This window comes from Bilifractor sp. LCP21S3_F8 (assembly GCF_052117805.1).
Lineage (GTDB): Bacteria > Bacillota > Clostridia > Lachnospirales > Lachnospiraceae > Bilifractor.
In genome coordinates this window covers 1-57,671 of sequence record NZ_JBQKIK010000014.1, presented here as the reverse complement: position 1 = coordinate 57,671, position 57,671 = coordinate 1, and the positions used below count along the sequence as shown (strand labels likewise).

49 protein-coding genes, 2 tRNA genes and 1 riboswitch (1 of these 52 running past the window's edge) are annotated in these 57,671 nt (G+C 50.2%); of the genes, 1 reads left to right on the top strand and 50 read right to left on the bottom strand.

Translation table 11 applies throughout. The annotated features are described in order from the left end of the window. The 32 genes from sdaAA to ACTQ3A_RS08040 form a co-directional block, all read right to left on the bottom strand. Positions 1-159, bottom strand: the start of a protein-coding gene (gene sdaAA, locus ACTQ3A_RS08195) for an L-serine ammonia-lyase, iron-sulfur-dependent, subunit alpha (RefSeq protein ID WP_441099555.1). It extends 711 nt beyond the left edge of the window; only the first 159 of its 870 coding nucleotides appear in the window; the start codon lies at positions 157-159; the stop codon falls past the left edge of the window. Positions 160-249: 90 nt separating this feature from the next. Then, positions 250-921, bottom strand: a complete 672-nt coding sequence (gene sdaAB / locus ACTQ3A_RS08190; protein ID WP_441099554.1) for an L-serine ammonia-lyase, iron-sulfur-dependent subunit beta — start codon at positions 919-921, stop codon at positions 250-252. A gap of 147 nt (positions 922-1,068) precedes the next feature. Beyond that, positions 1,069-1,995: a homoserine O-acetyltransferase MetA gene (gene metA, locus ACTQ3A_RS08185; protein WP_441099553.1), complete on the bottom strand. Its 927-nt coding sequence runs from the start codon at positions 1,993-1,995 to the stop codon at positions 1,069-1,071. 112 nt (positions 1,996-2,107) lie between these two features. After that, a complete protein-coding gene (gene ligA / locus ACTQ3A_RS08180; RefSeq protein ID WP_441099552.1) occupies positions 2,108-4,111 on the bottom strand; it encodes an NAD-dependent DNA ligase LigA in 2,004 nt (667 codons plus the stop codon). 115 nt (positions 4,112-4,226) lie between these two features. Further along, complete coding sequence (locus ACTQ3A_RS08175; protein ID WP_441099551.1) at positions 4,227-4,967, bottom strand: pseudouridine synthase; 741 nt, start codon at positions 4,965-4,967, stop codon at positions 4,227-4,229. Between the two features lie 148 nt (positions 4,968-5,115). Further along, positions 5,116-5,973: a hypothetical protein gene (locus ACTQ3A_RS08170; RefSeq protein ID WP_441099550.1), complete on the bottom strand. Its 858-nt coding sequence runs from the start codon at positions 5,971-5,973 to the stop codon at positions 5,116-5,118. A 218-nt stretch (positions 5,974-6,191) separates the two neighbouring features. Then, positions 6,192-6,264: transfer RNA gene (locus ACTQ3A_RS08165), tRNA-Arg, on the bottom strand. 552 nt (positions 6,265-6,816) lie between these two features. Further along, positions 6,817-7,701 carry a DUF5688 family protein gene (locus tag ACTQ3A_RS08160; protein ID WP_441494560.1) on the bottom strand — a complete coding sequence of 295 codons (885 nt, stop codon included), beginning with the start codon at positions 7,699-7,701 and terminating at the stop codon, positions 6,817-6,819. A gap of 360 nt (positions 7,702-8,061) precedes the next feature. After that, positions 8,062-8,625: an elongation factor P gene (gene efp / locus ACTQ3A_RS08155; RefSeq protein ID WP_441099548.1), complete on the bottom strand. Its 564-nt coding sequence runs from the start codon at positions 8,623-8,625 to the stop codon at positions 8,062-8,064. 80 nt (positions 8,626-8,705) lie between these two features. Next, positions 8,706-9,242 (bottom strand): YqeG family HAD IIIA-type phosphatase, encoded by a 537-nt coding sequence (locus ACTQ3A_RS08150; protein ID WP_441495287.1) that lies wholly within the window; start codon positions 9,240-9,242, stop codon positions 8,706-8,708. Positions 9,243-9,279: 37 nt separating this feature from the next. Then, positions 9,280-10,641 (bottom strand): citrate/2-methylcitrate synthase, encoded by a 1,362-nt coding sequence (locus ACTQ3A_RS08145; protein ID WP_441474641.1) that lies wholly within the window; start codon positions 10,639-10,641, stop codon positions 9,280-9,282. A gap of 113 nt (positions 10,642-10,754) precedes the next feature. Then, positions 10,755-11,969 (bottom strand): aminotransferase class I/II-fold pyridoxal phosphate-dependent enzyme, encoded by a 1,215-nt coding sequence (locus ACTQ3A_RS08140; RefSeq protein WP_441099545.1) that lies wholly within the window; start codon positions 11,967-11,969, stop codon positions 10,755-10,757. A 275-nt stretch (positions 11,970-12,244) separates the two neighbouring features. Then, positions 12,245-12,763, bottom strand: coding sequence for a transposase (locus tag ACTQ3A_RS08135; protein ID WP_441494558.1), 519 nt, complete (start codon positions 12,761-12,763; stop codon positions 12,245-12,247). A gap of 56 nt (positions 12,764-12,819) precedes the next feature. Then, entirely contained in the window at positions 12,820-13,269 is a 450-nt protein-coding gene (gene nrdR / locus ACTQ3A_RS08130; RefSeq protein WP_441099543.1) for a transcriptional regulator NrdR, read from the bottom strand. Positions 13,270-13,555: 286 nt separating this feature from the next. Next, positions 13,556-14,035, bottom strand: coding sequence for a COG2426 family protein (locus ACTQ3A_RS08125; RefSeq protein ID WP_441474644.1), 480 nt, complete (start codon positions 14,033-14,035; stop codon positions 13,556-13,558). A gap of 231 nt (positions 14,036-14,266) precedes the next feature. Beyond that, positions 14,267-15,163 (bottom strand): undecaprenyl-diphosphate phosphatase, encoded by an 897-nt coding sequence (locus ACTQ3A_RS08120; RefSeq protein WP_441099541.1) that lies wholly within the window; start codon positions 15,161-15,163, stop codon positions 14,267-14,269. Between the two features lie 114 nt (positions 15,164-15,277). Further along, positions 15,278-18,502 (bottom strand): carbamoyl-phosphate synthase large subunit, encoded by a 3,225-nt coding sequence (gene carB, locus ACTQ3A_RS08115; RefSeq protein WP_441099540.1) that lies wholly within the window; start codon positions 18,500-18,502, stop codon positions 15,278-15,280. After that, the gene (locus ACTQ3A_RS08110; protein ID WP_441099539.1) at positions 18,502-19,659 is read right to left on the bottom strand and encodes a carbamoyl phosphate synthase small subunit; all 1,158 of its coding nucleotides are present in this window, start codon (positions 19,657-19,659) and stop codon (positions 18,502-18,504) included. The genes carB and ACTQ3A_RS08110 overlap by 1 nt, the downstream gene beginning before the upstream one ends. A gap of 486 nt (positions 19,660-20,145) precedes the next feature. Then, positions 20,146-20,229, bottom strand: a tRNA-Leu gene (locus ACTQ3A_RS08105). Between the two features lie 211 nt (positions 20,230-20,440). Next, complete coding sequence (locus ACTQ3A_RS08100) at positions 20,441-21,142, bottom strand: flavin reductase family protein (RefSeq protein WP_441494557.1); 702 nt, start codon at positions 21,140-21,142, stop codon at positions 20,441-20,443. Positions 21,143-21,283: 141 nt separating this feature from the next. After that, positions 21,284-22,822 carry a UDP-glucose--hexose-1-phosphate uridylyltransferase gene (gene galT / locus ACTQ3A_RS08095; RefSeq protein ID WP_441494556.1) on the bottom strand — a complete coding sequence of 513 codons (1,539 nt, stop codon included), beginning with the start codon at positions 22,820-22,822 and terminating at the stop codon, positions 21,284-21,286. Between the two features lie 38 nt (positions 22,823-22,860). After that, positions 22,861-23,016, bottom strand: coding sequence for a hypothetical protein (locus ACTQ3A_RS08090; protein WP_441495286.1), 156 nt, complete (start codon positions 23,014-23,016; stop codon positions 22,861-22,863). Positions 23,017-23,041: 25 nt separating this feature from the next. Further along, entirely contained in the window at positions 23,042-25,459 is a 2,418-nt protein-coding gene (locus ACTQ3A_RS08085) for an alpha-galactosidase (protein WP_441494555.1), read from the bottom strand. Positions 25,460-25,646: 187 nt separating this feature from the next. Beyond that, positions 25,647-27,023, bottom strand: a complete 1,377-nt coding sequence (locus ACTQ3A_RS08080; protein WP_441494554.1) for a glycoside-pentoside-hexuronide (GPH):cation symporter — start codon at positions 27,021-27,023, stop codon at positions 25,647-25,649. Positions 27,024-27,043: 20 nt separating this feature from the next. Next, a complete protein-coding gene (locus tag ACTQ3A_RS08075) occupies positions 27,044-28,522 on the bottom strand; it encodes a DUF6937 domain-containing protein (RefSeq protein WP_441494553.1) in 1,479 nt (492 codons plus the stop codon). A 15-nt stretch (positions 28,523-28,537) separates the two neighbouring features. Continuing rightward, the gene (locus tag ACTQ3A_RS08070; protein ID WP_441494552.1) at positions 28,538-29,248 is read right to left on the bottom strand and encodes a TetR/AcrR family transcriptional regulator; all 711 of its coding nucleotides are present in this window, start codon (positions 29,246-29,248) and stop codon (positions 28,538-28,540) included. A gap of 319 nt (positions 29,249-29,567) precedes the next feature. Further along, the gene (locus ACTQ3A_RS08065) at positions 29,568-30,665 is read right to left on the bottom strand and encodes a LacI family DNA-binding transcriptional regulator (protein WP_441494551.1); all 1,098 of its coding nucleotides are present in this window, start codon (positions 30,663-30,665) and stop codon (positions 29,568-29,570) included. 302 nt (positions 30,666-30,967) lie between these two features. After that, positions 30,968-31,774: an NAD-dependent protein deacylase gene (locus ACTQ3A_RS08060; protein WP_441494550.1), complete on the bottom strand. Its 807-nt coding sequence runs from the start codon at positions 31,772-31,774 to the stop codon at positions 30,968-30,970. A 205-nt stretch (positions 31,775-31,979) separates the two neighbouring features. After that, on the bottom strand, positions 31,980-32,702 hold the full coding sequence (locus ACTQ3A_RS08055) for a PrsW family intramembrane metalloprotease (protein ID WP_441495285.1): 723 nt from the start codon (positions 32,700-32,702) through the stop codon (positions 31,980-31,982). Positions 32,703-32,813: 111 nt separating this feature from the next. After that, positions 32,814-33,086, bottom strand: a complete 273-nt coding sequence (locus ACTQ3A_RS08050; protein WP_441099529.1) for a hypothetical protein — start codon at positions 33,084-33,086, stop codon at positions 32,814-32,816. 184 nt (positions 33,087-33,270) lie between these two features. Further along, the gene (locus ACTQ3A_RS08045) at positions 33,271-34,647 is read right to left on the bottom strand and encodes an alanine/glycine:cation symporter family protein (protein WP_441494548.1); all 1,377 of its coding nucleotides are present in this window, start codon (positions 34,645-34,647) and stop codon (positions 33,271-33,273) included. 228 nt (positions 34,648-34,875) lie between these two features. Further along, positions 34,876-34,975: riboswitch (glycine riboswitch) on the bottom strand. A gap of 306 nt (positions 34,976-35,281) precedes the next feature. After that, positions 35,282-35,557, bottom strand: a complete 276-nt coding sequence (locus ACTQ3A_RS08040) for a GNAT family N-acetyltransferase (protein ID WP_441474660.1) — start codon at positions 35,555-35,557, stop codon at positions 35,282-35,284. Between the two features lie 328 nt (positions 35,558-35,885). On the opposite strand from ACTQ3A_RS08040, the gene ACTQ3A_RS08035 reads away from it, so the two are divergent. Next, positions 35,886-36,227, top strand: coding sequence for a helix-turn-helix domain-containing protein (locus tag ACTQ3A_RS08035; RefSeq protein WP_441099526.1), 342 nt, complete (start codon positions 35,886-35,888; stop codon positions 36,225-36,227). Positions 36,228-36,344: 117 nt separating this feature from the next. Here the strand turns inward: ACTQ3A_RS08035 and ACTQ3A_RS08030 are convergent, their stop codons facing one another. From ACTQ3A_RS08030 to ACTQ3A_RS07945, 18 genes are all read right to left on the bottom strand, one after another. Then, on the bottom strand, positions 36,345-37,859 hold the full coding sequence (locus ACTQ3A_RS08030) for a sodium-dependent transporter (RefSeq protein ID WP_441099525.1): 1,515 nt from the start codon (positions 37,857-37,859) through the stop codon (positions 36,345-36,347). Beyond that, positions 37,846-39,618, bottom strand: a complete 1,773-nt coding sequence (malQ, locus tag ACTQ3A_RS08025) for a 4-alpha-glucanotransferase (protein WP_441494547.1) — start codon at positions 39,616-39,618, stop codon at positions 37,846-37,848. The genes ACTQ3A_RS08030 and malQ overlap by 14 nt, the downstream gene beginning before the upstream one ends. A gap of 213 nt (positions 39,619-39,831) precedes the next feature. Then, the gene (gene atpC, locus ACTQ3A_RS08020; RefSeq protein WP_441099523.1) at positions 39,832-40,248 is read right to left on the bottom strand and encodes an ATP synthase F1 subunit epsilon; all 417 of its coding nucleotides are present in this window, start codon (positions 40,246-40,248) and stop codon (positions 39,832-39,834) included. Positions 40,249-40,338: 90 nt separating this feature from the next. After that, positions 40,339-41,727 (bottom strand): F0F1 ATP synthase subunit beta, encoded by a 1,389-nt coding sequence (atpD, locus tag ACTQ3A_RS08015; protein WP_441099522.1) that lies wholly within the window; start codon positions 41,725-41,727, stop codon positions 40,339-40,341. Positions 41,728-41,786: 59 nt separating this feature from the next. Continuing rightward, positions 41,787-42,776, bottom strand: a complete 990-nt coding sequence (gene atpG / locus ACTQ3A_RS08010; protein ID WP_441099521.1) for an ATP synthase F1 subunit gamma — start codon at positions 42,774-42,776, stop codon at positions 41,787-41,789. Positions 42,777-42,805: 29 nt separating this feature from the next. Then, positions 42,806-44,620 (bottom strand): F0F1 ATP synthase subunit alpha, encoded by a 1,815-nt coding sequence (atpA, locus tag ACTQ3A_RS08005; RefSeq protein WP_441494546.1) that lies wholly within the window; start codon positions 44,618-44,620, stop codon positions 42,806-42,808. A 4-nt stretch (positions 44,621-44,624) separates the two neighbouring features. Next, positions 44,625-45,110 (bottom strand): ATP synthase F0 subunit B, encoded by a 486-nt coding sequence (locus ACTQ3A_RS08000; RefSeq protein ID WP_441099519.1) that lies wholly within the window; start codon positions 45,108-45,110, stop codon positions 44,625-44,627. Positions 45,111-45,294: 184 nt separating this feature from the next. Beyond that, positions 45,295-45,507, bottom strand: coding sequence for an ATP synthase F0 subunit C (atpE, locus tag ACTQ3A_RS07995; protein WP_441099518.1), 213 nt, complete (start codon positions 45,505-45,507; stop codon positions 45,295-45,297). Between the two features lie 196 nt (positions 45,508-45,703). Next, complete coding sequence (locus tag ACTQ3A_RS07990) at positions 45,704-46,450, bottom strand: F0F1 ATP synthase subunit A (protein WP_441099626.1); 747 nt, start codon at positions 46,448-46,450, stop codon at positions 45,704-45,706. Positions 46,451-46,736: 286 nt separating this feature from the next. Beyond that, positions 46,737-47,414: an endonuclease III domain-containing protein gene (locus tag ACTQ3A_RS07985; protein ID WP_441494545.1), complete on the bottom strand. Its 678-nt coding sequence runs from the start codon at positions 47,412-47,414 to the stop codon at positions 46,737-46,739. Positions 47,415-47,543: 129 nt separating this feature from the next. Continuing rightward, on the bottom strand, positions 47,544-49,961 hold the full coding sequence (leuS, locus tag ACTQ3A_RS07980) for a leucine--tRNA ligase (protein WP_441494544.1): 2,418 nt from the start codon (positions 49,959-49,961) through the stop codon (positions 47,544-47,546). A 249-nt stretch (positions 49,962-50,210) separates the two neighbouring features. Further along, positions 50,211-50,915 carry a hypothetical protein gene (locus tag ACTQ3A_RS07975; RefSeq protein ID WP_441494543.1) on the bottom strand — a complete coding sequence of 235 codons (705 nt, stop codon included), beginning with the start codon at positions 50,913-50,915 and terminating at the stop codon, positions 50,211-50,213. Positions 50,916-50,932: 17 nt separating this feature from the next. Beyond that, positions 50,933-51,106 (bottom strand): hypothetical protein, encoded by a 174-nt coding sequence (locus ACTQ3A_RS07970; protein ID WP_441494542.1) that lies wholly within the window; start codon positions 51,104-51,106, stop codon positions 50,933-50,935. 110 nt (positions 51,107-51,216) lie between these two features. Further along, on the bottom strand, positions 51,217-51,498 hold the full coding sequence (locus ACTQ3A_RS07965) for a hypothetical protein (protein ID WP_441099513.1): 282 nt from the start codon (positions 51,496-51,498) through the stop codon (positions 51,217-51,219). A 197-nt stretch (positions 51,499-51,695) separates the two neighbouring features. Further along, the gene (locus tag ACTQ3A_RS07960) at positions 51,696-52,295 is read right to left on the bottom strand and encodes an AAA family ATPase (protein WP_441494541.1); all 600 of its coding nucleotides are present in this window, start codon (positions 52,293-52,295) and stop codon (positions 51,696-51,698) included. Positions 52,296-52,355: 60 nt separating this feature from the next. Further along, complete coding sequence (locus ACTQ3A_RS07955; RefSeq protein ID WP_441494540.1) at positions 52,356-54,341, bottom strand: TRAP transporter permease; 1,986 nt, start codon at positions 54,339-54,341, stop codon at positions 52,356-52,358. Positions 54,342-54,413: 72 nt separating this feature from the next. After that, on the bottom strand, positions 54,414-55,388 hold the full coding sequence (locus ACTQ3A_RS07950) for a TAXI family TRAP transporter solute-binding subunit (protein ID WP_441099510.1): 975 nt from the start codon (positions 55,386-55,388) through the stop codon (positions 54,414-54,416). Positions 55,389-55,449: 61 nt separating this feature from the next. Next, positions 55,450-57,318, bottom strand: a complete 1,869-nt coding sequence (locus tag ACTQ3A_RS07945; protein ID WP_441494539.1) for a serine hydrolase domain-containing protein — start codon at positions 57,316-57,318, stop codon at positions 55,450-55,452. Between the last annotated feature and the right edge of the window lie 353 nt (positions 57,319-57,671).

Genomic DNA, 57,671 nt, shown 5'->3' with positions numbered 1-57,671 from the left:
ATCCGAATCCCGCATCGCGGTGTAGATTTCCTCCATTTTTTCCATGGATCCCTCTTCTGAAATTCCTTCCTCTCTGCAATCGTCGAGAATGACTGCCTTCCAGAACGGAATCTGCTGTTCACTGCAAACCTTTGCAATCTCTTCTAGTGAATGATACAAACTTCTCCTCCCCTTGCCTATGCACGAATCTGCTGCCCTGCATCCGAGCGTTCTCTGTTCTCTATTTCATCCGGAGACGGGATAACACTCTTAATCCCCCTCCTGCAGACTGTAATAAGTTACCTTCTCGATCCCCTCCAGATGTTCCAGCCATTTCAGCGACTCACGCGGAATTTCCTGGTCGCATTCAATGACCATCACCGCATGGCCGCCTCTTCCCGAGCGATAGAGCTGCATCGTCGCGATATTCACGGACTTATGCTCCAGCATACTGGTCACCTCTGCTACATGGCCGGGCTGATCCAGGTTGTGAACGATCAGTGTCGGAAGATCTCCGCTGAAGTTTGCCTCCAGTCCATCGATCCGGTTAATCATGATCCTTCCGCCACCGATCGAAGACGCCTGAACCTCCAGCTTCCGTCCGCTCTCCGACGTCAGATTCAGAAGAACCGAATTCGGATGTGCGTCTTCTCCCAGATCGATCGCTCCGAAACGGTATCTCAGTCCCTCCTCTTCTGCAATCCGGAAGCTGTCCGGAATCCGGCTGTCATCCACCGCGAAACCCATCAGGCCGGCGACCAATGCCTTGTCGGTTCCGTGTCCCTTACCTGTCGCCAGAAATGATCCGTGCAGCAGAATCTCCGCATCGGTGATTTTCTCTCCGGTCAGCTTCCGGCAGACATTTCCGATCTTCACAGCGCCTGCGGTATGAGAGCTGGAAGGTCCTACCATCACGGGCCCTGTAATATCAAAGATGTTCATTTCCTTCCTCCTGTCTGTGTGATGCTGTGAACATCTGATCCTGTCTCATGTTCTGCGTCATGATAAACAGTAATCCGTTCTTATATATACAAAAAAGCACGGGAAATGATGCAGCAATAGCAATCACTGCATTCCCGTGCTCCTCCGTTATCTGAAATCCGGGGTGCCGTACATATCGTACGGTGTTACCTGATATACATAATAATTGATCCAATTCGCGTAAAGAGCCGCAGACGTCGCCCTCCAGGTCAGCAACGGCTTCTTCTCCGGGTCATCGTCCGGATAATAGTTCTCCGGCATGGCGATATCCATTCCTTTTGCCAGATCCCGCTTATACTCCCGGTCAAGGGTCATACGGTCATACTCCGGATGTCCCTGTACGAAGACCTTCCTTCCGTCGTCTGCCATTCCAAGGAAAAAACCGGCCTCATCCGAATCCGTGAGAACGGTAATCTCCGGGTGATGCTGAAGTTCATCCATCGGAATTTCGGTGTGACGGGAATGCGGGCAAAGGAACACATCATCAAAGCCTCTGACCAGCGGAATCTTGCGCTTATGAATCTGATGCTCGAAGAGGCCGAACATCTTGTGGTCGAGAAGCCTTTTCTGAATCCCGTAGAAATGATACATCGCCGCCTGTGCGCCCCAGCACTGATACATGGTTGAAGTCACATGCTTTTCAGACCAGTCCATGATCTCACAGAGTTCATCCCAGTAATCTACTTCTTCAAACTCCATCAGCTCAACCGGCGCGCCGGTCACAATCATCCCGTCATAATACTCTCTGCAGATATCCTCAAACGTCACATAAAACTTCTGAATATGACTGATCGAAGTATTCTTCACGTGATGAGAGGCAGGAACCATGAAGGTAATATCAATCTGAAGCGGTGAATTTGACAGACAGCGGAGAAGCTGAAGCTCCGTATCTTCCTTCAGCGGCATCAGATTCAAAATCAGGATCTGCAGTGGACGGATGTCCTGGTGTATTGCGCGGTCCTCATCCATGACAAATATATTCTCTTTTTCAAGAACCTCCTTGACGGGAATATCATTCTGAATCTTAATAGGCATATGGAATCCTCTTTTCGTATATACAATTGCTGCATCCTGCGTCCACAGGGCTATAGCGATTACATTTTCTGGCAGTCATATGCGTATATTATACGCTTTCTCCATATAACGTTCAAGACAGCATCGCGAGCAGTCCCGCCTCATCGATGACAGGAACACCGAGCGCCTGTGCCTTCTCCAGTTTGCTTCCCGCGGCTTCTCCGGCTACCAGATAGCTCGTCTTCCTGGATACGGAACCTGTGCATTTTCCGCCGTTTTTCTCAATCAGGGCCTTTGCCTCTGCCCTTCCGAGGGTCGGGAGTGTTCCGGTCACTACGATGGTGAGACCGGCAAGCTTGTCCGTGGTATCTTCTTTCTCCATTTCCATTTTTAGGCCATAGTCCGAAAGTCTGTTCAGGATCTTCTGATTCTCTTCGTTTGAGAAGAAGTTCACAATATCCCGCGCTGTCGTTTCGCCGATATCCGGAATCTGTACAAGGTCATCTTCTGTTGCTACCTCCAGTTCCCTGATGCTCCGGTAATGCTTCATCAGTTCGCGGGCTGTTGACCCGCCTACATTGCGGATTCCGAGTGCGGTCAGAAGTCTGACGGGGCTGTTGGATTTGGATTTTTCTATGGCTGCCAGAACCTTATCCGTATTTTTTTCCTTGCCGATAATTCCCTTTTCGATCAGCTCGTCCCGATGCTGCTTCATGCAGTAGATGTCGGCGTAATTCCTGAGATAGTTCTCCTTCACAAGCTCATCCACCAGTGTCTCTCCGAGACCTGTAATATCCATGCAGTTTCTCGAGGTGAAATACGAAATCGTGCGCGTCAGCTGCGCGGGACAGGAGGGATTCACACATCGGATATCGGCCGTATCCTCCTCACGGATCAGCGGCTGTCCGCAGATCGGACAGAAGCGGGAGGCCTGATAGACCTGTTCCGGTTCTGTGATGCATCCCGTCAGTTTCGGAATAATATCTCCGCTCTTCCGGATCTTGTATACGCCTCCGATTCCGATTTTCATATCACGGATATAATCCTGATTGTGCAGCGTAACCCGTGATACGCTGGTTCCGCACAGCCTTGCCGGCTTTCCCGTTTCCTTGTCATATACATGGCCGATGAAGCCGATCTTTCCGGTTCTTCCCACAGTTTCTTCGATGGATTCCATCACGACGGGCCGCTCTTCCGGCGGATATTTATAGGCAATATGCCCTGCGGAATATTTGCTTCCCGCCGGGAAATCCGACCGGTATGCGATCTGATCAATTTTTACAACCGCGCCGTCAATGTCATAGGGAAGCTCGTCCCGCATCTCACCGATGCGTGTGATCGCCTGAAGCACTTCTTCCGGGCTGCTGCACAGCGTGTGACTGACGGTTTCGATCTTTCTCTCCGAGAGCCAGTCCAGCGCTCTGTCGTGACGCTCCATCAGTTCTGCCGGGCCATCCTGCACATTAAAAATAAACATGCGAAGACCACGCTTCTTCGTAATGGAAGGATCGAGCTGCCGAAGGGTTCCCGCCGCCAGATTCCGTGGATTCGCCGCGATTTTCCTGCCGTTTTTTTCCTGTTCTTCATTAAAGCGTTCGAAATCCTCATGGGTCATATAGACCTCTCCGCGAAGCTCAAGATAGTCATAGGGCGCACGGATGGTTTTCTGTACACTCGGAATCACTATGGCATTTGCCGTTACATCCTCGCCGGTGAATCCGTCGCCGCGGGTCTCCGCGGTCTCCAGACGCATAGTTCCTGCTCCGTTACCCCGGTATCGGAGCGTCATCGACAGGCCGTCGATTTTCTGTTCAACGGAAAACTGGGCGTCCGGATGCACAGTCAGCACCTTCTTCACCCACTCCGTGACATCCTCATAGTGAAAAACATCCTCGATCGAAAGCATCGGTACATTGTGGACAATCTTTACGCCCGCTTCCCTTTTTGCGACTCCGCCGATAATCTGAGACGGCGAATCCGGCGTAATCCATTCCGGATGTTCTTCTTCGGCTGCCTTTAATTTCTGCATTAGCTGATCATATTCATAATCCGTTATCTCAGGCTCGTTGCGGTTGTAATACAGATCCATGTGATGCATGATCGTCGTCTTCAGTTCATTATACTCATCAAAACTCATTTCTCACCTGTTCCTCCGGGATAATCCCTGTCCATACCTGCCGTTCCTGCCTGTTTCTCGGGAATCCTTCCGCCTGTCCATGCATGACGCCCCTTCCCGGTTCTGCGCGATCATTTTACCTGACCATGTCTGCCGTTCCTGCCCGTTTCTCCGGAATAGCCCCATTCAGTGTTGCTTTCAGCTCGCGGATCTCATCCGGCGTCATCTCATCCAGATCACCCGGCTTCATCTCTCCGATCCGCACATTGACGACCCGGATACGCTTTAGGCTTTGAACGCCGTATCCGCAGTACTTGCACATGCGGCGGATCTGCCGGTTCAGCCCCTGGGTCAGAATGATCCGGAAACTGCGCCTTCCCGTCTGTTTCACCCGACACGGTCTTGTCGTAACCCCCAGCTCAGAAAGATAGATGCCCCCGCGCATTCTGTCCAGAAAATCTTCCGTAACATCCCTGCTGACCGTTACTTCGTATTCCTTTTCATGGAAATTCCGCGCTGTCATCATTTCCTGGATCAGGTCTCCGTCATCCGTCAGAATCAGGAGGCCCTCGGAATTCTTGTCCAGCCTTCCGGCATAGGTAACACGCCGCGGATACTTCAGATAATTTCCCAGGTTGTTCTTTTCTCTGGATTCGAAGGTACACACAATTCCCGTCGGTTTATAGAACTTCAAATAGATCTTGTCCATCGGCAGAACAGCTCTTTTCCCGTCGAACATGACACGATCTCCCTCTTCTACCTGTGACCCCGGTGCAGCTTTTTTCCCATTGATAGAAACATGACCGGCTTCCACAAGCCGGTCTGCTTCACGGCGCGAACATATTCCGCACTCACTAAGATATTTGTTGATTCTCATAAATTACTCCAAATACAGCCGGCCCGGAGATGACTCGCAAAAAAATCCGGAACCGGCTGTATGAATATATATACGGGTGCTCCGCAGCCACAGCGCGGAGCACCTGACTTTATATATATTCTGGCGCCCCGACCGCGGGGCATTGTCGTTATTGAGTATCTGTCGTTGTGTCAGTGGCTGTATCTGCTGTGCCACTATTTTCCTCTTCCGTTCCGCTGTTTCCTGTGGAATCCGTGCCATTATCCCCGGAGCTATCCTCCGCTGAAGCTGAACCTGCATCTGAACTGCTGTCTGCCGCACTGGAGCCGAGCGTTGAGATATAGTTCTTGAGGTCTTCATTCGCGTTGACAACTGCGTCATACTTGCTCTGAACATCGGCGATCAGCGCCTTTGCGGATTCTGTGGATGCGGCGTCACTCATCGCCTTCTGAATCTCCTCTGAGGAATCATCCGAGATCACAAGCTTGCCGCTGTCATCAGGTGCCACATAAAATTCGGAAAGGCCGGGAATAGTGTCCGCATAGTCCTTGTACTTGTAACTGTATTCCACAAAAGCAATGTAAGTGCCTTCAGAAGGACCCGGGTACGAATATGTCGTAATATTCGAATACGACTCGATCGTTCCGCTGTTTCCGCTGGAAATCAGATCCCCAAAGTATGTCTGAACTGCGGCGTTTACGTCTCCGGAATCCTTCTTAAGTGTGTCCGTACCGGAAGAAGAAGAACTTACAGAAGCTGATCCCGAGCTGACGGCCGGTGTTACGCTGTTGTTCTCAGAAGATGAATCCGCGTCGGACGCGGTTGATGAGACGGACTGAACTGCCTGTCCCGTGGCATTCTGCGGCTGCTCGTTTCTCTTAAGAATCCCACGTACGAGGAAAACAAGCACGATAATGACGACGACGATCGCCGCAATTAGTTCGATATATCTCAGACGGTCCGAAATCCATTCCAGAACAGGATTATATTTACGTTTTGGTTTTCTGTTTCTATTATTTTCTGACATAAAACAGTACTCCTTCTGTGAATTGCGGGAGTGCGCAGTACAGAGCGATCCGAAGCCTGTATGCCTGTAAAACATTTACAGAACTATTGGTGCCGTTCATAACCCTGCTGGTTCCATAAGCTCTTAAAACCGCGCAGCAGACTGCATATCAGTTATCTCCGTTACAGGTATAAGAAAAGCCGGGTAAATGTCAAGACATCTATCCGGCAGTTCCTTCGCGCGTCTGGAGGGATTCGAACCCCCGCCACACGGTACCGGAAACCGTTGCTCTATCCCCTGAGCTACAAACGCATTTCAAATTTCCGCAACAAAAAGATTTTAGCACATAGCACTGCAAATGTCAAATTACTGTATAAGCTCTTCGAAAACGCAGACAGGATCGTCACGCGCGAAGCGTGTGTAAGAGACTGTATGCGATTTCGAAGGCAACAGGTATGAGCACGAAGTGACGCGCGAGCGGCACGGAAGTGCGAATACCTGTAGGATTGCGGGAGTGCGGAGCACGGAGCAATCCGTAGCTTATACAGTATGTGTCACGACTTACTGTATAAGTCCAGTCGCAATGTTCTTGGCTCACGGGGAGCTTGCTCACCAGTGGGCAAGAACATTAGCGACGACAACAGGTATGAGCATGGAGCGGTGCGAAGCAACGCGGGAATGCTCATACCTGTTAGCGGCACGGAAGCTGCGAAGCAGCGAAGTGACGCGGGGACTTATACAGTTTGTGGCATACTGTATCTCGAAAACGCAGACAGGATCGTCACGCGCGAAGCGTGTGTAAGAGACTGTATGCGATTTCGAAGACAACAGGTATTTTTTACTCTTATGGAAAGCACATTTCCGTCACGCCCGATACATTCTCGCTTCGGGCTTCTTGTACAGATACACATGATCCGACAATACATCCTGTTCTTCGACATTCGTCTGATTGATGTCGCAGACCATCCGGTTCAGCTCTGATGTCCGGTAAATCCCGTCATCCGGCAGAATCAGGCATTCATGAATGCTGCTCGGGATGATAAAGTAGTCGCTGTCCAGTCTTTGAGCAATATGATTCGTCACATCCGGAAGCGCAATACACACCGCTCCATACATCCGGGACTGATTCGTCAGGAGATACAGGGGAGTCTCAGGAACCTCCCCCTCGCTGCACCTCAGATCCTCTTCCAGAATTTTTACCAGCGGCTGAAAAAGGATCTCACTATGTTCTGCCGTCGCAGCCATGGCATCCTTCATGAGCTGGTCCGCGCTGATTCCCCAGATCTGCAGATGTTCATTCCGGATCTGAATCATGCAATCCGGGTAATCCGGCACGCTCAGATCATATACACAGGTTATCGCCAAATCCATCCAGCACAGATGGGGCACCTCGCAGAGATGCTCCCGGTTCTTCTTCTCACTGATCAAATGACACCGGAGATTCTTCTGCACCTCGTCATAATTCTGAAAAAATCCCGAGGGCAGCTTCCGGTATACACCACTCATTTTCTCACGTTCCTGAAGGATGAGATTCACGATATGCCGAATGGAAACTCCGGTTTCCCACATGTCGTAATAATCTTCCAGGTACTGCATCGGCTGAGGCCGGTCCGTACTGTCCCGCAGAACAAGCGCTCTCCGCCTGACTCCATTGTTTTTGCGGACTACACAGACTCTTACATCCGTACTGTCAGCAGAGTCCTCCTTCATCTCGTGTACCAGAAGCTGTTCAAACTCATCGTAGCTCATAAAAATTCCTCCTTAAATAAAATTTATATGTGGAATGTTCTATCTTTTGGGGATTTGTGAAAAGGGATTCCAATACAAAGCGAATCAGAAATGGAAAGGTAGAAAAAAGGCAGCAACCCGGATACGGAACTGAAAAAGAATGAAGAAAGAAAAAGAACGAAAAAAGAATACAAATAATTTAAAAATTGAGAATTGGATAAGAGAATAAGAATTAATAATATCAGAAGCGAAGTAATAACATCAGAAGAAAAGTAATAATATCAGAAGAAAAGATAAGCTCCGCGCAGGCAGCATATCTGCCATGCGCGGACACGACTCCGGCTGTCGTCGGGGGGCAGCTGCGGAATCTATTTATCTGATTCAGACACGTTTGAGGTATTCGCCGGTTCTGGTATCGATCTGGACTTTGTCGCCCTGGTTTACAAACAGCGGTACATTGATCTGTGCTCCGGTCTCAACAGTGGCCGGCTTTGTAGCGCCCTGAGCAGTGTTTCCGGCAAATCCGGGCTCTGTCTCAGTGATCTCAAGCTCGACAAAGAGCGGTGCCTCTACTGCAAATACATTTCCATTGTAGGAATTCAGCTTTACGACCTCATTCTCTTTTACAAACTTCAGAGAATCACCTACCGTCTCGCTGTTTACTGCAATCTGATCAAAGGTCTCGGGATCCATGAAGTAATACAGATCTCCATCATTGTAAAGATACTGCATGTCATGCCGGTCAATTCTCGCTGCCGGGAATTTCTCGGTCGGACGGAATGTCTTCTCTACAACGCCGCCATTGATCACGTCTTTCAGTTTTGTTCTGACGAAGGCTGCTCCCTTGCCCGGTTTTACATGCTGAAACTCAATTACCTGGCAAACTTTTCCTTCGATTTCAAGGGTCATACCATTTCTAAACTCACCAGCTGCTACATCTGCCATGTGATGTTACCTCCTTATTTACCTGCGTGTCATTTTTTGCAATAGACCGTGATTTATTATATATAATTTTTACCTGATTTTCAACATTTTTTTTGGATGCCGTCTGTTCCCCTGTCACGCGCATACGCCTTCAGAACAGGCTTTTCCAAAAACCGCTTCAGCACGATCTGGATCTCCTCCTTCGGATCGATCGGATTGACAAGAATGCAGTACATCCCCGCTCGTCTGGCTCCCCAGACATCTGTAAAAAGCTGGTCTCCGATGAAGATCGTCTTGTCGGTCGGAACCTGAATGATTTCGCAGGCCCTGCAGTATCCCTTCACGGAAGGCTTGTTCGCCATGCAGAGATAATCCGACTCCACGTCAGCCGCAAAGGGAGCAACTCTTGATCTGCGGTTGTTTGAGATCAGGCAGGTCCGGAATCCCATCTCATGAAGCCTGCGAAACAGATCGATTGCCCTTCTGTCAGCAGGCGCGCCGTGCGGGACAAGGGTATTGTCAATATCGAAGGTCACTCCCCGGTATCCTTTTTCATACCAGGAGGCAAAATTGATATGATACGCGGAATCCAGCCATTCATCCGGATAAAATTTCTTCAAAAATCCATGGTTTTTCATTCTGCGTGCGTACCCTTCTCTCTTTCCCTGCATTTTCTTATTTTCTCTCATCGAGAGGAATGTATTCGCCGTTCGGACAGATGTTCATATAAGCCGGACGGATGATCTTATCTACATTGATCAGCTCCTCCAGGCGGTGCGCACTCCATCCGACAATTCTCGCGCAGGCGAAAATCGGTGTATACAGCTCAAGCGGCAGGTCCAGCATGCTGTAGACGAAACCACTGTAGAAATCGACATTTGCGCTGACGCCCTTGTATATATGGCGTTCCTCCGCGATGACCTCCGGAGCAAGTTTCTCGACCATGGAATACATCAAATAATCCTTGTGTCTGCCCTTCTGATCCGCAAGCTTCTCTACGAAAGATTTCAGAATCTGCGCACGGGGATCGGAGACCGAATACACCGCATGTCCCATTCCGTAAATCAGACCCTTTTTGTCAAACGCTTCCTTATGAAGGAGTTTCTTCAGGTATTCCCTGATCTGATCCTCATCGGTCACATCTCTGACATTCTTCTTCAGATCCGCAAACATCTTCACGACCTTGATATTGGCGCCTCCGTGCTTTGGTCCCTTCAATGACCCCAGAGCCGCCGCGATGGTCGAATACGTGTCTGTACCAGAAGAAGTTACTACATGAGTCGTAAAGGTAGAATTATTTCCGCCGCCATGCTCCATATGAAGAACCAGGGCAAGATCCAGAACCTTTGCCTCCAGCTCAGAATATTTTGTGTCCGGACGAAGCATCAGAAGGATATTCTCCGCCGTCGACAGCTTCGGCGACGGATTGTGAATATAGAAGCTTTTCCCCTTGATATAGTGATTATATGCATGATAGCCATATACCGAAAGCATTGGGAAGACAGCAATCAGATTCAGGCACTGACGCAGAACGTTCGGGAGTGAAATATCGTCTGCGTTCTTGTCGTAATAATAAAGCGTCAGGACACTTCTCGAGAGTGTGTTCATCATGTCCTTTGCAGGCGCCTTCATGATGACATCCCGGACAAAATTCTTCGGAAGTGAGCGCTGATTGGCAAGGAGAACGCAGAAATCATCCAGCTCCTCTTTTTTCGGAAGTCTTCCGAAAAGCAGTAGATACGCCGCCTCCTCGAACCCGAAGCGGTTTTCACGGAGGAAGCCCTCCGTAAGATCATGGATGTTGATTCCCCGGTAATATAATTCTCCGGGACAGGGAACCCGGTTCCCGTCAATATTTTTAAAGGATACAATATTTGAAATATTGGTCAGGCCTGCGCGGACACCCTGACCGTTTACATCACGCAGTCCTTTCTTAACATCATACTCTGCGTAGAGTCCTTTTGCGATTCCTGTATTCTCCTTGCATTCCTCTGCAAGTTCCACAATCTCCGGCGTGACCTTCGTCTGAAAACTCATCCTTTTTACTCCTGTTCTCTGTTGTCATTGATTCATGGAAAACTTTCCCGCAAACCGTTTACCCGCTCTCTGCCATTCCGGTCCCCGCAGAACTACACTGCTGTCCGGATTTGTTACTGATGATAATACTGAAGGAATTCCTCAAGCTTCGCACACGCAGACCGCAGCGTCCTTCTGTGCGGCAGATATACAATCCGGAAGTGATCCGGCGCGATCCAGTTGAATCCGGTTCCCTGAACGATCAGCACCTGCTTCTGATAAAGGAAATCATAGGCAAACTTCATGTCATCGGTGATGTTGAATTTCTCCGTGTCAATCTTCGGAAAGATGTAGAACGCAGCCTTTGGCTTTACAACGCTGATACCGGGAATATCCTTCAGCAGATTGTACACACACTCTCTCTGTTCGTAAATTCGTCCTCCGGGAACCAGATATTCCTCGACGCTCTGATATCCTCCAAGAGCGGTCTGGACGATCGACTGCGCCGGGACATTAGAACAGAGCCGCATATTGGACAGCATATTAATGCCTTCCAGATAATCTTTTCCCATCTCAAGATTCCCCGAGAAAACCATCCAGCCGACGCGGAAACCCGCGATCATATGGGATTTTGAAAGGCCGGAGAAGGTCACACAAAAAAGATCCGGCGCCAGTGAAGCGATGGAAGTGTGGCCGATGCCGTCCATGACGAGTCGGTCATAGATTTCATCACAGAAAATAATGAGCTGATGCTCACGCGCGACTCTGACGATCTCCTCCAGGACCTCCTTCGGATAAACGGCTCCCGTCGGGTTATTCGGGTTAATGATGACAATCGCCTTGGTCTTGTCGGTAACTTTTTTCTCGATATCCTCAATGTCCGGATACCATTCTGACTGCTCGTCACAGATGTAATGGACAACCTTGCCTCCCGCAAGCGTCGCGCAGGCTGTCCACAGCGGATAATCCGGAGCCGGAATCAGAATCTCATCTCCATCCTCCAGAAGTGCCTGAAGAGCCAGATTGATCAGTTCGCTGACACCGTTGCCGGTGTAAATGTTCTTGATTTCAACGTTCGGAATTTTCTTCAGCTGACAGTACTGCATGATCGCTTTTCTCGCGGAAAAAAGGCCTCTTGAGTCAGAATATCCCTCACAGTCTGCGAGGTTGCTCATCATATCGTGGATCACCTCATCCGGAGCTGTAAAGCCGAAGGTCGCCGGGTTGCCGATATTCAGCTTCAGGATCTTCTTTCCGTCCTCCTCCATGCGGGCCGCCTCTGCAACAACCGGGCCGCGGACATCATATAACACATTATCCAGCTTTGATGATTTATTGAACTGTCTCATAACTGTACCTCCCCAGATGAATATGTACGGGCAGTCAGCCACATCCGCTCATACTAAGTGTGAAGCGGTGGACAGACGCCGCGACAGACCGGCAAAGCCGGTCACATGCAGCAGCTGTGAGAGTTGCGAAGCAACTGGTCAGCTGTCTTTATACATCTTGTGCCATTCTATATATTGTGGCGCTAATTCCCGTCATTTTCAATTTCAATCAGAATATATTGTAACATTTACGCTCAATTCTTGCAACGCGCACCTTATACACGTTGTGGTGCACCTTATACACGTTGTGGTGCTCTGCCTGCTGCCCTCTGCTTTTCCCGAATCCGCCTCAGAAGCGGATTGAGCCTCGGATCCGGACTGTTCACCACAAGTGAGATCAGCTCCTTCATATATGTGCCGAGAAGATCCTCCCCGGTTTTTTCCATATTCGCCTCATTTCTGGCCCGGAACCGCCGGAATGTATTGGTGCTGAACGGCTGGCTGTCATAAACCGTCGTGTGCAGGGCGTACTGAAATCTTATATCAAAATTCAGCGTCTCAATCATCTCATCATCGGTCATATCCAGCAGTTCCTCCAGCAGCATGCCTCCCAGCACGATATTGACCGGGGTATTTGGTCTCGGGCTCCTGTCACTGTAGAAATCCGCGAATTTTCGTTCATCGATTTTTGGAAAAATATCATCCCCGAACGGTTTTGCCCAGGAACGATCCAGCAGCTTCTTCTCCCGTTCACTCAGATGATTCAGGGAATCGACAAACGAGAGCTGCTGATATGTATTTTGTACAAATGCCATGTCTTCGGGCCTTTCGTTTTCGATCGCAGAGAAACAGGTCCAGAACTGTTCCCGCGTTACTTCAGCAGTTTCTTGAGTTCTTCCATAAAGGTGTTCACATCCTTGAATTCACGATATACGGACGCAAACCTTACATATGCCACAGGATCCAGATTCTTCAGTCTTTCCATGACCATGGTTCCGATCTCGTGGCTTGAGATTTCCTTGTCCTCACGGCTGTAAATCTCATTTTCTACCTGATCTACAATGTCATTCATCTGCTTGACAGAGACCATCCGTTTTCTGCAGGCGAGCATGATGCCGTTGTACAGCTTGTTCCGGTCGTAACGTTCCCGCGTCATGTCCTTCTTGATCACCATGACCGGAATGTTTTCAATTTTTTCATAGGTGGTAAACCGCTTGCCGCAATGATCGCAGACCCTTCTGCGCCGGATGGAATTATCCTCCTCCACTGGTCTGGAATCAATGACTCTTGTGTTATCCTGATTACAATATGGACATTTCATCTGTATTCCCTCAAAAATCCGGGATTGCGAAAGTGCACAGCACAGGCAATCCGAAGCATATCCAATTTGTGACGCAATTTCACCCTGGTTGTTTCACTGTTTCCGTTTATCCGCTGCAGGAATGATGCCAATCCGGAAGAACGACAGACAATTACATATCGTTCCCATTTCTTCACATCTGGCACGTCAGAGATAACCTTGTCCTGCCTGACTCATATCATCCCGCAATAAATCCTGCCGCTCCGCGTACGTACGGCCACTCCGCAAGAGTTACGCCCGTCTCATATCATCCCGCGATAAGCCCTGCCGCTCCGAGAACACCTGCCGACGCCAGCCCCATGATGATTCCGGCAAGCAGAACACCGAGCATTACGGCCACAACGCTCTCCTTGAATCCCATGTCCAGAAGGCTCGCAGCCAGTGTGCCGGTCCACGCGCCGGTTCCCGGTAGCGGAATGCCAACGAAGATAAAAAGCGCGGCGAACAGACCCTTTCCTGCTTTTTCCTTCAGCTTTTCACCGCCCTTTTTCCCTTTTTCCAGACAAAAGGTAAAAAATTTACCGATGTATTTTTTGTCCGCGCCCCATTCCAGAATCTTCCTTGCAAAGAAATAAATGAAAGGAACCGGAACCATATTTCCAATAACCGCGATGATATACGCATGAAGGAGCGGAACGCCCATCTTTGCGGCGACGGGGATTGCTCCTCTGAGTTCAACGATCGGAACCATTGAGATGATAAAAGTAACGAGATATTTTCGGAACATTGCTTTCTCCTGTACGCAAAATCTTTCTGCATTCTATACTTTGTCTCTTTTTCCCCGGATCCGGATGAATAAGGATCTTCTTTTTTCCCCTAAATCCGTATTACTGTCTGTGGTACATTTTCCCGATCCGTATGTATAGCTTTGTCTTTTTCCGGACGCCTTATGAGTATCTGTTATTTTTTCCAGAGACGCGCATGGCTATCCGTGTCTCCTTTTAAATTCCTTCAAACATCAGATGACACCTGCAATTCCGAGAAGAATCACTATGGCGCCCAGTACAATCCGATACCAGCCGAACACCTTAAAGTCATGTCTGCGGATGTAATTCATCAGGAATTTGATGACAAAAATCGATACCACAAAGGAAACGACACAGCCGAGCAGGAGCACCGCAGCTTCCATCGCCGTAAAGGCGAGTCCAAACTTCGCGAGCTTCAGCACGGAAGCGCCAAGCATCGTCGGAATGGCCAGATAGAAGGTGTATTCCGCCGCAGTCGTTCTGGACAGTCCGATCAGAATGCCCCCAATGATTGTGGCGCCGGAGCGCGATGTTCCGGGTACCATAGCCAGGCACTGAAAGATTCCGATAAACAGGGCATCTTTGAAAGAAATCCGGCTGATTTTCGATACTCTCGGTTCCTTATTTTTGTTGCGGTTTTCGATGAGGATGAACAGAACACCGTAGATAATCAACATCGCGGATACCACCTGCGGGTTGTACAGATGCTCATCCATCCAGTCATTCAGAGGAAACCCGATGATGATCGCGGGTATTACCGAGACAATGATCTTCAGCCAGAGCACGATCCTGTCCATGTAGATGTACCGATCCGCAAATTTCTGAAAGCTTCCCGCAGCGCCTTCTGTCTGCGGACTGGAAAACTGCGTCTTCGACGGAGCATTCTTCGATGTGTGGAAGGGCCAAAGTTTTTTAAAATAGATTACAACGACAGCCATGATCGCGCCAAGCTGAATGACGACATCGAACATACTGACAAAGGACTTGCTCATTCCGAGATTCAGAATCTTCTGGAAGATAATCAGGTGACCGGTACTGCTGATCGGGAGCCACTCAGTAATTCCCTCCACGATACCCAGTATAATCGTTTTTAACAGTGTAATAAACATTTTTTCCTTTTCCTTACTCTTATTGTATAAATTCGTCGAAAACGCGGACACTGCCATAAGACAAAGGAATCCGGTCTTTACATCTTCAGTAAAAACCGGATTGTCCTCTGACTCTTATTTGTTTCTGTTTCCTCGTTTCAGAATCTTTGCGATATCGATCAGATCGAGCGTCTTGATATCCGTATTCTCCAGAGATGTCGCCAGCGCTCTTGCCGTATCTACTGCGGTGATGACATTTACGCCGGTTTCGATGGCATTTCTGCGGATGACAAATCCGTCTCTGGAGTGCTCCGCGCCCTGTTCCGGTATATCGATGACCAGATCAATCTTATGTCCGAGAATCAGATCCATGAGGTTCGGACTCGGCTGTTCGATTTTATTAACCGGAACTGCATGAACTCCATGTTCTGTCAGGTATTTCGCAGTTCCCCGGGTTGAGAAAATCTTATATCCGAGATTTTCAAATCTCTTGATGATCGGAGTGATCTCTTCCTTCTCGCTGTCGCGGACGGTGACGATCATGTTCTTGTATTTCGGCAGACGGACGCCTGCACCGATGAATGCCTTGTAAAGAGCTTCGTTGAAGGACTTCGCGATGCCCAGACATTCTCCTGTGGATTTCATCTCCGGTCCGAGGCTGATGTCCGCGTCCCGGATTTTTTCGAAGGAGAAGACGGGCATCTTGATTGCCATATAATCCGCCTCCGGCTGAAGACCAGGCTCATATCCGAGCTCCCGGATCTTGTGGCCGAGAATCACCTGCGCCGCGAGCGGTACGATCGGAATACCTGTGACCTTGCTGATATAAGGAACCGTGCGGGAGGATCTCGGATTTACCTCAATCACATATACCTCGTTCTTGTAAACAATAAACTGGATGTTGATCATTCCGAGAACGTGAAGGGCATTCGCGAGCTTCCGGGTGTCGGTTTCAATCTTCTTCTTGATCTCTGCCGAAAGATCTTTTGCCGGATACACAGAGATACTGTCTCCGGAGTGAATGCCTGCCCGCTCGATATGCTGCATGATGCCCGGGATCAGGATATCCTCGCCGTCGCAGACCGCGTCGACCTCGATTTCTGTTCCCGCCAGATATTTATCGACCAGAATCGGATGCTCCTGCGTATAGCGGTTGATAACACCGATGTACTCACGGATATCATCGTCGCTGATCGCAATCTGCATGCCCTGTCCTCCCAGTACATAGGAAGGACGCACAAGAACAGGATAGCCGAGCTCGTTGGCGACCTTGACTCCCTCTTCCGCAGTAAATACCGTGCCGCCCGAAGCTCTCGGAATGCCGGTCTGCCGAAGGATCTGATCGAACCGCTCCCTGTCTTCCGCAGCATCTACATCAGAGGCGGAGGTGCCGAGAATCGGGACTCCCATCTTCATCAGCGCCTCTGTGAGCTTGATGGCCGTTTGACCGCCGAACTGCACAACCGCTCCGTCCGGATGCTCGACGTTTACAACGTTTTCCACATCTTCAGGTGTAAGCGGCTCAAAATAGAGCTTGTCCGCGATATCGAAGTCAGTGGAAACGGTCTCCGGGTTGTTGTTGATGATGATGGTTTCATAGCCTTCCTTTTCAAACGCCCAGGTGGCGTGGACAGAACAGAAATCAAACTCAATTCCCTGGCCGATTCGGATCGGTCCGGAACCGAGTACGAGAACCTTCTTTCTGTCTCCGCTGGAAACCGCCTCATTCTCACCGCCGTAAACGGAGTAGAAGTAAGGAGTCTCCGCGGAAAATTCCGCGGCGCAGGTATCAACCATTTTGTATGCGGCGGTAATTCCCGCCTTTTTGCGCATCTCCTTAACTTCTGCTTCGGAAACAGATCCGTTCAGCTTCGCGATCAGGTAATCCGGGAACTCCATCCGCTTTGCCTCACGCAGGGTCTCCACGTCCAGCCTGCCGCTCTTCAAAGTGTTCTCCATCTCTACGAGTCTGGCAATCTTGTCAATAAACCAGATATCAATCTTTGTAATGGAGTGAATGCGGTCATACGGTACGCCCCGCCTTACTGCCTCCGCGATTCTCCAGATCCGCATATCATCGATGATCGACAGATCGTGGATCAGCTGATCCTCCGAAAGGCCGGTGAAATCGTAACTCATGAGAGAATCCACATGCTGTTCCAGGGAACGGATTGCCTTCATCAGTGCTCCCTCGAAATTCGTGCAGATACTCATGACCTCGCCGGTTGCCTTCATCTGTGTCGTCAGCGTACGCTTTGCCGTGATGAACTTGTCAAACGGAAGCCGCGGGATCTTGACAACGCAGTAGTCAAGCATCGGCTCGAAGCTTGCGAAAGTTTTCTTCGTGATGGCGTTCGGAATTTCATCCAGGGTATAGCCGAGGGCGATCTTCGCCGCGACCTTCGCGATCGGATAGCCGGTTGCCTTTGAAGCAAGCGCGGAGGAACGGCTCACACGTGGATTTACCTCGATGACACAATACTCGAAGCTGTCCGGGTTCAGGGCGTACTGCACGTTGCAGCCTCCGGTGATTCCCAGCTCGGTTATGATGTTCAGCGCAGAGGTACGGAGCATCTGATACTCCTTGTCGCCGAGCGTCTGTGAAGGAGCAACGACAATGGAATCGCCGGTGTGAACACCGACGGGATCAATGTTCTCCATGTTGCAGACCGTGATGACGTTTCCCGCGGAATCGCGCATCACCTCATATTCGATCTCCTTCCATCCGCCGATGTAGCGCTCAACAAGCACCTCGTGCACGCGGGACAGCCGGAGTCCGTTAGCCAGAATCTCACGCAGCTCATTCTCATCGTGAGCAATTCCGCCGCCCGATCCTCCGAGCGTATACGCGGGACGCAGCACTACAGGATAACCGATTTTCTCCGCAAACCGGATGCCATGCTCCAGGCTGTGAACGACCTCTGAGGCCGCTACCGGCTCGCCGATTTTTTCCATCGTGTCCTTAAACATCTGACGGTCTTCCGCCTTCTTGATCGTCAGAGAGGTGGTACCGATCAGACGGACATGGTTTTCCTTCAGAAAGCCACGATCTTCCAGCTCCATGGCAAGGTTCAGTCCTGCCTGGCCTCCCATGGTCGGAAGAACACTGTCCGGTTTTTCCTTCAGGATCAGCTGTTCCACTACCTCAACGGTCAGCGGCTCAATGTACACCTTGTCCGCGATATCTCCGTCCGTCATGATGGTAGCCGGGTTGGAGTTCAGAAGCACAACCTCGACACCCTCCTCCTTCAGAGAACGGCAGCACTGTGTACCCGCATAGTCGAACTCCGCAGCCTGTCCGATAACGATAGGACCGGAACCAATTACCAGTACCTTCTTAATACTCATATCCCTGGACATTACTGGTCACCTCCCATCATTCTGATAAACTTGTCAAACAGATACGCGGAATCCTGCGGGCCGGGACACGCCTCAGGATGGAACTGCGTCGTGAAAATGTTCTTGCCCTTGTAGCGAAGGCCCTCATTCGTCCTGTCATTTACATTCACATAAGCCGGCTCCGCGATCTCTGGATCCACCGTGTCCGTATCGACGACATAGCCGTGGTTCTGCGAGGTAATATAGACCCGCCCGGTTTCCAGATCCTTCACGGGGTGATTTCCTCCCCTGTGTCCGTATTTCATCTTCTTTGTGTTGAAGCCGGCAGCAAGCGCCATCAGCTGATGACCCATGCAGATCGCGTAGATCGGCACATCCGACTCGTAAAGCTTCCGGACCTCACGGATCTCATCCGGACAGTCCTTGGGATCTCCGGGACCGTTTGTCAGCATAATTCCGTCCGGATGACCGGCTAGAACCTCTTCCGCCTTAGTCCAGGCAGGATACACCGTGACATCACAGCCTCTCTGATTCAGAGAACGGATGATATTGTACTTCACACCGAAATCCATCAGCGCCACCTTATAGGTGCGTCCGGTGCGTTTTCCGCTTACCGGAGCTTCTGGATCCGCGTCCTTATAGGCAGGACTGGTAATTCCACCGACAACCGTATCCGTCGCCGGCCAGAACTCCTTTTCTGTACAGGTAACCTCTTCCACCTCATTTCCGGTTCTGTATGCCCGGATCTGCGGAAGAACCTCCTCCGGAACAACATCGGGATCTGTGGTGATCATTCCATTCATCGTACCGGACTCACGAAGGATCTTCGTCAGAGCACGGGTATCAATGCCTTCGATCCCGGGGACATTGTAGCGCTTCAGAAATGCCTGAATGGTGTCTTCCTCCCGGAAATTGCTGGGAACCCTTGATAATTCATGAACGATAAATCCGTCCATATAGGGTCTCAGAGACTCCTGATCCCGGTAGCAGATCCCGTAATTTCCGATCAGCGGATATGTCATGCAGACAGCCTGTCCCGAGTAAGACGGGTCAGTCAGAACCTCTTCATAACCGGTCATAGATGTATTGAAGACGATCTCGCTTATGACAGTCTTTCTGGATCCTATACTTTTCCCTGTAAATACATGCCCATCTTCTAGAATCAAATAAGCTTTCATTTGCGTGCTCCTTGTTCAATCCGTAGCCTCTACAGTATGTAACGCTCCGCCTGCGGGGCATAAGCCTTTTCCTTACGCGGACAGCCTGCCGCCGATAGCCGCACTGCGGCCTTTTGCGGCGAGCGCAGCGATACGAGAGATCACCGGCATAACGCCTGTTGTCTCGCTGCATAGTTCTTCTGCCCGATTATAGCACAGGTTTCCATATCTTTCCTCTTAAAATTGCGAAATTGAGAAATTCATGGACGTCTGACATTCATCTTGACCGGTCGTACCGGACGCATGGTCCCGGACACATGGTGCCGGACACATGACATTCCTCCAATCTCAAAAAACGAACCGCAGGGATTTCCGCAAAAGAAAAGCCACGGGAACACGAATATGTGCTCCTGTGGCTCTTCTGTTCATTCTTCTGTGATCAAAGTAACTGGCATCAATTTATGACCGGCCTCATCTTTCATTTCCTGTTTTCGGGCAAAAAGAAAGTGCAGGAAGCGGGACTTGAACCCGCACAGTATTGCTACCACAGGCACCTGAAGCCTGCGCGTCTGCCAATTCCGCCATTCCTGCATCTGCTGATATTTAATGTCGTGTGCGTTTTCTGTCGCTCACAACGATGTTTATCTTATCAGACCTTCTTTCGATTGTCAACTGTATTTTAAAATTTTTTTGTAACTGTATTTTAAAATTTTTTTGTAACTATTCATTACATCTCGAAAACCGCAGGCACCCGGGATTAGAGTGCTGAATCTTTACCATTTTTATCTTTTTACTTTGTACTTTACTGACTGACATTCCGCTGATCTGACTTCCGCTGATCTGCCTTCCGCATTTTCTTTGTCCTCTTTCTGACTGTCTTCTTTCTGACCGAGTACCCGAAACTTCCCAGCTCTCTCCCGAGCTCGTAGTATTTTCCGTGGGAGTATGCGGTGAGTCCGGTTTTCTCCAGATGGAAACTGCCTTTTTCATCCATATACCGGCTGTCTGCCTGGATACAGACAACTTCAGCGAGGAACATATCATGGGTTCCAAGCTCTAGAACCTGTTTTACCCGGCACTCGATATTGACCGGAGATTCCTCAATGACCGGCGCCTGTACCCGGATTCCTCTGCCCGCAGTAAGGTTGCAGGCTTCGAACTTATTCAAATCTCTCCCGGATCTGACGCCGCAGAAATCAGCAGCCCTTACCAGCCGGTCTGTGGTCAGGTTTACGACAAACTCCCCGTGTTCCTTGAGAAGATGCCAGGAATACCGGCTGCGCCGCACGGATATCGACAGCATCGGAGGGTCGGAACACACGGTTCCGGCCCAGGCGACGGTTATAATATTCGGAATTCCAGCCGCATCGTAAGAGGCTATATCTGATTTATCCCGATAATGCCGGTCTGTCTCTCCCAGCACTTCGCCGGCCACACTGATCATGACAGCAGGCACGGGATACAGAAAATTACCCGGCTTTTCAAATACAATTTTTTCACTCATGACAGATACCTCTTAACCTTTACAGATGCCTCTTATCCTGTACCGGATTCTCGAAGGGACGCACCCCAGCCAAAACCCTCCTGGATGAGAACGCGGAAACAGCTTCTCGGATCGTCTTGGAATCGTCTGTTTCCCGGCCTCTTACAGCGCCTGAATAAACCGGTCAAATGCCTCCTGTCCTTCCGTTGTGCGCTTGAATACACCGGCATCTTCCAGAACAAGCATGAACACCTTTCCAATTTCTTCCTTCAGAATATCGTCGATATTCGTCTCATTGACCGTGCTGTGACGCTTCATGATCTGTTCCGCCCAGTCTGCATGCTTTGACAGCTCCTCATCTGCGCGGATATTTCTTCCTTCAAGTATTGCTTTCCTGAGATCTGCCATCTCCTTCTTCAATCTTGCGGGAAGCACAGCGAGACCCATAACCTCGATCAGACCGATATTTTCCTTCTTGATATGATGAAGCTCCGCATGCGGGTGGAAGACGCCGAGCGGGTGCTCCTTTGTGGTGATGTTGTTCCGGAGGACCAGATCCAGCTCGTAATCCTCTCCCCGTTTCCTCGCAATCGGCGTGATCGTGTTGTGAGGCGTCCCGTCTGTCTCTGCATAGATAAAGACTTTTTCATCCGTATATCCTCTCCATGCGGTCAGGATTCTGTCCGCGAGCGCAATGATGCGTTCGGTGTCCGGACCGGAGAGCCGGATACAGGACATCGGCCATTTTACAATTCCCGACTGCACATCCTCAAATCCGGCCACGGAAAAGCTTCGTTCTACCGGTGCCTTCGCCATCGCGAATTCATAATGGCCGCCCTGAAAATGATCATGACTCAGAATGGATCCTCCTACGATCGGGAGATCTGCATTCGAGCCGACAAAGTAGTGTGGGAACATCTTCACAAAATCGAAGAGCTTGCAGAAGGTCGCATGCTCGATCTTCATCGGAATATGCCGGGAGTTAAACACAATACAGTGTTCATTATAATACACATACGGGGAATACTGGAAGCACCAGTCCGAATTCTGTATGGTTACCGGAATGACCCTGTGATTTTCTCTGGCGGGATGATCCGGTCTTCCGGCGTATCCCTCGTTCTCCCTGCAGAGCTGGCATTTCGGATAACCTGACTGCTTCGCGTTTTTCGCCGCCGCAATCGCCTTCGGATCTTTTTCCGGTTTGGAGAGGTTGATCGTAATATCCAGATCTCCGTACTCCGTTGGAACCTTCCACTTCATATCCTTCGCGATACGATATCTGCGAATGTAATCCGTATTTCTGGAAAAATCATAGTACCAGTCTGTCGCCTTGACCGGTGAATCCTCATACAGCTTCCGGAATCTGCGGATCACTTCAGAAGGTCTCGGCGTCAGGCATCCCATCAGACGGGTATCAAATAGATCACGATAGACGATGCTGTCCCCTCCGGTAATTCCCCTCGACACCGCGTCGTCGGTCAGCTCCTTCAGCGTCTCCTCGAGCTCGGTTCCCGCTGCAATCCGCTCCTCATTCAGAGTAGACGCGTAGGCGATCACCTCTTCCCGGCTGCCCTCATAGCTGTCCCTTTCGAGGTTCATCAGAATCTGATTTACCGTGTAAATGATATCATCCTCTTCAATCAGACCTGTGTATAATCCATATCCTGCCAGCCGCGTTATTGCATTGTCAACATCACTCATATCTTCCTCCGTTCTGCAGGCATTTCCTGCTGTTCTGATCATTCTTCGTATATATACGCATCTGCTGCCCCGGGCAGACCGAATCGCATACTAACCTCGCCATCATTCTTCACATGTATATGCATCTTCTGCCTGAAACATTGATTCTCGTCTTCCTTCCGGTCACATATATCGACTTTATTCTTAATTGCCACAGATTGTATTTATTTCCGTTTCCGATTATCTGGACGTTTGTTCCTCTTCCATGAAATACATTCTGGAGTTAAAGTCGGCAAAATATCTTGTATTCTCGTTGTATCCGGTTCCGCAGTAGGCTCCCTGAAGCTTCACACCGGCCTTCATCAGTACGGCGCCGTTCGTCTCGATCTCCTCCTGCTCACCGGGCATGGTGACAAATCGGGCGATCATGTTCTGAAGAACCGATCCCTGACGCACGTGCACCGGTGCCGCAGTATTGATCAGATCTCCGAAATCCCGGATATCATGACGTTTCGCGATATTGTAGAAATGATACCGGCTTCCTTCGTTCAGCCCTCTCGCCCGGTACATCTCAAACGGATGATTAGCCTCTGTCATTTTCTGAAGCATCATGCCGACGCCCCGTTTCCGGTCTGCCGATACGACCGTCCACTCAACGATATTGTCAAACCGTCCGCGGTAAAAATCGCCGAACTGAAAGACTTCGCGCCATTCCTTATAAAGCGCGATCTGTTTCCGGATTTCATCCAGTTCCTTCTTCCCCAGGTCATTCAGGTTGAGCTCATATCCGAGTGTACCGAAGGCGGCGACGTTGAACCTGGTGTCGAGCGGAGTCTCGCGCAGTGTCTGATGATTCGGACTTGCGGAAACATGTGCAGTCATCACGGAAGCCGGATATCCATAGCTGTAGCCCTGCTGAATTCTCGTCCGCATGACTGGATCCGTGTCGTCGCTCGCCCAGATCTGCGGGAAGTAACAGAGTGCGCCGAGATCAAACCGGCATCCTCCAGCGGCACATCCCTCGAAGAGAATCTCCGGGAATTTCTCCGTGAGAGCCTTTGCCAGACGGTAAAATCCGCAGATATACCGGTGAGCGGTTTCTCCCTGACGCTCCGGCGGAAGAGCGGGTGAATAGACGTCAGACATGATGCGGTTCATGTCCCACTTCACATAGGATATCTTGCCGGAAGAGAATACCTCGCTCATCTTTGCGATCAGATAATCGACCACCTCCGGATTCGCCAGGTCAAGAACCATCTGATTTCTCCCCTCCGAATGCGGTTTTCCCGGTATCTGCATCGCCCAGTCCGGATGTGCCTCGTAGAGCCGGCTCCTGCGGCTGACCATCTCCGGCTCCACCCAGATTCCGAACCGAAGCCCGAGCTCCTCCATTTTTTCCGATATCTGCTTCAGGCCTCCCGGAAGCTTGGATCTGTTCACGTCCCAGTCTCCAAGAGAGCAGTCATCTCCGTTCCTTTCTCCAAACCAGCCGTCATCCATGACAAAAAGCTCGATTCCGACGTCCTTGCCAGCCTTTGCCAGACGAAGCAGACGATTCTCATTGATCTTGAAGTAGGAAGCCTCCCAGCTGTTCAAAAGGACCGGTCTCGCCCTATGCTTCCAAACTCCGCGGCTGATATGTTCGCGGACAAAATGATGCATGGAAAGGCTCATACCTGTGTATCCCTCGTCCGAACAGGTCATCACCGCCTCCGGCGCCTCGAACTCATCTCCCGGTGAGAGGATGAACGAAAAATTCTGCGGATTGATTCCCGACACAAACCGGGTCTTTCCAAAGGAGTTTACTTCCGCCGCTTCATAATGATTGCCGCTGTATATCAGATTCAGCCCGTAGCACAGTCCCGAAGATTCTGTTGTGTCTTCTCTGTGCAGCATCACAAACGGGTTGCTGCGGTTGGAAGAAGAGCCGGCATTGGAAGAATTTACAATTTTTCCAGAGACGACCGGAACGTCCGACCGGTACATCTCCCTCGCCCAGGCGCCGTGGAAGGTGCTCATGATATATCCGCTGTCTTCAAAATCAAGCTGCATGCTCATCAGACGATTCAGGACCACTGCCTCATCGCTGTCGTTAACGAGCCGGCTCGACCTCGTAATGACATCGCAGTCTTCAAATACATAGTAGTGAAGCTCAAGACGCAGATCATATGACGCATCCTTCAGCGTCAGAATCAGATGGGAATAACGCCCGCCGCAGAAATTCTCCGTATACTGCTGTTCCGGTTCCTCACGGCTTCCGAACAGCGAGCCGGGAAGAGCATGAAATTCCGGTTTTTCGTCGGTAATCCTCGCCTCCTCAAACAGAAAGTCCGAAGTCACGCTTCCGTCGGCATGCGTGATCTCCAGAAACGGTTCACGGATATCTCCCTTCCCGAGAGAAGACATCTCCAGACGCAGATCCTCCAGGGTGAGATCCATGTGCTCCTGATCGTAGGAGATCATATTGCCTGCCGGAAATGCCCTTTTCTCTTCCAGACATTTCGCATCCTGCAGCAGCTCCTCATCTGTCTTCTCTGAAAAATCCCCCAGTGAGGGGCCGTAATACAGATGCTCCAGGTGTCCGCTGGGCAGGGCCTGAAAAACATAAGTTGTCTTTGGTGTTCCGATCATGAATACGTTCTTTATCTTTCTGATCATCAGCATTTCCTCTCATAAATATACAGACAGATGCAGGGTCTTTTTTCTATATATTATATTATTATCTATGATCACTGCACATCCTTCAATGTAATTATGTTGCAAAACGATGTAAAAAAAGACCACCGCCGCACATTCTCATCGGTGCCGGCGGCAGCCTTTTGTTCGTTTTCTGAACAAAACACAGCTATCTTGAATTTTCCTGCTTCTGTTTGCGGAGTGTGCTCATCACCTCTGCCATTTTTTTGTCACTCAGCCTGTAGAAGCCCCGGAACAGCAAAAAGGCAACGACAAGAAGAAGTGCCGACGGAACCGTCATCCACAGCCGAAGCCCTCCGAGGGTCGCTGCGCTCTGCGCGGCTGCCTCCGTGTCAAGTCCGATCCACTCAATGGCCAGCCCTGAAATAAATGCCGCAATACCCGATGCCAGCTTCACCGTGAAGGTCTGCATAGAGAAAATTACGGATTCCTCCCGTTTTCCATTTTTCGCCTCACCGTAGTCTACGGCGTCTGACAGGAAGATGGTCAGCATTACATTCAGCACACCGTAAGATGCATAGACCAGAATGCCCGGAACAAGCAGAACAATCCATGACCCTTTATAAATCCCGCTGAACGCAAAGGCAAGCAGTATCAGGAAGCCGGCGATCTGAAGCACAATCGTAACGGAAAAGAGTTTCAGTTTTTCCATCTTTCTGCGGAAAACCGGAACAAGCATCATGAAAATCACCTGTGCGAGAAAACATCCGGCCGTGAATATGCTGTACACATCGGTGTTTCCAAGGTCAAACTGGAAGAAATACAGAATCAGATTTCCAACGATATCGAGTGCCAGATAGACCAGAATCACCGCCGCTACGACACAGAGCGCCTGGTCGTTGCGGAAGAGGGATCCAAACATTTCGCCAATCGAAGCAGATTTCATCTCCTCCGGTTTTTTCTCCGGAACATTTTTCACAAATACGATCTCTGATACCAGAAATACCACTGCGATAATGAGCGCCCAGTAGCGGAAGCCGATCCGGTATCCCGCAAGCGCCGTCGTCCCGGACAGCACCGGCACCACGATCATTGTGAGAACGGTAGGAATCGCGTCACCGATTCCCGAGCTTGATCTCGCAAGGGAAGAAAGCTGCTCCCTGTCCTTACCCGGCTCTGTGATCGCCGGAATCATGGACCAGAAAGGAATATCCATCAGTGTGTATGTGACGCCCCAGGCGAGGTAAATCAGCGTCAGCCAGATCTTCATCGAGCCCGGCTTCATGCTGTCCGGCACTGCGAAAAGCGCATAGACGGTCAGCGCGTTCAGTACTGTTCCGGACAGAATCCAGGGGCGGAAACGACCCCATCTCGTTCTCGTCTTTGCAACCACGATTCCCATGATCGGATCGTTCAGCGCATCAAAGATTCTCGCGCCCATCAGAACCGCTCCGATGAACGCGCTGCTGATCCCGAGCACCACATTATAATAATAAAGCAGATAGCTGTTTACCAGCATATACACGATATCCTTGCCAAAAGCGCCGAAGCAGAACGCCGCTTTATTTCGTATCGTCAGTTTCATTTCAAACCCCCATTTCTTTTTCAAATTCCACGCTTCAGATTCACAGCCGTTCTGACTGCCCGGTAAGCGCCGTCATAGATTCCCGCCTTCTTATTTCCGATAATATTGGTACACATGTCCTTCAGAAGCACATCATCGTCCAGGAAAAGATCTGTCATCTGAAGAATATGCGGAAGATCCCGGCATTCGAGTGTTCCGTCTCCGATCTCCGCAGAGTGGATGGCGCCCCATTTTTCATGTCCCCCGATTCTGCGGATGAACAGCTTCGGCACCGGATAGAAGGAGAGCTCGCTCGGCTTTGTGACCAGAACATCACAGCTTCTCATCAGAAGGTTGGTACAGTACACCGCCTCAAAAATATTTTCATGCCAGAAAGCGTGGACACCCCCGATCGCATCATCCGAAAGAGCTGTCGACGCAAATTCCTCTGTTTCCTTCCAGTTGTTGAAATGTTCCTCCGAGACCTGCGCGAGCCCGCTCACTTCCGAACACAGCTCCTCCCATACATTTCGGTAGTCTCCGACATTGATGAAAAGCGCCGCCTTCTTCTTTCGGATCACCGGAAGCAGGTGCCGGATGATTCCGGCAAAAATCTCCTTCTGGGCGCCCGCCCCTCCGATTGTCAGGAGAAACCGCATCGGCATGCCGTTTTCCTTTCTGCGGATTCTTGCGGCGCAGTCCTCTTCAATATTCCGTACAAGCTCATCATCCACATAATGTCCGGTGTAGATGAGTGATTCCGGCGGCATGGGATGGAGCACCCGGTCCCCGTCCATTCCATTCAGAATCCGGTAGCCCTGATATGCCTGATGTGTCTGTATCGTGTGAACGCTGCCCTCCGCCAGATGAAGCGCCATGGGCCAGTTGTCCGGTATGGCGTTTACCACATATTTCATACCTGCGTGAACCGCTGCCTGTGCCGGCCACACATGTGTACCGATCACCGGGATATCCTTCGGAACATTCCGGAACACTGCCGCCATAATCTCAGCGTTTTTCTGATCAGAGGCATTGTAGGAAAGCTTCCGGAAACCCTCATAGTTCAGCGGCTCCCAGATGACCTTATTGAACAGCCTGCTCTTCTGGGACAGCCTGGAGCCCATGGAATACAGGTCGTTCTGCGCACGGATCACCTTTGTGCAGGCTGTCTGCGGATACGAATTCAGATCCATCCAGTATGGCTTGTATCCCATCGCATGCGCGCAGGAAGCCATCGCCATAGAAATCCTGTAGTGTCCGAATCCCATCCGGATATTGCCGACGATGATTCCCTTTCCGGTGTCAAATTCCTCCTCTCCTGCAAGATCGTCCTCCGGCAGACAGATGTCGCTCACGCCGAGCGACTCACCGATGTAACGATTTTTCCGGATAATGGTACGATAAGACGCATTTGCGTCGTCTCCATACTTTCTGGCGTACCTTTTCCCGGAAGCTTCCGCTTTCCGATAGTCCCGCTCACGTATCCGGTTTCCAAATATTTCTCTTGATTTGTCTTCCATGACTGCCTCCTCCGATTAAGGATCGCGGATCACAATTCCCTTTACCAGAATATCCACGACCTCCTGCAGCGCCGCGTGATAAGTTAACCCGTTCTCAATCAGAATATCTCTTTCAAAAAACTGCTCCAGTGTTGCCTCCATCATTGTCTGAAAAACCGGTATGGAAAATCTCCGGATTCTTCCCTGCCGCATGCCCTCTTTCAAAAGCTCCACGGTCGATTCCCATCCGCTTTCCAGCCGCTCCTTCAGATGCCGGTAAACAGACGGATACTTGTCACGCAGATCATAAAGCTGACGAAAATCCACATTCTGATAACGATCCGGCATGACACCGAGGATCTTCCTCACCCTGTCGACAATGTCCATCTCCCGGTCTTCATACACCTTCTGCTCATCTTCCTTGATCGAATCAAAGATGTAATCTACCATCTCATAAAGCAGATGCTTTTTGTCCGGAAAATAGACGTAAAGGGTTTTCTTGCTGCGATGCAGCTCCTTCGCGAGATCATCCATCGTAAACTTCATTCCCTTCCGGTTAAAAAGCCGCAGCGTTGTCTCCAGAATGTCTTCCCGGATATCCTGATCGGCGCAATTCTCTTCTGACAAAACATCATCCGAGGCTGCAGCATCTGTACTCATCGGTTTCGTCAGCTCTGTCTGTTCTGTCTGCTCCGTCAGCTCTGTCTGCTCTGTCTGCTCTGTCTGTTCCGTCTGAAAATCGATCACGTCCGGGACCTCCATATCTTCGACAAGATGTCGGAAACTAAATTATCTGTTTCAGTTTCCATGGGCTCATTTTACCACTTTACCCGCAAAAAAATAAGAAACTATTTATACAAAAATAGTTTCCTATATTTGTGCGAGTTGCATGCTCCCACAGATGCATTTATTTTGTTTAACGAGATAAAACACGCTGCGCGAGTTTTATCTCGCTATCGCGACGCTCGCCGCACACGAATACTTCGCATTCAGCTGCGGCTCACTGTTCGCGTAAATACCAGCAGACGCTCCTTCCTTACGGCGGGGCGCCTGCTCATTCAGGGAATTAATTTCTGTAACGGATATCCCGGACGGTCTCGCCCACCAGAAGCCTTCCCTTCACTCCGATCTCTTCAATAATGCTTGATTTGCGGTTAACCACCATTTCAATCAGCTTCTGCGCCGCAAGCCTTCCGATGCCCTCCGCATCCTGACGATATGTGGTGAGGGCCGGCTCCATGATCTGCCCGACGTCGATTCCGTCGTAACCCACGGCGCTCACATCCTGCGGGATCCGGTATCCGAGCTCACGCAGCACTCTCCGTCCTCCAATATAAGAAAAATCATCTGAAAACATGATGGCTGTCGGCTTATTCCTGCTGTTCATGATCTCCTTCACAATTTCGTTGTTAAATTTCGGGTCGTTGTATCTCCCGTCATGAACCGAGACTTCATCCTCGTCGACTCCAGACTCCTTCAGCGCCCGGTAAAAACCCGCCAGCCGTTTCTGCGTGACAAGCGTATCTTCTCCGTGAATAAAGGCAATCTTTCTGTGCCCATGGTCGATGAGATATTTCGTAAGCTCATAGCCTCCTTCTTCATTATCCGACATTACACAGCTGTGATTCTTCACCTGATAATCAATAGTGATAAATGGGATCTCGCTTCTCACCAGCTGAATGATCCCCGGCGCGTGAAAATTCACATTTGCGATGAGAATACCGTCACACTTCCGGTAGCGCACATGCTGAAGAAAGGAGTCCCCGACCATCTTCTGGCTGATGAACGTGATATCATAGCCCAGACGCTCCAGTTCCTTCTTTGCGCTGTTCAGAATCACTGAAAAAAAAGGATGCATGAGTCCGGACGATGTGTCATCCTCAAAAACCACACCGATATTATGCGAAATATTCGTCCGAAGCAGAATGGCAGAGGGATCCGGGTGATAATCCATCTCCTCCGCGATTCGGCGGATTCTCCGGGATGTCTCCATGGAAACATCCTTGTAACCGTTCAGCGCCTTACTGACCGTAGCGACGGATACTCCGCACTTCTTTGCGATATCCCGGATCGTCACCGGCCGCTTCGTCACCGCTTCGTCCCTCTCTTCTGTAATATCGGCATTCCCCTGCTGTCCATCTGATGAATACGTTCTGTCTGCCATCTTCTGTACCTGTTCTTTCTGATCCTGTCCCGATGAACCTGAAGTTTCAAGTGAATCCTGTGATTCACACCCTTAAACGTCTGTTGTGATTCACACTCTTACACGTCTGCTGTGATTCTTTCCCACTCCATACCAGCTTTGCAGCGTTCCTGATGCTGTGTAATCACTTACACGACTGGTTTACTTTTTTCATTCCATACCCTTATTATATAGAATATTTTGGAAAAAGCCACATGAATCAGAAATTTTTATCTGATTTTTCTTATGTTTGTCATAAAATCTGCTATAAACAGACGATACAATCAATTTCCGCAGTGACTCAGAACCTTTCCAATACTGTCATGAAAGACCAGATCCGCGTCCCCGTCGCGCACTGTCCTGTCGCGATTGATCAGAACGAGGTATCTGCCGCTGAAATAGTCCAGAAGTGAGGCTGCCGGATATACACTCAGGGAGGTGCCTCCCACAATCATCATGTCCGCCTCCCGGCAGGCTCGCTCCGCATTTCTCCACGCATCCTCCGGCAGCATTTCCCCGTACAGGGTTACATCCGGTCTTACGATCCCCGTGCAGCCCGGCTCGGTGCATCTCGGGACCGGTTCCTTGCTTCGGAAGATGTAATCCGACGGGTATCGCTTATGACACCGATCACAGTAATTTCGAAGTGTTGAGCCGTGAATCTCATACACCTTTTTGCTTCCCGCCTTCTGATGAAGCCCGTCAATATTCTGTGTGATCACACAGTCAAGTTTTCCCTCCCGCTCCATCTCCGCCAGTTTTCTGTGCGCCGCATTCGGCTCGATCCCTTCGACATTCATCTTCTGCCTGTAAAATTCGTAAAAAACCTCCGGATGCTGATACAGACAATCGCAGCTAAGAAGGTATTCCGGTGTGTAGCTGTCAAATTTCACATCGTGCTGATTATACAGACCATCCTTGCTTCGGAAATCCGGAATTCCGCTCTCGGTCGACACGCCCGCGCCGCCGAAAAATACAATGTGCCGGCTTACGCGGATCATCTCATTGAGTGCGTCGTACTTCTGCTCTTCGCTAAGTCCTGACAGATAACGGACCCGGTCGGATCTTTTCTCATATTTATCGATATACATATCCACATCCCTTTCTGTAGTATCAGGTATTTTCCCTGAGTCTCAGTACCTGATGTCCCTGAGAACCCATCCTTGTCTCTAATAAAACTTTCTGTCTATGCAAAAGCATCCTGTCTCTGATAAAACTTCCTGTCTCTGCAAAAGTATCCTGTCTCTGATAAAACTTCCTGTCTCTGAAACGTCTTGCACACCGAATCTGCCTTCGTCAAAAGAATCTTCTGTGATAATAGACGTTTTCATCACGGGACGACTCTCTGCGTACCAGCAGGAAGCACACCAGATAAATCACGACAACCACAATGCCAAAGACAAGCGTTGAAGCTCCCGTTCCGAGCATCGCGCAGGTATCATAGATGCCATGAAGAAAAACGGCCAGAATGTACCCGGTCACGATGCACAGAACCTGACGGATATGATGTCCCTCCGCCTGCTGAATCTTCGCTCTGCCGTAAAAAATTCCAAACAGAACACCAAAGCTCATATGCCCCGGAATTGCCAGAACCGATCTCCCGACCAAAACACCCGGTCCATACCCCATTTCGTAGATAATATTCTCCATCGCAGCAAAACCCAGCGACGCAAAAACCGAATAGACAATTCCGTCAAATCTGTAGTTAAATGCCGGATTTTTCCAGGTAACCGCCGCCATCAGGGCATATTTCGTGCCTTCCTCGACAACGGCGACGACCAGAAACGCCATGACCGCAGTGTACGCAAGTCCTGAAGGATTCAGAGAGGACCGGTCCAGGAAATAGCTGCCGATTCTCTCCAGAAGCATCGACAAAAAGGCAGCAATAACGCCCATGAAGATCAGACGGATCAGAAGCCCGACCGGTTCTTTCTCTACCCTGTCCTGCCGGTACACATAGATCAGAAGAATCAGAGCAGGCAGGACCGCGAGAAAAAGATACCAAAAGAAAACGTACATTGCCGGAAGAAGCAGAAACATAAAAAGCCCCCTTTCAAATGGTATTTTCTATTATTATACCATCCGTCCGGGGGATTTCCATATTCAACTATTTCTGAGGCGCCCGCCCTTTCAGTAGCGATACCCGTCGAGTGTTGTCGTGGTCTGTCTGTCATGATGCTCTGCGTTCTCAATCAGCAGATTCAGCTCAACCTCCGTGCCGATAAAATCCTGCACATCACACTCGTAGATGGAATTCTCTGTTCTCATCATGAAAAGGCCGTCATCGTAAGCCATGGAAATCACCGGTGAAGTATGAATAAACGTCCCGTCGTCATACTTCCGGCTGCCGCTTACACTGCCAACCAGATCCTTTTGTATCATCTTCCAGCTTCTCAGTCTCATACATATTCCCCTTAAATCATACTCCCTGAATCTCACCAAAAACTTTATAACATTATTCTACACCAATTTCATGACAAAAGTGTGAACCTCTTCGAAAATGCAGACAGGCTGCCTGCCGCGAAGCGAGTGAGGAACCGGATGCGATTCCAAGGGCAACAGGTATGAGCACAGCGCTGAACTTTTCTTACAGATCTTTATGTGTGAGCATCGTTCCGTGTGCCATCTTCGCAACCGCCCCGGAAAGCGCAATCAGCGCGATCAGGTTCGGCAGCGCCATCAGCCCGTTAAACAAATCCGACAGATTCCACACCAGCTCTACCTTCAGGACTGACCCGATCAGGATGAAGATAACGACAATGACAGCGAAGGGCTTCACAGCCTTTGAGCCTATCATGTACCTGATGTTCTGCTGCGCGAAGAAGAACCAGCCGATGATCGTTGAGAACGCGAAGAAAAACAGACAAATTGCCACAAACTTCGAGCCGAACGCTCCGAATCCCGTACTGAACGCAGCCTGTGCAACCGGTGTACCGGTGATATCACCCGCGTACGGAATGGAATTGCCAAGAACACCGGATGAAAGAATAACCAGCGCGGTCATGGTAAGTACGACAAAGGTATCGATGAACACACCTACCATAGCGACTTCGCCCTGATCCTGAGGTTTATCAACCTGTGCCTGCGCATGCGCGTGAGGAGTGGAGCCCATACCTGCCTCATTAGAGAACAGTCCGCGGGCTACACCAAGCCTCAGCGCCTGACGAACTGTGATTCCGGCACCGGCTCCGACAACAGCCTGCGGTGTAAAGGCTCCGACAAAGATCGATCCGAGCGCCGGCAGCAGATTTCTGTGGTTGATAATCAGAACAATCAGGCCGCCGACAAGGTAAAGCGCCGCCATGATCGGAACAATCTTTTCCGTAAAGGACGCAATACGGCTGATTCCGCCGATAAAAATAAATCCAGCTATCACGGCGATGATAATACCCATGATCAGCTTATTGGCACCGAAGGCAGTGTGAAATGCGTCGCTGATGGAGTTGGACTGCACCATATTGCCCATGATGCCGAGCGCAAGGATGATCATGATCGCGAAGAACGATGCGAGGAACTTTCCGAAACCGTTCTTGAATGCCTTGCGGATATAATAAACCGGACCTCCGATGATATTACCCTGATCATCACGGGATCTCGTAACCTGAGCGAGGCAGGCCTCTCCGTAGATCGTTGCCATTCCGAAGAATGCCGCAAGCCACATCCAGAAAATTGCTCCGGGGCCGCCTCCGACAAGTGCCGTCGCACATCCGGCAATATTGCCCGTTCCGACCTGTGCCGCGATTGCCGTCGCAAGTGCCTGGAATGAACTCATGCCATCCTTCCCGGCCTTTTCGCCATGCAGAGAGAAGTTGCCAAAGACACGGTTCCATGCTCTTCCAAAATGACGGACCTGAACAAATCTTGTCCGGAACGAGAAATAGATTCCCGTACCCACAAGCACGAACAGGAGGAGAAACCACACCTTATCATCAATAAGTGCCACAATACTGTTGAGAGCGTCCATTTCAAATCTCCTTTAAGATTAATCTCGTTACCTGCGTATCTGTATCAGAAATAAGGAGACTCCCGGGCAGCACTCATGGCGAAGAAAAAGCCCCAACCACCAGCCGGTACGACCGGCAATGTGAATTGGAGCACTTTTTGCTGAAAAAACTGCCTGGCTGCGGCTTTCATCATCCGATGCGCGGCGACGCACAGATGACGGTATCTGAAAATACAGCCCGGCCGGTTCATCAACAACTCTGTCCTTTTGCCTGAGAGATTCCATACCTGCTTTGCGCAGATACTTTGCACCTTCGGCACCCTTGAAGGGTTTCTCCAGAGTCCACTCCGTTTTTAGTCTTCGTCCACACGACACCTGAGAGTTTTACTCCTTCGGCAGGTCCTCTGACACAGTCTATACTAAAAGAATTCCTGTGCCGGATTCCGCTTTTCCTAAAAACATCTACGTAAGTATTAAATTTGAGTAAACTATAACATGGATATCCGATACCGTCAACAAACCAGTTTATGATTTTTTAAGATTTATCGCGGCCGATTTATCCGGGCAGGTTTTCCCGGATCATTTAATCCCGGGCGTTTTTTCCCGGATCATTTCATCCCGGGCGGTTTTCCCCGGATCATTTTATCCTGACCGGTCAGACTACAAGATCCGCGTACTCCGGTCTCTGCATTCTTTTCTTTGCGTACGAACAGAGCGGAAGAATTTTCACCCCGATCTTTCTCGCGTTCTGCGCCACCTCATCGACAAGCTTCCCCGCGATCCCATTCCCATTATACAAAGGGTCTACCTCTGTGTGTTCAATCACCCAGCGGTTGTCAGATCGTGTGAACGTGCACTCACCCACCTCGTGATCTCCGTCATATGCCGCCGCACGATTTCTGTAGTTTTCAAATCTGATGGTAAGTTCCATGCCTGTCTCCCTTCTTATAAGATAAAAATGCAAATTCTTTGTTTATTCTTCTCTTAAAGATAAACATCCTGCCCCATGATGCACTCTCTTTTCCAACGCTTTTATAAAAAAGGGTTCTAAAGAGCGCATTTTTTCAATATTATATGAAAATAGTATATTTATTTATCCCTACAACGGTGGTAGAATTAGGTGGTCATTGAATTGTTCGTCAGTTTTTTACATATGGGCAATATTTTATATTTAATACCAGGAAAAGCATTGTATATTTCAAATATATAATGTTTGCCCAAGACATATGCAGCATCCATCATTTACGGAGGAACTTTTTATGAGTAAGGAAACCGAAAATGCTTTTGACTTTGAAGACCTGGGTCGGAAAGTTAAAGAGCTTCGGATTAAAAACGGTCTGACACAAAACCAGGTTGCCTCTGAACTTCACGTAACCCCGGGATACATCAGCAACGTTGAAAACAACCGGACGGCGATGTCCCTTCGCGTATTATCCTACTACGCAAAACTGACCGGAATCACACTGGATTCTCTTGTCGGGAAGATCGAACCCGAATATCGCACCACAGCTCTCGATAACGAACTTCTATCCATTATTTCAAGATATTCCGACGAAAAGAAGCAGAAAATTCTGGACATTCTTAGAATCATTGACCGATAAGACTGACCGAACCGTTGACTCAGAAAAAGCAGTTGCCTGCCTGGCGGCTGCTTTTTCTGTTTTTTCTGTGTCTGATGACCATAGAAGCCGACGCAACGGAAATCAGCTGTGACCGTTTCAGCCGGCAGTCTTCTTTCTTGAGAACGCGCAGAAGAAAATAAAGAGCAGAAACAGGACGGCGACGCACATCCATCCGGTCAGCACAGCGGTTCCCATCGGCGAGAACATGTCGTAATATCCCTTCAGGTAGATGACAATGATGATCACAGGCACAATAAAGGTGATATATGTTCTGAGTTTTTTCGGGAATTTTCTCCCCTCTCCGGCGTCTGCCTCCTGAATGAAATGATCCCATCCCCATCCGCTTTTCCGGGTGCAGAAAAGCACAAAGGCCAGACTGCCCAGCGGCAGAAGATTATTGGAGACGATGAAATCCTCAAGGTCCAGAATATGTGTTCCCTCGCCGAGCGGCTGAAAGGATGACCATATATTGTAGCCGAATACACACGGCAGGCTGAGAAGCACGACAAGAACAGCGCTGATGATGACGCTCTTCTTTCTCGTCCAGCCGAACAGATCCATATCAAAGGCAATAATATTCTCAAATACCGCAATAACCGTGGTCAGCGCCGCAAACGACAGGAAAACGAAGAAAAGCGCACCCCAAATTCTTCCTCCCGGCATCTGGCTGAACAGATTCGGTATGGTGAGGAAGATGAGACTTGGTCCGGCATCCGGCTCGATCCCATAGGCAAAGCATGCCGGTATGATAATGAATCCCGCCATCAGCGCGACAAAGGTGTCCAGCGCCGTGATCGTGACTGCTTCTCCCGTCAGGCTTCTGTCCTTATTCAGGTAGGAACCGAAGATCAGCATGGCTCCGATTCCGATGGACAAGGTGAAGAACGCCTGACTCATTGCAGCGAAGATGACGTTTCCGACACCGCGCTCCGCCATGTTCCGGAAATCCGGCACGAGGTAGAAGGCGATTCCCTTCGCCGCACCCTTCAGGAATATCGAGTGGACAGCAAGCACTACCATCAGAACCATCAGGCAGGTCATCATGACCTTTGTCACCCGCTCCACCCCGTTTTGAATTCCAAAATAACAGATCACAAAACCGATAAGACACACCAGAATTGTCCAGAAAGCCATGCCAGGCGCGTTGGAAAGCATCGCGGCATAATCGGATTTTATTCTGGCACTGTCCGCGCCGGCAAATGTACCCGTGACATGAAGATAGCAGTAATAAAGCATCCATCCGGCAACGGTTGTATAATACATCATCAGCATATAGCTTCCGATGATACTGATGTATTTCAGCCAGTGGAACCTCGATCCTTTCTGCTCAAGTGTCTCAAAACATCTCGCCGCACTCTTCCGGCTTGCACGTCCGACCGAAAATTCACAGATCATGACTGGAATTCCGAGGATTAGGAGAAATACCAGATAAATCAGGATAAAAGCTGCTCCGCCGTACTGCCCGCAGAGATAGGGGAATTTCCATACATTTCCGATTCCGATTGCACAGCCTGCAGAAACCAGGATGAAGCCGATTCTGGAGCCGAATTTTTCCCTGTCGGATTTGCTGCTTACATTTGACATACCGTCAATCCCTCTACTTTCTATCATTCTGTCCGTCTGTAATCTTCGGCTCGGTCTTTGGCAGCCGTCCGTAGATCCTTGCGAGGTTGTGAATGCTGACCGCCAGCGCGTCTGACAGATAATTCGGCGCGAGCCTCCACTGCCAGTTGGTTCCCTGCGAGCCGGGTGTATTGATCCTGGCCTCACTTCCCTTCACGAGATAATCCTGAAGCGGAACAATACAGGTGTCTGCCGGCGATCGATATGCCTCGCGGATAAAATCCCACACAAATGCTCCGTAATCGGTATTCTCCGAATGAATAAACTGTCTGGCAAAATCCCGGTCATGATCCGGCGCATGTTCCACCCAGTCCAGAATCGTCGTGTTGTCGTGTGTGCCAGTGTAGACGACGCAGTGGAACGGATGATGGTAGGTCAGATACCAGCTCGACTCTGATCCGTCAAATGCGTACTGAAGGACCTTCATCCCCGGATAGCCGCTGTCCTTCAGAAGCTGTTCATTCTCCGGGGTAATCGTACCAAGATCCTCGGCTATCAGCGGTACCTCTCCGAGAGCCTTCTTCATCTCGCGGAAAAAGCTCATGCCCGGTCCCTTCTTCATGATGCCATTTTCAGCAGTCTCATCTCCGTAAGGGATTTCATAGTAATTCGAAAAGCCATGAAAATGATCAATCCGCAGGATGTCAAACAGCTCCATATTCGCCCGGATCCTGCGGATCCACCAGGAATAGTGGTCCTTCCGGCCTCTCTCCCAGTCGTATACAGGATTTCCCCACAGCTGGCCTGTCACAGAAAAAGCATCCGGCGGGCATCCCGCAATATATTCCGGCTTCAGATCGCGGTCAAACCGGAATACCTCCGGATGGGCCCACGCATCCGCACTGTCCATCGAAACATAGAACGGGACATCCCCGATCAATTCTATTCCCTGTTTCCGGGCATAACGGTGAAGCCGCTCCCATTGTGTAAAGAACTCGAACTGAACAAAACGGAAGAAAGAGATCTCATCCTGAAGCTCCTTTTTCGCCCGGCTGAGTGTGTCCGCCCTGCGCTCCCTGTAACCGTCGTCCCATTCCAGCCAGCTTTTTCCCTCGAACTTTTCCTTGAGCGCATAGTACAGACAGTAATCGTCCAGCCAGTACGATTCTCTCTCACAGAATTCGGTATACTTTTCATACAGGCTCTTCTCAGGGAGTACCGTATTCTCTGATTTCATATCTGCCGCTGAGAGTGCTGCATTCTCTGATTTCATATCCACCGCTGAGGCTGCTGCATCCGCAGCTCTTTCTGCCGCAGGTCCTGCTGGATCCGTGATGTTCTCCGCCGCTGCTCCCGCAGTGCCGGCCGTCATAACCGTATAAGCTGCAGCCGTTTTGTTCTGAACGTCTTTGATTTCTTCCGTCCGTTTTTTTGAGTCGAGAAGACGCTCACAGAAGGCCGGATACGCCATCCGAAGTGCCCTGCCCCGGTTTGTATAAAGTGCGCCGTAATCAACACGCTCCTGATTCTGTCCAAAATCCAGACAGCGTACATCATCTTCTCTCAGAAGCCCATCCTCGATCAAAGCTCTCAGATCTACATAATTCTGATTTCCCGCAAACGCTGAAACCGGCTGATAAGGTGAATCTCCGAAGCCGGTCGGGCCCAGCGGCAGCACCTGCCAGTAGCTCTGCCCGGACTTTTTCAGAAAATCCACAAATTCATATGCCTCCCTCGAGAAACAACCGATTCCGAATTCAGACGGTACCGAAAATACAGGAAACAAAATACCACATTGACGCTTCATACCCTACTCCTTCCCCGTTCACATATTGTTTTATTATAATATAAAGACAGGGCAGGTGTACACCTGCAGGACTATTTTTGTTCATTTTTCCGAAAAAATCATAATCATGAAAATACCCCCTGCAAAGCGTTTCCGCTCCTGCAGGGGATATGCGATATCATATATCTGTTTTGTTTCCCGGTACCGCACCGGTTACCCGTCGCGGTTCCATGATCAGTTGATATACTTGTCCTTAAATTTCAGACGTGAAAGAGCACGCGCCATGGAAGCCTGTGTCATCTTGTATTCACGCAGACTCTGCTTCTGACGCAGACGCTCCTTCGCCCGCTCCAGCGCCTCCTCGGCACGCCGCTTGTCGACCTCATCCGGGGACTCGCAGGTGTCAACCAGGATCGTTGCGCGGTTATTTGCGAAAATCATGGAGCCATTACCGCAGACAGCCGTTACCTTATTGCCGTCTGCCGTCGTAAAATCAATCTCCCCGGGCACGATCGCAAGCATAATCTGCGAATGGTGCGCAAGGAAACCTTCCCTCCCGTCAATGGTGGGAACCTTCAGACTTGTAACGTAACCGCCGTAAAAGGCTTTATCCGATGCGATGACTCTGAGATAATATTTGGCTTCTGCCATATTACACCTCAATCTTATTCCTGACGCATCAGCGGAGCGGGCGCGGAACTTCCGCCTCCCTCTGCCTGCTGATGCATGTGCCGGATTCTCTTATGCTTCCTTCTTTGCATGCTCCGCGACATCCTCGATGCCGCCGCAGTTGAAGAACGCATTCTCCGGATAATCGTCCATTTCTCCGTTCAGGATTGCCTGGAAGCCCTTGATGGTGTCCTCGAGAGGAACATACTTTCCGGGGATTCCGGTGAACTGCTCCGCTACGTGGAACGGCTGTGACAGGAAGTTTCTGATCTTACGGGCACGATATACGACGGTCTTGTCCTCATCAGAAAGCTCTTCCATACCAAGGATGGCGATGATATCCTGAAGCTCTTTGTACTTCTGCAGATACTGGAGCACGGACTGTGCAGTCTCGTAATGCTCCTTCCCGACAATATCCTCTTCCAGGATTCTGGAGGAAGACTCCAGCGGATCAACAGCAGGATAAATACCCTGCTCTACAATCTTTCGGGAAAGAACGGTCGTTGCATCCAGATGAGCAAAGGTTGTAGCAGGCGCTGGGTCTGTCAGGTCATCAGCAGGTACATATACTGCCTGCACAGATGTGATGGATCCGTTTGTCGTGGAAGCGATTCTCTCCTGAAGCTCACCCATTTCATTTGCCAGGGTCGGCTGATATCCTACAGCAGACGGCATACGTCCAAGCAGAGAAGATACCTCGGAACCGGCCTGTACGAAACGGAAGATGTTATCGATGAACAGAAGAACGTCTTTTTTCTGAACATCACGGAAATACTCGGCCATTGTAAGCCCCGTCTCCGCAACACGCATACGTGCCCCCGGGGGCTCGTTCATCTGTCCGAATACCAGGGCGGTATTCTTGATAACTCCGGACTCTGTCATCTCGCTCCAGAGGTCATTTCCTTCACGGGATCTTTCTCCGACACCGGTGAAGATCGAATAACCGCCGTGCTCCGTCGCGATGTTGCGGATCAGCTCCTGAATCAGGACGGTCTTACCTACTCCGGCGCCTCCGAACAGTCCGACCTTACCACCCTTTGCGTAGGGCGCGATCAGGTCAATAACCTTGATTCCGGTCTCCAGGATCTCCTGTACCGGTTTCTGATCTGTAAATTTCGGTGGCTTTCTGTGAATCTCCCACTGTTCAGAATCTCTGAGCTGTTCGCCGCCGTCGATAGTATCGCCAAGCACATTGAACAGACGTCCCAGATTCTTCTCGCCGACCGGAACTTCGATTCCGGTTCCCAGTGAGATCACAGGCATATCTTTCTGTAAGCCTTCACTGGCAGAAAGCATGATACAGCGGACCATATCATCACCGATATGCTGCTGTACCTCCATGATTGCCTTCTCGCCATGGTTGTCAACCTGCAGCGCTGTCTTGATTTTCGGAAGAGGAAGATCCTCAAATGCGACATCGACAACAGGACCCATGACCTGGACAATTTTTCCGATTTGCATGTGTCATGTCCTTTCTATTGTGTCAACGCCCCTGCCCCTTAAGGCAGGGCGTTACAAGCTCAATGAAGCGCGCCGGCCTGGAAAGTATCGAGATCCTCTCCCTGCTGGTTTTCAAACTTCGGCATGTCTTTCTTCTTATGTTTCTTCTGCTGCAGCGCACGTGCCTTCGCGCCTGCGCAAACCTCCGTAATCTCCTGTGTGATCTGAGCCTGACGCTCCCGGTTGTACTGAATGCTCAGCTCCTGGACCAGTTCGCTGCCGTTTTTATTGGCCGCGTCCATCGCCTGCATACGGGAGCTGTGCTCCGCACAGTAAGATTCCACAAGTGCACTGTATATATATCCGTTGATAAAGTCCGGGATGATGTTGTTCAGAAGAAGATCCGGCCCCGGTTCCATGTCGAAGGTCTCCTGATACACACCACTCAGTTTTGTCATATTCTGTTTGAAAAACTCCTCATTCAGACGGATCAGCGGCAGAAGCTGCCGGATCTCCGTCTCGGTTTCCATGGAGTTCTTCATTCTGGTGTAAATGATATATACCTCATCAACTTCTTTGCGCTCGAACAGATCAAGCATCTGATATGCGATCGACCTTGCCCTGGAAAGTGTCGGTTTCTGGGCGGTATAATGAAAGGCGCCGTCTACATTTACATTGTGATTTGCAAAATACTGACGGCCGACCTCTCCGACGACATATAGCATGTCATTGTTCGCGGGTCTCAGCTTCTCCTCTGTCAGCTTCAGTACATTATGGTTATATGCACCTGCAAGTCCCTTATCTGCGGTCACACAGATAATCGCCCTGCGGAGATCGCTTTTCGAAGTAACCTCACGCTCATCCAGATACGGATGGCTGTAGCCGTCCGGAAGGTGACGCAGCACCCGTCCGAACATGTCCTGCAGCGCATAAAAATACGGTTCGGTATTTGCCAGCGCTTTCCGCGCGTTATTCATTTTCGTAGAAGAAATCATATACATAGCGTTCGTAATCTTCAGTGTATTATTGACGCTATCAATTCTTTCCTTGATTTCACGTGTTGCTGACATATTTTTCCTTCTTCAATTTCCGGCTGAGCTTATGCGTTCTTTGTCTTATGCGCTTCCGCGTATTCCGCGCCAAACTCATCCGCTGCTGCCAGGATTCTCTCGGTAAGTTCATCCGGAAGCTGTCCCTTTTTGTTGATCTCCTCGACGATATCCGAATACTTATCGGCGAAGAAAGCAAGCATCTCCTTCTGGTAAGCTTTCACATTCTTAACCGGAACATTGATCATCTTCTTATGCTCGGCAACGCAGAGAGTAATAACCTGATCTGCTGTTGAAAGCGGATGACCAAGCGGCTGCTTCAGCAGCTCCATCAGAACATTTCCCTGTTTCAGCTGATTCTGCGTTGCTTCATCCAGATCTGAACTAAACTGGGTGAACACCTGCATCTCACGGAACTGTGCCAGATCGATACGCAGGGAACCCGCAGCCTTCTTCATTGCCTTGGTCTGAGCTGCTCCTCCTACACGGGATACGGAAAGTCCGACGTTAACGGCCGGTCTCTGTCCCTCGAAGAACAGATCGGACTCCAGGAAAATCTGTCCGTCTGTGATGGAGATAACATTGGTCGGAATGTATGCGGATACATCGCCGTCCTGTGTCTCAATAATCGGCAGCGCGGTGATGGAACCTCCGCCCAGATTTTCTGACAGCCTTGAGGATCTCTCAAGAAGTCTGGAATGCAGATAGAATACATCACCCGGGTAAGCCTCACGTCCCGGAGATCTTCCGAGAAGCAGTGACAGCGTACGATATGCAACGGCATGCTTGCTCAGATCATCATAGATGATCAGAACATCCTTGCCTCTGTGCATGAAGTATTCGGCAATGGATGTCGCGGCATAAGGCGCGATGTACTGAAGCGGTGCCGGATCTGCAGCGGTGGATGCCACTACAATCGAATAGGACATCGCGTCATTTTTCTTCAGTGTGTTTACAATGCTGGCTACTGTAGATGCCTTCTGTCCGATTGCGACATAGACGCAGTAGCAGTCCTTCCCCTTCTGGTTCAGGACGGCATCCATAGCGATGGATGTCTTACCGGTCTGACGGTCACCGATGATCAGTTCTCGCTGTCCGCGGCCGATAGGAAACATGGAGTCAATGGCAAGGATACCGGTCTCCAGAGGAACCGTAACCGGCTGACGGTCAATGATTCCGGGCGCCGGCTGTTCAATCGCGCGGTACTCGTCACCCTTTACCGGTGCTCCGCCGTCAATGGGATTGCCCAGCGCGTCAATGACACGGCCGAGATATCCGTCGCCGCATGCAATACCTGCGCGCTTGCCGGTACCGGTCACACGGGTTCCCTCACCGATGCTGCCCTCGGCATCAAACAGAATCGCACCGATTCCGTCCTCACCGATATTCTGAACCATTCCTTTTACGCCGTTTTCAAAGACCAGAATCTCTCCGTACTGCACATGATCCAGACCTGTGATGGTTACAATTCCGTCGCCGGCCGTCAGAACATGACCGACTTCCGACTGTTCCGCCTCAAGATGGAACTGTTCCACGGCAGCACGCATGATCTCCATGATGCCTTCCTGGCTTTTTTCTCTCGCAGCTCTGGCTCTGGCATCATTGATCTGATTTTCGAACTGTCTCTCTCTTCCGCGGGTACTCCAGTCGTACTCATCGCTTCCGATGTCGAGAATGAAACCACCGTGTACATCCGGATCCTGAACGATCTCAAGATTTACCTGATCCGTGTCTTCAAGCTCATACTTGTTTTTCAGAAACTGAACGAATTTCTGTCTCTGCTCTTCGCTCGGCTCGGTTACACAGCGAAGAACCGCATGAAGCTTTCCGTTCTCGTCCAACTTTATTGTTTTGTTCTCACTCATAGTGTCAGTCTTTCTTATCTTTATTCGCTGAGACCTTCTTCAGGAAGGCATCATACATCTTATCGTCATCCTCAGCCTCTGCGATTCTGGCAGCGGCATCCTTAACCATCTCAACAATGTCTTCCTCAGCTTTGTGCTTCTGGTCTGTCGTCTCTGCAGCTGCTTTGGCTCTGGCATCATTAATGATCTTGTCAGCGTCTGCTTTGGCCGAATCGACAATACGGTCGTATTCCACGTTTGCCTTTGCTCTTGCCTCATCAGCAGCTTTCTTTTTCTCATCATCAATGCTCTTGATTGTATCCTCATACTGTGTCTTGAGAGCATTGGCATCATTCTGTGCCTTTTCTGCGTCCGTGTAGGACTTCTCAATGTCTTTTGCTCTCTGATCGAGGATCTTGTGTACTCTTCCAAAAAGGAACTTTTTAAGAAGGAAATACAGAATCAGAAGATCGATGACCGTCCATAAAACATTTAAATCAAAACGTAACATGTCTTCTCCTAAGTTGTTCCGTACTCTGATACGAAATCATTGTCACTGAAATTTATTTACGCGAACAGTGAGCCGCAGCCGAATGCGAAGTATTCGTGTGCGGCGAGCGTCGCGATAGCGGGATAAAACTCGCGCAGCGTGTTTTATCTCGTTTCAGAATAAACGAAGCATTTTCCGATATGGCTTATGCTACAAACAGAATCATCAGACCCAGTACAAAACCGTAAATAGCGGTTGCCTCTGCAAGTGCGGATCCGAGAAGAAGGTTTCTCATGATTTTGTTGTCAGCTTCCGGCTGCTTTGCGATAGCGTCTGTTGCATGTCCGGTTGCGATACCGATTCCAAGTCCTGCGCCGATACAAGCGAGTGCTGCAATTCCTGCTCCAAGTGCTGTCATTTTTTCTTTCCTCCTGTAATCTTCCGGCATAAGACCGGAAATTCTTCTCAATACTCCCCGGAGCATCCCGGGAATTCATACACGGATTCTATCCGTAAAAATAATGGATTGAACGTTGACTTTAAATAATTGACTATGTAAATGATTGTGACCAGTGAATACATCTGACCGCGATCTGCGTTCTCGCCGGAACAGCTTACGCGGCAACGGCAACAGCTTTCTTTTTTCTCTTTCTGGTCTTTTTCTTCTTCGGTTCTTCCGGAGTGATTTCTGCCGCCTCAGCGATAAACAGTGAGGTAAGGAATACGAATACGTATGCCTGAATCATTCCATCGAAGATATCAAAGTAGAAACTGAAGATAAGTGGAACTCCTACCGGAATCAGATTTTCGATCAATGTCATGATGACATAGGATCCGAGTACGTTACCAAAAAGTCGCATGCAAAGTGAAAGCGGACGGATAAATACCTCCAGGATATTAATCGGTGTAACAATTCCGACCGGCTGTGTGAAACTCTTCAGCCATCCCAGAACGCCCTTCCGCTTAATACCTGCCGCCTCAATCAGCACAATGCTCATTATGGCAAGTGCAGCCGTCACATCCAGATCCTTCGTCGGAGGCTTCATTCCAAGAAGTCCTATAATGTTGGAAAGACCGATAAACATGATGACCGTCATCAGATATTCCGCATACTCTCCCGCGTCGGGACCGAGCATACCCTTGATCGTCTTCTCCAGCCAGGTTACAAATGCTTCAACCGCAACCTGTCTCTTCCCCGGGTTCCGAACTTTCATTCCATGAGTCAGCCAGAGTGCAAGTGCTAAAAGAATACCCATGACGATCCAGGAAACCACAACGGATTCAGCAATATGTATACCCCCGAAGACAGGGATCACAAATGCGTCCTGGACCTTAAGATCTTCCACAAGCTTCTGTGCCATACTCATTTTCACCACCTTCTTTCTAACGTGTTACTGCTGAAGCATTCAGGGTAAACCCAGCGAGGCATTCCGCAGCTGATACATTTTGTTGCTCCCCGTTTCCGGGGTATCGCGCAGTATGCGCGCATAAAAATAATCACCGGCAATTTTACAGTCAAGCAAGATGGCTCTGATTGCAAGTGATTACTTTATTATTTTTTTATCACTTTCATTTACGATAGTCAATAATTACAACAGCTGACTTATAGTCAAATCGACGCTTATTACGGTCAAAAGTAGACAGGTGTCACTGTGCGGCTTCGGAGCTGCCGTATCTGCAGATATCCTTCAGACAGCAGATCCCGCACTTCGGATGCCTTGCGACGCAGACTGCCCGTCCGTGATTGACGAATCTGTGACAGAGATCGCTGCCTTCCTCCGGAGGAATGATTTTCCACAGTTCTCTCTCGACCTTTGCCGGCTCTCTGATATTGTCCACAAGACCGATCAGATTGCAGAGGCGGATGCAGTGTGTATCTGTGACGATGGCAGGCTTTCCGAAGACGTCTCCCATCACCAGATTGGCACTCTTTCTTCCTACACCGGGGAGCTTCAGAAGCTCCCCCATCGTATCCGGGACACGATCATGATATTGTTCGTGCAGCATCCGCATGCAGCCGGAGATATCTCTGGCCTTGCTCGGCCCCAGGCCGCAGGGTCTGACAATTTCTTCGATCTCCGCCGGTTCGGCAGCTGCCAGAGCTGCAACCGACGGAAACTTTGCAAAGAGCTTCGGCGTGATCATATCTACCCGCTTATCTGTACACTGTGCTGCCAACCGGACACTTACCAACAGCTGCCAGGCATCCTCATATGCCAGCGTGCAATGAGCGTCCGGATATTCTTTCTTCAGACGCCGGATCACCTCCAGCGCCAGCTTTTTCTTCTGTTCAAGCTCCGGATCGTCCGTTTCCTTCTTCACCATACGTTATCTGTCCTGTTCTGAAAAGCGGATGAGACACCTGTTCCCATGATGAGAAGCAATTTTGTGGGATACAAGTTGTCTGTCCTGTTCTGAAAAGCAGGTGAGACACCTGCTCCTGATGATTGCCGGTTATTTGCGGATTACAAAGTTTATGATTCTGCCGGGAACGTATACTTCCTTGACAATTGTGGCGCCCTCCAGGAATTTTGCCACATTCGGCTCAGCCTTGGCGGCCGCAAGAGCGTCCTCCCTGCTGATATCCGCCGCAAGCTGTACGGTTCCTCTCACCTTTCCGTTGACCTGAACGCCAAGCTCGATGACAGAATCCTTCGCCTTCTCCTCGCTGTATTCCGGCCAGGAGGAGAGGGTGATAAAGGTTTTGCCGTCCGGGTTCATTCCGATATACTGCCAGATCTCTTCGGTAATGTGCGGCGCGAACGGGGAAAGCAGCTTGATGAAGGTGATCAGGTCATCCTTTGTGATGCCCCCCGCCTTATAGAATTCATTGATCAGCGACATCATCGCCGCAATGGCGGTGTTGAACTTCATGTTGTCAATATCTTCCGTAACCTTACGGATCGTCTTGTGAAGGCTGTTCTCCAGCTTTGGATCTTCCTTTTCCGCGGTCATGATATCCGTAAGTCCCGCCACACGGTCAAGAAATCTCTTACAGCCGCGAACCGCCTCGTCACTCCACGGAGCAGCGCTCTGATAATCTCCCATGAACATGACATAGGTGCGAAGCGTATCCGCCCCGTAAAGCTTTACGATATCCAGCGGATCAATGACATTTCCCTTGGATTTGGACATCTTCTCGCCGTCCGCGCCGAGAATCATTCCCTGATAGGTTCTTTTTGCGTACGGCTCCGGTGTGTTCACCTCACCGATATCATACAGGAATCTGTGCCAGAATCTGGAGTAAAGCAGATGACGCGTCACATGCTCCATACCTCCGTTATACTGATCGACAGGCATCCAATATTCCAGCTTCTTCCGGTCAGCAAATGCCTTGTCATTGTGCGGATCACAGAAACGAAGGAAATACCAGGAAGATCCTGCCCACTGCGGCATCGTATCGGTCTCGCGCTTTGCCGGTCCGCCACACTTCGGGCAGGTGCAGTTTACAAAGCTGTCGATCTTGGCCAGAGGGGACTGCCCGTCGGTACCCGGTTCAAAATTCTTGACCGGCGGAAGCTCCAGAGGAAGCTCATCCTCCGGAACGGCAACGGTGCCGCACTTCGGACAGTGAATCAGCGGGATCGGCTCGCCCCAGTACCGCTGACGATTGAACGCCCAGTCCTTCATCTTGTACTGAACGCCCTTGTGCCCGATTCCCTCTTCCTCGATATGCTTCAGCATCGCTTCAATGGAATCCTTCTTATTGGTAAAGCCGTTCAGGAATCCGGAATTGATCATCTCTCCGTCTCCGGTATAGGCTTCCTTTGAGATGTCTCCTCCCTTGATGACCTGCACAATGTCCATTCCGAACTTCTTTGCGAAATCATAGTCACGCTGATCATGCGCCGGAACAGCCATGATCGCTCCTGTTCCGTATCCCATCATGACATAGTCGGCGATGAAGAGCGGAATTTCCTTGCCGGTAATCGGATTGACTGCCGTCAGTCCGTCGATCTTCACACCTGTCTTGTCCTTTACCAGCTGGGTACGCTCGAATTCCGTCTTCTTTGCGCTTTCTCTGCGATACTCCTCGACCGCGTCCCAGTTGCGGATTCTATTCTTATATTTGTCGAGAACCGGGTGCTCCGGCGCCACCACCATGAAGGTTACGCCGTACAAGGTATCGCACCGCGTAGTATAAATCTCGAGCTTCTCATCGGTTCCGGCAAGACGGAAGTTCACAAACGCTCCTGTGGATTTTCCAATCCAGGCAATCTCCTGCTGCTTGATGCTTTCCGGATAGTCCACATGATTCAGACCTTCCAGAAGTTTGTCCGCATAATCGGTGATCCGGAGGAACCATACATCCTTCGGGAGCTGTACAACCTCGCTGTGGCAGATGTCACATTTACCTCCCTGAGAATCCTCATTGGACAGAACAACCTTGCAGTGCGGACAGTAGTTGACCAGTGTCTTGGAGCGGAATACCAGTCCGTGCTCGAATAATTTTTCGAAGATCCACTGGGTCCATTTATAGTAGTCCTTATGTGAGGTGGCGATCACGCGGCTCCAGTCGAAGGAAAATCCGACCTTGCGGAGCTGATCGGAGAAATGGGCAATGTTTTTCTCTGTGATGTCATGAGGATGCGTGTTCGTCTTTATCGCGTAGTTCTCCGCCGGAAGGCCGAACGAATCGAATCCGATCGGGAAGAGAACATTATAGCCCTGCATTCTCTTCTTCCGGGAGATAACCTCAATGCTGGAGTATGCCTTAATGTGTCCGACATGCATGCCTGCTCCTGACGGGTAAGGGAATTCCACCAGCCCGTACCACTTCGGCTTATCAGAAAAATCGACCGCCTTGAAAGCGTCATTTTCCTCCCATGCCTTCTGCCATTTCGGCTCAACGGTATTAAAATCGTATTTCATCTTCTGCACCTTCTTCTCTGATAAAATGCGCGGCCTCATCATACTGCCACGTCTGTTTTACGCGTAATTCTTTTTATTATGTCCCATTTTCCACCTTGGTGTCAACTCTTAACAGGCATTTGTCTGCGCACAGCCGGAAAAACCGGAAAGTCCTGACACAATAGTCAGAAAAAGCTGTACCCCTCTGCTCTTTAAACATTGCACCAACCATTCTTGAAAGAAACATTGCTCCAACCATTCTTGAAAGCTTCAGCTTCTTTTTTTATAGTTCGAGCGAAGAAGCCACTTCTGATCGATTTTACGCACCGCATCCGGAAAGCGAATGGTCAGACGCACGGACCCCGTCATCTGTTCGAGATCCTCAATCGTTCCGGATCCGAACTTCGGATGGACCACCGTATCACCCTTCCGGTAGCGGATCATCCGGTTCCGGCTATCCTCTGCTTCCTTCTTCCGATGAGTAAGATCGAGGAGCGCGGTGTGCGGATTTTTCCACGGATTATTCAATGCCTTCTCATAGTCATGCTTCTCTCTTCCCTTTCCGAACCGGTAATACTCGCTTGGAGCCGCTCCGACCAGCGAGCAGCAATATTTCCAGGCGCTTCCGTGCAGACCGCTCCGGAACCGGTATTCCTGCGGAATATCCATATGGAACTGCATATAGTGGGCATACTCATGTTTGTACAAATCCAGTTTGTCTTCCCTGTGCAGGGAATCTCTGCTCAAAAATCCCACAAACACAAGGGAAAAGTAGAAGCTCTCCTCCTGTCCATTCCCGGACGGTGTATAAGCTCCAAGTCTTTCTTCATCGAATCCGAATTCAATCGGTACTTCTGCCGCATGCAGGCCGAATTTCCGGTCCAGGCTCCGGTAAAGTGTCAGAATCTCCGCCTTTAATGCCGGGATCTCCTTCCGAAGCTGCCTCTTGGCGTTCTCACTAATCGAATCATCCATTTTCTTTCTTCCTTTAATCACAGTTCAAAACCGCCATGCCCCGCAAGCGGGGCGCCAAATACGGTATAAGCTGCGGATTGCTCGTGCTTCGCGCTCCCCGCAATCCTCCAGGTGACCGGCTTCGCCGGTCTGGCGCGGCGTTCGCTCCACAGCTTCCCCGTCACCTTGCTGCTCCAAAGCTTCCGCGTCACTTTGCTGCTCCAAAGCTTCCGTGCCGATAACCGGTATGAGCATGGAAAAGTGCAAAGCACCGCTCCATGCTCATACCTGTTGACGTTACTAAAGTTCTTGTCCGGCAGATTCAGCCCTGATTCTCCGTCTGGTTTTTCTCTCTGTCCTGTTCGTACATTCTGCCTCTTGCAAAGCCCTCACAAAAGATAATGAAGGAATCCGCGTCCGGCGCTGCAAAATGCTTTGCCATTCGCTCCAGAACCTCCACATCGCGCAGCGTGAGGTTATACTTGTTCAGCTTCTGAACGACTGCCGCGCTCTCCGCGACTCTTCCGCATACCAGCTTCGCATGTTCACGGTCCGACTCATTCGCATACTCATTAAAGAAATCATCACTCATTTGAAAATTCATATCTTCTCCTCCCTTCCTCTCCGACTGTAATGTCTGGTGCGCTTCAGATAACAGACGCCTTCATCTCCGGCTCCCATGTCCGGTGCGCTTCAGATAACAGACGCCTTCATCTCCGGCTCCCATGTCCGGTGCGCTTCAGATAACAGATGCCTTCATCTCCGGCTCCCATGTCCAGTGCACTTCAGACAACAGACGCTTTATTTTCTCAGGATCTCACTGAGGATCTGAATACACTGCCTGACACCGACAGCTCCCGTATCAATACAAATATTATAATTGGAAATGTGTCCCATCTCAACCCCGGTGTAGGTCTTGTAATAGATCTCACGAAGCTGTTCCTTTCTGAATGCTGCCTTCTTCGCGTCAAGGCCCCGGTTCTCCTCAAGTTCCGCGGCTCTGCGGATTCTGTGCTCCTCATCCGCATACAGAAATACCCGGAAAGCCGGGATACCGGCCTCTGTCAGGATGTGATCCGCGCATCTGCCGACGATGATGCAGGGTTCCTCCGCAAGCTTCAGGACCACCTCTTTCTGCGCCTCAAAGATTCTGTCGTGCGAACTCGGATAGGAGGCAGCATTGTTCAGCAGATCATTCATGAACTTGCCTGCCCTGCTGAGATCCTCACCCTCCCGCCTGATATCTTCCTCGGAAAAACCGCTCTGCTCGGCTGTTTTCCGGACCACATCCTTATCATAATACGGGATTCCCAGTGCCTCTGACAGTCCCTTCGCCACGGTGCGTCCATATGCGGCATACTGACGGCTGATCGTAATTACAGGATATCTTAACTCAGACATATTTTTCCTTTCCGCGCGGTCCGGATCCTCCGGCCGCGTCAATTAAAAATGGTCCGGACATCACGAAACCGCGACAGTCTTTCTGCGCTTTCCGTACTGAATGAACAGACAAATCACAACGATACACAGACCTGCCACATCGGTGAGCGTGCCGGGATGAATCAGCAGCAGACCACCCGCCGCAATGACCACCCGCATCACCGGATTCATAGCAGCAAAACAATACCCTTCGAATGATGCGGCAATGCCAAAGATGCCGATGGCCGCAGTGATCGCGATCCGCACGACGGTCAGCGCGGAAGTATCAATCAGCAGCATGGCAGGATTGTAGCAGAACATATAGGGTACAATAAACACCGCAATCGCGAGCTTCGAGGCATTGAACGCTGTCTTCATCGGATTGCTCTTTGCGATCGCGGATCCCGCGTAGGCGGCAAGCGCAACCGGAGGTGTAATATCCGCTACGATTCCAAAATAGAACACAAAGAAATGCGCCGCGAGAATCGGTACTCCCATCCGGATCAGAATCGGTGCGGTCGTCGCCGCCATGATACAGTAGTTTGCCGTCGTAGGTACGCCCATCCCCAGGATGATGCAGCAGACCATGGTCAGAAGAAGCGCGATGATCAGTTTATTCCCGGCCACTCCGACAATCGCGTTAATCAGATCATTCGCCAGTCCCGTCATCGTGATCGATCCCGAAATGATTCCCGCAACTCCGCAGGCAGCCGCCACCGTGATGGTGCTCCGCCCTCCTGCCTCCAGCGCATCAATAATTTTCCGGGGAGTGATCCGGTTATCCCTGTCGAACAGGCTGACCACGATGGAAAGAACAATGGCAAGAGAAGCCGCTTTCTGCATGGTCATGAAGTTTCCGGATACCCAGATGACGAGCATCACCAGCGGGAGCAGCAGATAGATCTTCTTCATCAGTTTGCCCGCGCGCGGAAGCTGTTCCTTTGGAATGCCGTGAAGATTCAGTTTTTTGGCTTCCAGATGAACCGAGATAAAAATGCCCATGAAATACAGGATCGCCGGGAGAACTGCTCTTCCGATGATATCCGAGTATGGAACTCCGACAAAGTCAGCCATCAGAAACGCGGCTGCTCCCATGATCGGGGGCATAATCTGGCCTCCGGTAGAGGCCGCGGCCTCTACCGCTCCGGCAAATTCCGGACGGTAACCGGTCTTCTTCATCATCGGAATCGTCACGGAACCAGTGGTCACCGTGTTGCCGACCGACGAACCGGAGACCATGCCGCAGAGTGCCGAGGAAATGACCGCAACCTTTGCCGGCCCTCCCGCAAACCTTCCGGCCACGCAGTTTGCCAGATCAATAAAGAAATTAGAGATTCCGGTCCGCTCCAGAAACGCGCCGAAGATAATGAACACGACGATGTACTTGGAGCATACGTTGACCGGGGTCGAAAAAATTCCTTCCTTGGTATAAAACAGATTCCGGACCAGATACTTCAGCCGTCCGAAAAAATCAGGGTTTGTCAGTCCGTAAGTCAATGCATAGATGACAAAAAACGCCGCGACGATCAAAATCGGAAGTCCCACGCACCTTCTTGTAATCTCGACAAGCGCGGCAATACCGACAATCCCGATGATGATCTGATACCACTGAAACCGCGTGCCCTGATTGATGATTGTGTTTGCGGAAAACGTAAAATAAAAGAATGATGCCGCACCCGCAATCATGAAGATGATATCACCCAACGGCATGTAATTTTCCCGCTGAATCCCCTTCTTCGAAGGATAGATCAGAAATCCCATCAGGATGACCAACCCAAGAAAAGAGGTCAGACGGATCTCCTCCAGAAAGGTGGCAAACAAAGTTACGTAAATGCACCAGATCGAAAAGGCCGCCAGAATTGCGGTGATCATGATCTTCGGTTTTCCGGTCCATATCCTGGTATTGGATTCCCGGTCATACTTCCGCATCAACGCGTCGAGATCGTCCTTCACGGCGTTCTGACCGTCCCCGTTCGTTACTTCCGCACCGGAAGCTCCCGGCTTTATCTTTTCTTTTGAATCGTTCAATCTTATCTCCTCCTCATTTGAATCGAACAGACAGGCATTCTGCGAGAATATTCGTTCATTTCATGTCTCAGCTTATTCTTCCGTATTCACGGTGTAGCCCTGTTCTTTATAATATCTTGCAGCGCCCTCATGATACGGGACTGTCGTAATACTTGTCGCCGTCTTCAGATTCAGCTCCTCGCCTCTCGCATTCTCCTTCGCGATTTCCTTCGCGTTTGAGAATATTGCCCTGGTCAGATCATAGACCGTGTCCGCGTCCGCGGATGCCGATACGATCACGGTCGCAAGCACGGTAATTGTATCAATATCCTTCTTCTGCCCCGGATAGGTGCCGGCGGGAATAGAATAGGATTCATAATACGGACATTTCTCCATGATGGAATCCCGGACCTCTCCGTCAATATTCACAAAGTTCACTCCGTTGGTCGTCGCGAGCTCGGTGATCGCCGAGGTGGGTGCGCCCGCCACGATAAATGCGGCATCGATCTTGCCGTCTTTGAGAGATTCCTTGGAATCCTCAAAAGACTGATACTGCGGTTTGATATCGTCGATGTCAAGTCCCGCACCGGCAAGGACATCAATCGCGTTGAAATACACACCGGATCCGGCTTCTCCGATAGATACGCTCTTACCCTTCAGATCCGATACGCTTTGAATATCCTTATCCATGGTAATCAGCTGAACCGTCTCCGCGTAGAGCGCCCCGAGCACACGGAAGGAATGCGTCCCGCCGTCCTTCTCAAACGCGCGCGTACCGTCCCAGCCGTATGACATTACATCCGACTGTGTAAAGCCGAGCTGAAAATCTCCGTCCTGGATGCTCTGGATATTCACCTTGGAACCGCCCGTGGAAACCGCTGTAACACGGACATTCGCGTAATTCTTCATATATTGGGCCAGAACACCGCCGTACGAATAATACGTTCCTGCCGTTCCTCCGGTACCGAACATCATCCTCTCCTTATACTGTGTGCAACCTGTCATGCTCACCGAGACAGCCAGTACAAGCAGCACACACAGCATTCGGAATCCTTTTTGTTTTCTCATGATATAAATCTCCCTCAAATTATTTGTTCACTTGTCTGGCCATGACATTGACCATGAAACGTCAAATTCCCTCCCTGGAATTCTCATCCGCAGCCGACATGACATGACCGATATCCCTGGGATGGATCGCCGCCTGCAGGGACTCATCAAGAAGATCCCGTCCTCCCTGCTCCACAAACTGGCGTATAAACGGAAGCTTCAGGAAATCCGGATCTTCGCCGGAGTAACGGATGGCATCCGCGATAACCGCGTCGCCCGGCGTCTCCGAGAAACGCGCCAGAACATCCTCCCCGTCAAAGTAAAGATTGATTTTTCGTGTGCAGGCTTCTTCCAGAAAAGCGATTTCCAGAAGCAGAACCACGTGATCGTACTCATCCGTCGCAATCCGCCCGGTGGTTCCGATATAATACGGTTCTCCATGCAGTACAATCTCACTGATCTCGGGTCTCTCAAATCCCACATTGACATGATGAACGTCATCTCCCTCGTACAGAAGAATGACCATCGTATCCTCAACCCTCTGAAATCCGATCTTTTGAATGCCGTCCGTGTAGTTATTGTGCGTTACCTGGCACACCAGTGGAAAAATACCTGCTCTGCCTTTTTCCATCACGTAGGTGTGTGCGTCCAGAACGTCCAGCATCTCAGAAGGAGACATCACGGTGGATTTTTTCGACCACAAACCCCAGCCCTTTCTTCTCCTCCGCCTCTTATGATACACCGGTATCTCTGCCAGATTCTGCTTCGCTGCCTCTGAAAGAACCGCGCTTCCTACACCGGAACCACCGAAGGTATCATATCCGCTGTACTCGGCAATGGTACTCATCAGCTTGCGAAGAGCCGCAGGATTCTCCGCCAGGGGACCATCCGAAGCCACAAAAGATGCGCCCCAGTACCGCCTCATAATTTCAGTCAGATTGCCCTCCTGGAACAGCTCTCTGTTGCCCGCGTTAACCATGAGGATCATATCCAGATCCGGGTAGCAGATGACATCCTGCCCGAACAGCCCGTTCATGGCATATCCACCCGGACGCTCCTCCATCCAGAGCTGATAGCCATAGCCGAACTTGCCGTTATCCACGTGAGATCTGGTCATCTCCTCTACCCAATGCTTCGGCACAAGCTGTTTTCCATTCCACTCGCCCTTGTTCAACAAAAGCTGACCAATCTTGCAGGCATCCTCCGGTCGGATGAAACAGCCCCATCCGCCCTTCGTGTATCCCATCGGACTTTTCTCCCAGAAAATCTCCCGGATTCCCATCGGATCAAAGATCCTGTCCTTCAGAAAATCAAACATAGTCTGTCCGCTTTTTACCTGGATAGCCGCAGAAAGCATGAAGGAATTCATCGAATTATAATCAAACTTTGTTCCGGGATCCGACTTAAATCCCGCTGACATGAAATTCGTACACCAGTCGCTGCCATCCAATGCGCCAGACTCCGAATAATCCACCCCGCTTGTCATCTGAAGAAGATCCCGCACCGTGACCCGCTTGCGGCTGAACCGGCTAAGGAGCTTAATATTGGAAGGAAAAATCTCATCCAATCCCTCGTTCAGAGTCAGCAGTCCCTCATGGATCGCCAATCCCGTCGCAATGCCGGTGAAGGTCTTGCACATGGAATAGGTCACATGCCACATGCCCCGCTGATAAGGCGCAAAGCTGCATTCACAGATCACCTTCCCGTGACGGATAACCATGGCCTGCTGAATAGCCGCCTCCGGGTCATCATGAAGAGAGATCAGATACTCCCTGATATGATTCGAAGAAATCCCCTGCGATTCCGGAGTCGCCCGCTCAAAAGGCTGCTCCACAGGCTTACCCTCAAAATGCGGCTTCTGCGGCACAAAATCAATCTTGCCGATCTGCCCCGTCTGTCTCGCCAGAATCCGAAAGAAAAGTTGAATAAAAGAAAACCTGAACTCTGCCATATCTCTCCCCATGATGTATACTGTACTGTATAAGCTCTTCGAAAACGCAGACAGGATCGTCACGCGCGAAGCGTGTGTAAGAGACTGGATGCGATTTCGAAGGCAACAGGTATGAGCGTGAAGCCGTGTGAAACACGGCGAAAACGCGAATACCTGTAGGATTGCGAGAGTGCGAAGCACGGAGCAATCCGTAGCTTATACAGTACGTCTCACTGTAACCGAAAATGCAGACAGGTCGCCTGGCGCGAAGCGTGTGTAAGAGACTGGATGCGATTTCGAAGGCAACAGGTATGAGCGTGAAGCCGTGTGAAACACGGCGAAAACGCGAATACCTGTAGGATTGCGAGAGTGCG

Coding starts and splice junctions, on each gene's coding strand:
- ACTQ3A_RS08080 (WP_441494554.1), bottom strand. CDS start 27,023: ATGAAACTGACGATACGAAATAAAGCGGCGTTCTGCTTCGGCGCTTTT.
- ACTQ3A_RS08175 (WP_441099551.1), bottom strand. CDS start 4,967: ATGAGAATCAACAAATATCTTAGTGAGTGCGGAATATGTTCGCGCCGT.
- ACTQ3A_RS08110 (WP_441099539.1), bottom strand. CDS start 19,659: ATGAAAGCTTATTTGATTCTAGAAGATGGGCATGTATTTACAGGGAAA.
- ACTQ3A_RS08160 (WP_441494560.1), bottom strand. CDS start 7,701: ATGAGCTACGATGAGTTTGAACAGCTTCTGGTACACGAGATGAAGGAG.
- atpA (WP_441494546.1), bottom strand. CDS start 44,620: ATGAGTGAGAACAAAACAATAAAGTTGGACGAGAACGGAAAGCTTCAT.
- ACTQ3A_RS08050 (WP_441099529.1), bottom strand. CDS start 33,086: ATGAGACTGAGAAGCTGGAAGATGATACAAAAGGATCTGGTTGGCAGT.
- ACTQ3A_RS08045 (WP_441494548.1), bottom strand. CDS start 34,647: ATGGACGCTCTCAACAGTATTGTGGCACTTATTGATGATAAGGTGTGG.
- ACTQ3A_RS07960 (WP_441494541.1), bottom strand. CDS start 52,295: ATGTCTGAGTTAAGATATCCTGTAATTACGATCAGCCGTCAGTATGCC.
- ACTQ3A_RS08120 (WP_441099541.1), bottom strand. CDS start 15,163: ATGTTTATTACACTGTTAAAAACGATTATACTGGGTATCGTGGAGGGA.
- ACTQ3A_RS08170 (WP_441099550.1), bottom strand. CDS start 5,973: ATGTCAGAAAATAATAGAAACAGAAAACCAAAACGTAAATATAATCCT.
- ACTQ3A_RS08125 (WP_441474644.1), bottom strand. CDS start 14,035: ATGTTCCGAAAATATCTCGTTACTTTTATCATCTCAATGGTTCCGATC.
- ACTQ3A_RS08035 (WP_441099526.1), top strand. CDS start 35,886: ATGAGTAAGGAAACCGAAAATGCTTTTGACTTTGAAGACCTGGGTCGG.
- ACTQ3A_RS07945 (WP_441494539.1), bottom strand. CDS start 57,318: ATGGCAGAGTTCAGGTTTTCTTTTATTCAACTTTTCTTTCGGATTCTG.
- ACTQ3A_RS08060 (WP_441494550.1), bottom strand. CDS start 31,774: ATGTATATCGATAAATATGAGAAAAGATCCGACCGGGTCCGTTATCTG.
- ACTQ3A_RS08100 (WP_441494557.1), bottom strand. CDS start 21,142: ATGAGTGAAAAAATTGTATTTGAAAAGCCGGGTAATTTTCTGTATCCC.
- nrdR (WP_441099543.1), bottom strand. CDS start 13,269: ATGAAATGTCCATATTGTAATCAGGATAACACAAGAGTCATTGATTCC.
- ACTQ3A_RS07950 (WP_441099510.1), bottom strand. CDS start 55,388: ATGAGAAAACAAAAAGGATTCCGAATGCTGTGTGTGCTGCTTGTACTG.
- ACTQ3A_RS08075 (WP_441494553.1), bottom strand. CDS start 28,522: ATGGAAGACAAATCAAGAGAAATATTTGGAAACCGGATACGTGAGCGG.
- metA (WP_441099553.1), bottom strand. CDS start 1,995: ATGCCTATTAAGATTCAGAATGATATTCCCGTCAAGGAGGTTCTTGAA.
- atpC (WP_441099523.1), bottom strand. CDS start 40,248: ATGGCAGAAGCCAAATATTATCTCAGAGTCATCGCATCGGATAAAGCC.
- leuS (WP_441494544.1), bottom strand. CDS start 49,961: ATGAAATACGATTTTAATACCGTTGAGCCGAAATGGCAGAAGGCATGG.
- ACTQ3A_RS07990 (WP_441099626.1), bottom strand. CDS start 46,450: ATGGCACAGAAGCTTGTGGAAGATCTTAAGGTCCAGGACGCATTTGTG.
- ACTQ3A_RS08065 (WP_441494551.1), bottom strand. CDS start 30,665: ATGGCAGACAGAACGTATTCATCAGATGGACAGCAGGGGAATGCCGAT.
- malQ (WP_441494547.1), bottom strand. CDS start 39,618: ATGAAGCGTCAATGTGGTATTTTGTTTCCTGTATTTTCGGTACCGTCT.
- ACTQ3A_RS08000 (WP_441099519.1), bottom strand. CDS start 45,110: ATGTTACGTTTTGATTTAAATGTTTTATGGACGGTCATCGATCTTCTG.
- ACTQ3A_RS07975 (WP_441494543.1), bottom strand. CDS start 50,915: ATGGATGATTCGATTAGTGAGAACGCCAAGAGGCAGCTTCGGAAGGAG.
- ACTQ3A_RS08140 (WP_441099545.1), bottom strand. CDS start 11,969: ATGAGACAGTTCAATAAATCATCAAAGCTGGATAATGTGTTATATGAT.
- atpD (WP_441099522.1), bottom strand. CDS start 41,727: ATGCAAATCGGAAAAATTGTCCAGGTCATGGGTCCTGTTGTCGATGTC.
- efp (WP_441099548.1), bottom strand. CDS start 8,625: ATGGCAGATGTAGCAGCTGGTGAGTTTAGAAATGGTATGACCCTTGAA.
- ACTQ3A_RS08085 (WP_441494555.1), bottom strand. CDS start 25,459: ATGATCAGAAAGATAAAGAACGTATTCATGATCGGAACACCAAAGACA.
- ACTQ3A_RS08055 (WP_441495285.1), bottom strand. CDS start 32,702: ATGTACGTTTTCTTTTGGTATCTTTTTCTCGCGGTCCTGCCTGCTCTG.
- ligA (WP_441099552.1), bottom strand. CDS start 4,111: ATGAGTTTTGATGAGTATAATGAACTGAAGACGACGATCATGCATCAC.
- ACTQ3A_RS07965 (WP_441099513.1), bottom strand. CDS start 51,498: ATGAATTTTCAAATGAGTGATGATTTCTTTAATGAGTATGCGAATGAG.
- ACTQ3A_RS08145 (WP_441474641.1), bottom strand. CDS start 10,641: ATGAGTTTTCAGACGAAGGTCACGCCGGAGATTGTGGAACTTGCAGAG.
- carB (WP_441099540.1), bottom strand. CDS start 18,502: ATGTCCAGGGATATGAGTATTAAGAAGGTACTGGTAATTGGTTCCGGT.
- ACTQ3A_RS08040 (WP_441474660.1), bottom strand. CDS start 35,557: ATGGAACTTACCATCAGATTTGAAAACTACAGAAATCGTGCGGCGGCA.
- ACTQ3A_RS07985 (WP_441494545.1), bottom strand. CDS start 47,414: ATGGTGAAGAAGGAAACGGACGATCCGGAGCTTGAACAGAAGAAAAAG.
- ACTQ3A_RS08135 (WP_441494558.1), bottom strand. CDS start 12,763: ATGGCATTTGTACAAAATACATATCAGCAGCTCTCGTTTGTCGATTCC.
- galT (WP_441494556.1), bottom strand. CDS start 22,822: ATGAGTGATGTTGACAATGCAATAACGCGGCTGGCAGGATATGGATTA.
- sdaAB (WP_441099554.1), bottom strand. CDS start 921: ATGAACATCTTTGATATTACAGGGCCCGTGATGGTAGGACCTTCCAGC.
- ACTQ3A_RS08030 (WP_441099525.1), bottom strand. CDS start 37,859: ATGATAGAAAGTAGAGGGATTGACGGTATGTCAAATGTAAGCAGCAAA.
- atpG (WP_441099521.1), bottom strand. CDS start 42,776: ATGTCAGCAACACGTGAAATCAAGGAAAGAATTGATAGCGTCAATAAT.
- atpE (WP_441099518.1), bottom strand. CDS start 45,507: ATGACAGCACTTGGAGCAGGAATTGCAGCACTCGCTTGTATCGGCGCA.
- ACTQ3A_RS08150 (WP_441495287.1), bottom strand. CDS start 9,242: ATGAAAAACCATGGATTTTTGAAGAAATTTTATCCGGATGAATGGCTG.